The organism is Burkholderia sp. LMU1-1-1.1, from assembly GCF_040675865.1.
Lineage (GTDB): Bacteria > Pseudomonadota > Gammaproteobacteria > Burkholderiales > Burkholderiaceae_D > Rugamonas.
Genome location: NZ_JBEGHG010000015.1, coordinates 56,212 through 105,916 on the forward strand (window position 1 = coordinate 56,212; position 49,705 = coordinate 105,916).

The 49,705-nt window shown below is 64.7% G+C and carries 35 protein-coding genes (1 of these 35 cut by a window edge); 20 read left to right on the top strand and 15 right to left on the bottom strand.

Features of this window, described 5'->3' with window-relative positions; genetic code table 11:
- Positions 1-1,504 carry the 3' portion of an oligopeptide:H+ symporter gene (locus tag MRBLMU1_RS15575; RefSeq protein WP_363502965.1) on the top strand. The gene continues 86 nt to the left of window position 1, outside the view, so the window shows 1,504 of its 1,590 coding nt (coding positions 87-1,590); its start codon lies beyond the left edge, outside the window; it ends in the stop codon at positions 1,502-1,504.
- Positions 1,505-1,617: 113 nt separating this feature from the next.
- On the top strand, positions 1,618-2,010 hold the full coding sequence (locus MRBLMU1_RS15580) for a hypothetical protein (protein WP_363502906.1): 393 nt from the start codon (positions 1,618-1,620) through the stop codon (positions 2,008-2,010).
- Between the two features lie 18 nt (positions 2,011-2,028).
- Here the strand turns inward: MRBLMU1_RS15580 and MRBLMU1_RS15585 are convergent, their stop codons facing one another.
- Together MRBLMU1_RS15585 and cysC are read right to left on the bottom strand one after the other, a co-directional pair.
- Positions 2,029-2,931 (bottom strand): sulfotransferase, encoded by a 903-nt coding sequence (locus tag MRBLMU1_RS15585; protein WP_363502908.1) that lies wholly within the window; start codon positions 2,929-2,931, stop codon positions 2,029-2,031.
- The gene (cysC, locus tag MRBLMU1_RS15590) at positions 2,921-3,478 is read right to left on the bottom strand and encodes an adenylyl-sulfate kinase (protein WP_363502910.1); all 558 of its coding nucleotides are present in this window, start codon (positions 3,476-3,478) and stop codon (positions 2,921-2,923) included. The genes MRBLMU1_RS15585 and cysC overlap by 11 nt, the downstream gene beginning before the upstream one ends.
- Positions 3,479-3,771: 293 nt before the next feature.
- On the opposite strand from cysC, the gene pulA reads away from it, so the two are divergent.
- The 6 genes from pulA (at position 3,772) to MRBLMU1_RS15620 (ending at position 13,454) form a co-directional block, all read left to right on the top strand.
- Entirely contained in the window at positions 3,772-6,489 is a 2,718-nt protein-coding gene (gene pulA / locus MRBLMU1_RS15595) for a pullulanase-type alpha-1,6-glucosidase (RefSeq protein WP_363502912.1), read from the top strand.
- 156 nt (positions 6,490-6,645) lie between these two features.
- Positions 6,646-6,957: an iron transporter gene (locus MRBLMU1_RS15600; protein WP_363502914.1), complete on the top strand. Its 312-nt coding sequence runs from the start codon at positions 6,646-6,648 to the stop codon at positions 6,955-6,957.
- Complete coding sequence (locus MRBLMU1_RS15605) at positions 6,954-8,537, top strand: PepSY-associated TM helix domain-containing protein (RefSeq protein WP_363502916.1); 1,584 nt, start codon at positions 6,954-6,956, stop codon at positions 8,535-8,537. The genes MRBLMU1_RS15600 and MRBLMU1_RS15605 overlap by 4 nt, the downstream gene beginning before the upstream one ends.
- Positions 8,534-8,902: a DUF3325 domain-containing protein gene (locus MRBLMU1_RS15610; protein WP_363502918.1), complete on the top strand. Its 369-nt coding sequence runs from the start codon at positions 8,534-8,536 to the stop codon at positions 8,900-8,902. The genes MRBLMU1_RS15605 and MRBLMU1_RS15610 overlap by 4 nt, the downstream gene beginning before the upstream one ends.
- A 92-nt stretch (positions 8,903-8,994) precedes the next feature.
- The gene (locus MRBLMU1_RS15615; protein ID WP_363502920.1) at positions 8,995-11,295 is read left to right on the top strand and encodes a GH92 family glycosyl hydrolase; all 2,301 of its coding nucleotides are present in this window, start codon (positions 8,995-8,997) and stop codon (positions 11,293-11,295) included.
- 284 nt (positions 11,296-11,579) lie between these two features.
- Positions 11,580-13,454 (top strand): putative bifunctional diguanylate cyclase/phosphodiesterase, encoded by a 1,875-nt coding sequence (locus MRBLMU1_RS15620; RefSeq protein ID WP_363502922.1) that lies wholly within the window; start codon positions 11,580-11,582, stop codon positions 13,452-13,454.
- Positions 13,455-13,506: 52 nt separating this feature from the next.
- Here the strand turns inward: MRBLMU1_RS15620 and MRBLMU1_RS15625 are convergent, their stop codons facing one another.
- From MRBLMU1_RS15625 to MRBLMU1_RS15635, 3 genes are all read right to left on the bottom strand, one after another.
- Complete coding sequence (locus tag MRBLMU1_RS15625; RefSeq protein WP_363502924.1) at positions 13,507-15,213, bottom strand: alpha-amylase family glycosyl hydrolase; 1,707 nt, start codon at positions 15,211-15,213, stop codon at positions 13,507-13,509.
- 18 nt (positions 15,214-15,231) lie between these two features.
- On the bottom strand, positions 15,232-16,863 hold the full coding sequence (locus tag MRBLMU1_RS15630; protein ID WP_363502926.1) for an alpha-D-glucose phosphate-specific phosphoglucomutase: 1,632 nt from the start codon (positions 16,861-16,863) through the stop codon (positions 15,232-15,234).
- Between the two features lie 161 nt (positions 16,864-17,024).
- Positions 17,025-18,350 (bottom strand): MFS transporter, encoded by a 1,326-nt coding sequence (locus MRBLMU1_RS15635; RefSeq protein ID WP_363502928.1) that lies wholly within the window; start codon positions 18,348-18,350, stop codon positions 17,025-17,027.
- A gap of 205 nt (positions 18,351-18,555) precedes the next feature.
- Between MRBLMU1_RS15635 and MRBLMU1_RS15640 the strand changes: the two genes are divergently transcribed.
- Positions 18,556-20,985 (top strand): TIM-barrel domain-containing protein, encoded by a 2,430-nt coding sequence (locus MRBLMU1_RS15640; protein WP_363502929.1) that lies wholly within the window; start codon positions 18,556-18,558, stop codon positions 20,983-20,985.
- Between the two features lie 62 nt (positions 20,986-21,047).
- Complete coding sequence (locus MRBLMU1_RS15645; RefSeq protein ID WP_363502930.1) at positions 21,048-22,877, top strand: M2 family metallopeptidase; 1,830 nt, start codon at positions 21,048-21,050, stop codon at positions 22,875-22,877.
- 47 nt (positions 22,878-22,924) lie between these two features.
- Here MRBLMU1_RS15645 and MRBLMU1_RS15650 read toward each other — a convergent pair whose 3' ends face one another.
- A complete protein-coding gene (locus tag MRBLMU1_RS15650; protein WP_363502931.1) occupies positions 22,925-23,488 on the bottom strand; it encodes a TetR/AcrR family transcriptional regulator in 564 nt (187 codons plus the stop codon).
- A gap of 150 nt (positions 23,489-23,638) precedes the next feature.
- On the opposite strand from MRBLMU1_RS15650, the gene MRBLMU1_RS15655 reads away from it, so the two are divergent.
- Positions 23,639-24,292, top strand: coding sequence for a glutathione S-transferase family protein (locus tag MRBLMU1_RS15655; protein ID WP_363502932.1), 654 nt, complete (start codon positions 23,639-23,641; stop codon positions 24,290-24,292).
- A 91-nt stretch (positions 24,293-24,383) separates the two neighbouring features.
- Here MRBLMU1_RS15655 and MRBLMU1_RS15660 read toward each other — a convergent pair whose 3' ends face one another.
- Positions 24,384-27,053, bottom strand: coding sequence for a TonB-dependent receptor (locus tag MRBLMU1_RS15660; RefSeq protein WP_363502933.1), 2,670 nt, complete (start codon positions 27,051-27,053; stop codon positions 24,384-24,386).
- A 622-nt stretch (positions 27,054-27,675) separates the two neighbouring features.
- Between MRBLMU1_RS15660 and MRBLMU1_RS15665 the strand changes: the two genes are divergently transcribed.
- Positions 27,676-29,532, top strand: coding sequence for a glycoside hydrolase family 13 protein (locus MRBLMU1_RS15665; protein WP_363502934.1), 1,857 nt, complete (start codon positions 27,676-27,678; stop codon positions 29,530-29,532).
- Entirely contained in the window at positions 29,529-32,864 is a 3,336-nt protein-coding gene (locus tag MRBLMU1_RS15670; protein ID WP_363502935.1) for an alpha/beta hydrolase-fold protein, read from the top strand. Before MRBLMU1_RS15665 ends, MRBLMU1_RS15670 begins: the two co-directional genes overlap by 4 nt.
- On the opposite strand, the gene MRBLMU1_RS15675 is transcribed toward MRBLMU1_RS15670, so the two are convergent.
- The 5 genes from MRBLMU1_RS15675 to MRBLMU1_RS15695 form a co-directional block, all read right to left on the bottom strand.
- The gene (locus MRBLMU1_RS15675; RefSeq protein WP_363502937.1) at positions 32,774-33,241 is read right to left on the bottom strand and encodes a diguanylate cyclase domain-containing protein; all 468 of its coding nucleotides are present in this window, start codon (positions 33,239-33,241) and stop codon (positions 32,774-32,776) included. The two genes, MRBLMU1_RS15670 and MRBLMU1_RS15675, sit on opposite strands and share 91 nt — an antisense overlap.
- A gap of 173 nt (positions 33,242-33,414) precedes the next feature.
- Positions 33,415-35,040, bottom strand: a complete 1,626-nt coding sequence (locus MRBLMU1_RS15680; protein ID WP_363502939.1) for a methyl-accepting chemotaxis protein — start codon at positions 35,038-35,040, stop codon at positions 33,415-33,417.
- A 103-nt stretch (positions 35,041-35,143) separates the two neighbouring features.
- Positions 35,144-35,668 (bottom strand): GNAT family N-acetyltransferase, encoded by a 525-nt coding sequence (locus MRBLMU1_RS15685; protein ID WP_363502941.1) that lies wholly within the window; start codon positions 35,666-35,668, stop codon positions 35,144-35,146.
- 4 nt (positions 35,669-35,672) lie between these two features.
- On the bottom strand, positions 35,673-36,194 hold the full coding sequence (locus tag MRBLMU1_RS15690) for a GNAT family N-acetyltransferase (protein ID WP_363502943.1): 522 nt from the start codon (positions 36,192-36,194) through the stop codon (positions 35,673-35,675).
- An 87-nt stretch (positions 36,195-36,281) separates the two neighbouring features.
- Complete coding sequence (locus MRBLMU1_RS15695) at positions 36,282-37,556, bottom strand: amidohydrolase family protein (protein WP_363502945.1); 1,275 nt, start codon at positions 37,554-37,556, stop codon at positions 36,282-36,284.
- A gap of 271 nt (positions 37,557-37,827) precedes the next feature.
- Between MRBLMU1_RS15695 and phaP the strand changes: the two genes are divergently transcribed.
- From phaP to MRBLMU1_RS15715, 4 genes are all read left to right on the top strand, one after another.
- The gene (phaP, locus tag MRBLMU1_RS15700; RefSeq protein ID WP_363502947.1) at positions 37,828-38,634 is read left to right on the top strand and encodes a phasin family protein; all 807 of its coding nucleotides are present in this window, start codon (positions 37,828-37,830) and stop codon (positions 38,632-38,634) included.
- Positions 38,635-38,762: 128 nt separating this feature from the next.
- Positions 38,763-40,517 (top strand): ABC transporter transmembrane domain-containing protein, encoded by a 1,755-nt coding sequence (locus tag MRBLMU1_RS15705; protein WP_363502949.1) that lies wholly within the window; start codon positions 38,763-38,765, stop codon positions 40,515-40,517.
- Positions 40,507-42,303, top strand: coding sequence for an ABC transporter ATP-binding protein (locus MRBLMU1_RS15710; RefSeq protein WP_363502951.1), 1,797 nt, complete (start codon positions 40,507-40,509; stop codon positions 42,301-42,303). Before MRBLMU1_RS15705 ends, MRBLMU1_RS15710 begins: the two co-directional genes overlap by 11 nt.
- A 170-nt stretch (positions 42,304-42,473) precedes the next feature.
- On the top strand, positions 42,474-44,576 hold the full coding sequence (locus tag MRBLMU1_RS15715) for a tetratricopeptide repeat-containing diguanylate cyclase (RefSeq protein WP_363502953.1): 2,103 nt from the start codon (positions 42,474-42,476) through the stop codon (positions 44,574-44,576).
- An 11-nt stretch (positions 44,577-44,587) separates the two neighbouring features.
- On the opposite strand, the gene MRBLMU1_RS15720 is transcribed toward MRBLMU1_RS15715, so the two are convergent.
- Both MRBLMU1_RS15720 and MRBLMU1_RS15725 read right to left on the bottom strand, forming a co-directional pair.
- Positions 44,588-45,019: an apolipophorin gene (locus MRBLMU1_RS15720; protein WP_363502955.1), complete on the bottom strand. Its 432-nt coding sequence runs from the start codon at positions 45,017-45,019 to the stop codon at positions 44,588-44,590.
- A 93-nt stretch (positions 45,020-45,112) separates the two neighbouring features.
- Positions 45,113-45,559, bottom strand: a complete 447-nt coding sequence (locus MRBLMU1_RS15725) for a hypothetical protein (protein WP_315214302.1) — start codon at positions 45,557-45,559, stop codon at positions 45,113-45,115.
- A 168-nt stretch (positions 45,560-45,727) separates the two neighbouring features.
- On the opposite strand from MRBLMU1_RS15725, the gene MRBLMU1_RS15730 reads away from it, so the two are divergent.
- Positions 45,728-46,777, top strand: coding sequence for a hypothetical protein (locus MRBLMU1_RS15730; RefSeq protein ID WP_363502957.1), 1,050 nt, complete (start codon positions 45,728-45,730; stop codon positions 46,775-46,777).
- A gap of 105 nt (positions 46,778-46,882) precedes the next feature.
- Here MRBLMU1_RS15730 and MRBLMU1_RS15735 read toward each other — a convergent pair whose 3' ends face one another.
- Entirely contained in the window at positions 46,883-47,818 is a 936-nt protein-coding gene (locus MRBLMU1_RS15735) for a LysR family transcriptional regulator (protein WP_363502959.1), read from the bottom strand.
- 107 nt (positions 47,819-47,925) lie between these two features.
- On the opposite strand from MRBLMU1_RS15735, the gene MRBLMU1_RS15740 reads away from it, so the two are divergent.
- Together MRBLMU1_RS15740 and MRBLMU1_RS15745 are read left to right on the top strand one after the other, a co-directional pair.
- Entirely contained in the window at positions 47,926-48,762 is an 837-nt protein-coding gene (locus MRBLMU1_RS15740) for a phytanoyl-CoA dioxygenase family protein (RefSeq protein ID WP_363502961.1), read from the top strand.
- Positions 48,759-49,571, top strand: a complete 813-nt coding sequence (locus MRBLMU1_RS15745) for a sugar phosphate isomerase/epimerase family protein (protein WP_363502963.1) — start codon at positions 48,759-48,761, stop codon at positions 49,569-49,571. Before MRBLMU1_RS15740 ends, MRBLMU1_RS15745 begins: the two co-directional genes overlap by 4 nt.
- Positions 49,572-49,705 lie beyond the last annotated feature (134 nt).

The window sequence follows — 49,705 nt, forward strand, 5'->3', positions numbered from 1 at the left end:
TCTTCTGAGCACGCTTTTACTGTTCATTCCGATGGCCGACCGCACCACCGAGGCCAAGCACATCTTCCATACCTTCGTCATTGGCGTGTACTTCTTCCCGCTGCTGGGCGGCTGGCTGGCCGACCGCTTCTTCGGCAAATACAAGACGGTGTTCTGGTTTAGTTTGATCTACGTGGCGGGCCACGCCTGCCTGGCGATCTTCGAGGACAACCTCAAGGGCTTCTATTTCGGCCTGGCGCTGATCGCCTTCGGCTCGGGCGGCATCAAGCCGCTGGTGGTGGCCTTCGTCGGCGACCAGTTCGACCAGACCAACAAGAACCGCGCCAAGCTGGTGTTCGACGCCTTCTACTGGATCATCAACTTCGGCTCCTTCTTCGCCTCGCTGCTGATGCCGTTGATGTTGCGCGACTACGGCCCGGCCGTGGCCTTCGGCATCCCCGGTATCCTGATGGCGATCGCCACGCTGGTGTTCTGGATCGGGCGCAAAAAATATGTGCACGTGCCGCCCGCCGCGCCCAATCCGGATTCCTTCAGCAGCGTCGCCCGCACCGCGTTGTTCGCCAAGGCGCCCGGCAAATCGCGTCCGGGCCTGATCGTCGCCGGCATCGGCGCGGCCGGCGCGGTGCTGTCGCTGTGCATGACGCCGCAGTGGGGCTTCGTCATCGCCGCCTGTACCGCGCTGGTGCTGTTGCTGGCCTTCGGCGGCTTCGGTGTGTCGATGCAGCTGGAACGCGCGCGCGGCCTGCACACCGACGAAGCGGTGGAAGGCGTGCGCGCCGTGCTGCGCATCCTGATCGTGTTCGCGATGATCACGCCATTCTGGTCGCTGTTCGACCAGAAGGCGTCGACCTGGATCGTGCAGGCCAACGCCATGGACAGCCCGCTGCTGTCGATCTTCGGCTGGGAATTCACCTTGCTGCCAGCGCAGATGCAGGCCATCAATCCGATCCTGGTGATGCTGCTGATCCCGTTGAATAACATCGCGCTGTTCCCGCTGATGCGCGCCATCGGCATCACGCCGACGCCGCTGCGCCGCATGGGCATGGGCATCGCGCTGTCCGGCGCCGCGTGGATCGTGATCGGTGCCATCCAGCTGCAAATGGACGGCGGCGACAAGGTCTCCATCCTGTGGCAACTACTGCCGTATGCGCTGCTGACGTTGGGCGAGGTGCTGGTGTCGGCCACCGGCCTGGAATTCGCTTACAGCCAAGCGCCGGCGCCGATGAAGGGCATCATCCTGAGCTTCTGGTATCTGGCCGTCACGGTCGGCAATCTGTGGGTGTTGATCGTCAACTCGGGGGTGAAGAACGACGCCGTCGGCGCGCATATCGCCACCAGCGGCATGAGCTCCATCGCGTTCCAGATGTTCTTCTTCGCGGGCTTCGCGCTGCTCACGGCCGGCCTGTTCGCGCTGTACGCGATGCGGTACAAGATGGTCGATAATTACCGCGTCGAAGGCGGTGCGAGCTTCTGCTATCCGCCGGCCGAACCGCGCAAGGGATAACCTGGATGGATTCCTGACCACCCCGTGTCCGACTTGAACACGGGCAGGAATCCTACTTGGCGATCGTTATGACCGTGAAACAATACGATGTCATCAGAACGGAAGGAACGATCATGATCTCCCATCTCACCAAAGCCCGCGCAGCCGCCGGCATCGCTGCCTTATGCCTGGCCGCCGGCTTCAGCGCGGGCGCGCAAGCGCAAAGCAAACCGATGTCCGACAAGGACGTCGTCCAGCCCACCGGCAGCACCGGCGCCACGGCCTTCCAGTCCAAGGGCGCGGCCAAGGGCGAGGCCGAGGCCAACACCGGCGCCCAGAACGGCAACGCCGGCATGCAGCCGACCAGCAAGCCGGGCTTCGACAACAAACCGCCCAAGGGCGCCAAGGCCGATTGCCACCGCCCGCAAGGCGGCGTCGATGCCAGCGGCGGCGAGAACATCTCCACCGCGCACAAGGACAATACGACCTGCACTAACCAGCCGGCGAAGAAGGCCGAGCGCAAATAAGCGCTCCGCGCACGCTCGTCACTGACAATGGACAGAGGAAGGAAGCCTGTCGTCGTCAAACCTCACCGCCCGTATTGCGGCCAGGCGCTGCTGACTGCAATCCAGGTAAAGCTGCAGATTCGTGCCGACTTGCCGCGCCTCGGCCAGCAGGGTGGGGTCGACCGCCACCGGCCCCACGTCGGCCTTGCGGCTGATTAGCTCACTGCGGTACACGCTGGCGAATTTTTTGTAGCGCAGCCGGAACGACCAGTGCGACGACAGGAAACCGAACACCTCGGCGCACTGGCTTTGCATCGACTTGTAGCTCACCACCAGGTAGCGATGCTTCGGCAGCTTGTCCAGCGTCTGTAAGATCATCCGGTTGTACACCAGCCAGGCTTTCAGGTAGCGCTCGCGATGCTTGCGGCGATGCCGCGCCTGCCGCATCGACCGGTAAAGGCACTTCCACACCACGCGATACGGCCAGCTTTTTGCCTCGTACCTGTGATCGAGCAGGCTGAAGTCGCGCTTGAGCAGCGAATGCACCACTTCCTCGTAATCGCGCAGCAGCACCAGATACTTCGCCTGCGGCAGCAGCGCCGAATATGTGTCCAAAAACAGGCAGGTGCGCGGCTCCTTCCAGCCCCACTGCGGAAAGCTGGAATTCCTGGCGGCGATGAGGGAGCGCATTTCGGCCTGCTCGCGCGCGCTGGGCGTCAACGCCTCGGGCGGATGCAGACCATCGGGATGAAGACCCTTGTCGATCAGGATTTGCTGATGCAGCTGGAAGAAATCCTCGTCCTCGAAATGGCCTTCGACATTACCGGTGCCCGCGCCCACCAGACGCTCGCCGACCTGCAAACCGCAGTCATGCAGCCAGTGCGTGATCAGCGATGTGCCGGAGCGGTGCATCCCGGCGATCACCAGGACGTCATTGGCCATGCCGCGCCCTCCTGCGGTTGACGAAGGCGGTCTGGCCCAGCACATACTCGCAGATGCGCGCGGTGCACTCGGCGACGCCGCTGTCGCGGGTGTTGAAGTACAGGTCCGGTTCGGACGGCGGCTCGAACGGATCGTTGACGCCGGTCAGGCACGTCAACTTGTCCGGCGCATCGTCGGGCAGGCTGGCGCGCCGGTACAAGCCCTTGGTGTCGCGCCGCCGCAGTTCGTCGAGCGCGCAATCGATGAACACCACTTTCACGTCGGGATAGAGCGCGACCAGTTCCTTGCGCACGTCGTCATAAGGACTAATGGCGCTGACAATCGTAACGATGCCGTGCGCGGCGAATTTATCGGCGAGGTAGCCGAGGCGGCGCAGATTCTCGACGCGGTCCTGGCGCGAAAAACCCAGGTCGGTGAACAAGCGTGCGCGATACGGATCACCATCGATGACTTCAACAGGAACGGACTGTCGGCCAAGACGGTCTTTAACGCTATTGGCAAGTGTCGACTTGCCGGCGCCGGACAGGCCGCAAAATAGCAATATCATGATAGCCCTTGTGATGTGAAAGCGAACGCGGCCAGACTAGCAGCGCAAGGGCGTCGTTTACCCGACAATTACCGATTGATACAGGGTGTACAGTGCGGCACAGGGTGTAAACAAACCGGCAAGAAAAACCCCACACCATGCAGCTTTATGTTAATTTTTGATAAGAAGTCAAAGTCGATAGCCGGTGTCTCGTACCGAAACTACAGATTCTGGAGTACCATAACCGCCAAATTTACGGGTAATGCACCACTTTTGTAGCCGCACTACCCAAATCAACGGTTTGGAGACGGAATATGGCTGGTAGGCATTTGATGGCGGGTTCGTTCGGGGGCGTCCTGGCGCTGGCATGTTTGGCGGCCTCGGCGGCGCCGGTCCTTGCGGATTGCGACGGAGCGTTTGCGACGCCGCTGCATGCGGCGCCCGCCACCGACGCCCGCGCTTACTGGCTCAACCGCCAGTTGATCAAATGGCCGGGCGCCGATGCCGGCAACGGCGCGTTCAAACTCTATTATTCCGCCAATGCCCTGCTGCGCGCGGCGCCGGGCGCGCGCGTCACCGGTGCGGACGGCGTGCTGACGCTGTCGCGCTTCGACGGCGATGTGCCGTCCGATGTCGCGCAGCGCTTCAAATTCGTCCGCGACGGCGCTGTGCTGAGCGTTCCGGACGCGGCGCGGCTGTTGACGCAGCAAGTGCTGCTGGTACAGGAAGGAGAGGACGGCGTCGTGCGCGATGTGACGTCGCTGCAAATCGCCGGCGCGCTGGACGACCTTTACGCCGGCGCCGCCAAGGTCAAGGACCTCGGCGTGACCGCCGGTCCGCGCGGCGCGGCCTTCAAATTGTGGGCGCCCACCGCGCAGCATGTGGCCGTGTGCACCTACGCCAGCGGCTCGTCCAAGGCGAGCGCCATAACACCGATGGACCGCGACGACGCCACCGGCGTCTGGTCGGCACGGGCCAGCGGCGCCTATTACCAATACATTGTCGACGTCATGACGCCCACCGCCGGCATCGTGCGCAACCTGGTCACCGATCCATACTCGGTCAGCCTGACCACCGACTCCAAGCGCAGCTACGTCGCCAACCTCAACGCCGCCAAGCTCAAACCGGCCGGCTGGGACAGAACGCCGTCGCCGAAAAAGGTCGCCGCGCCGACCGACATGACGGTCTACGAACTGCACGTGCGCGACTTCTCGATCAACGACAGCACCGTCAGCGCGGCCAACCGGGGCAAGTACACCGCCTTCACGGAGGCCGGCTCCAACGGCATGAAGCACCTGGCCGCGCTGAGCCGCGCCGGCATGACCGACATCCATCTGCTGCCGGTCTACGACATCGCCACGGTGCCGGAACAAGGTTGCGTTTCGCCGGACATCGCCGCCCTGCCCGGCCTCAAGCCGGACGGCCTGGAACAACAGGCGGAGGTCACCAAGGTCAAATTCACCGACTGCTACAACTGGGGCTACGACCCGTATCACTACACCGCGCCCGAAGGTAGCTATGCCACCGATCCGGCCGACGGCGCAAGACGCATCGTCGAATTCCGCCAGATGGTGCAGGCGCTGCACAAGGCCGGCCTGCGCGTGGGCATGGACGTGGTCTACAACCACACTTTCATCGCCGGCCAGAATCAGAAGTCAGTGCTGGACCGCGTGGTGCCCGGCTACTACCACCGCCTGAACGCGACCGGCGGCATCGAACGCTCGACCTGCTGCGACAACACCGCCACCGAAAACCTGATGATGGCCAAGCTGATGATCGACTCGGTGGAAACATGGGCGGTGCAGTACAAGATCGACTCCTTCCGCTTCGACCTGATGGGCCACCAGCCGCGCGCCGCGATGGAGGAGTTGCAGGCGCGCGTCAACCGCGCGACCGGCCGCCGCATCGACTTGATCGGCGAAGGCTGGAACTTCGGCGAAGTGGCCGATGGCGCCCGCTTCGTGCAGGCGTCGCAGCTGTCGCTGAACGGCAGCGGCATCGGCACCTTCAGCGACCGCGCGCGCGACGCCATGCGCGGCGGCGGAGCCAGCGACGGCAGCGCGCAGATCGTCGCGCAGCAGGGCTATATCAATGGCCTGGTCTACGCGCCCAACGCGCAAGCGCCGGCGCGCCCGGCCGCCGACCTGCTGCAGGCGTCGGACATGGTCAAGGTCGGCCTGGCCGGCTCGCTGCGCAACTACACGATGCGCACCTGGCAGGACGAAACCAAACAGCTGCAGGCGATCGTCTACGGCGGCAACCAGCCGGCCGGTTACGCCAGCGAGCCGTCGGAAACCGTCAACTACGTCGAGAACCACGACAATCAAACGCTGTTCGACATCAACGTCTACAAGCTGCCGCCGGAAACCACGGGAGCGGAGCGCGCGCAGGTGCAAATGCTGGGCGCCGCCATCAACGCCTTCAGCCAGGGCGTGGCGTACTTCCACGCCGGCTTCGACATCCTGCGCTCCAAATCGCTGGACCGCAACAGCTTCGAATCGGGCGACTGGTTCAATCGCCTGGACTGGACCTACCAGGACAACTACTACGGCGCCGGCCTGCCGCGCGAAGAGGACAACGGCAAGGACTACGCGCTGATGAAGCCCTTGCTGGCCAACGCCGCGATCAAGCCGGCGCCGGCGGACATCGCCTGGTCGCGCGACGCCTTCCGCGATTTGCTGGCGATCCGCTCCAGCAGCACGCTGTTCCGCATGCGGACCTCGGCCGACGTCCAGCAGCGGCTGCGCTTCCACAACACCGGATCGGCGCAGGTGCCGACGGTGATCGTCGCGCATCTGGACGGCGCGGGCTACGCCGGCGCCAACTTCAAGTCGATCACGTATCTGATCAACGTCGACAAGGTCTCGCAGCGCGTCACCGTGGACGAGGAAAAGAACCGCCGCTACCGGCTGCATCCGGTGCATCTGCGCCCCGGCGCGGCGGACCAGCGCGTGGCAAGCGAGGCGCGGTACGACGCCACCACCGGCACATTCACGCTCCCCGCGCGCAGCGCAACCGTATTCGTCGAGTAACAGCGCCCCCCGGTGTTCTTCTGGGCTTGCAAAATCGCCGCGCTCCCACGATAATGGAATAATTCTCATTTGCGTTTGCGCCCGCAGCCCGTCCCGCACCAGCCACGTCATCGCCATCAAAGAGAGAAAACCTCCCTTCTCCCTTGAAAGACCCCTATGACTGTGTCGCAGCCCCAGAAAGCGCCCCAATTGCGCTACCGCGCCGGCGTCGCCCTGCGCGCGCTGATCGCCATCTTCGGCGGCTACGCGGTGGCGGCCGCGATCGCGGCGGCGCTGGCCATGTGGCTGCCCATCGCCCGCGTCGAAGCCGCGCTGACCGCCACCATGACCGGCCTGATTATTTATCCGTGCACGATCATGTGGTGCTTCGCCGCGCGCACGCCCCTGCGCGCGCTGGGCGGCCTGCTGCTGGCTGCGCTGCCGTTCGCGCTGCTGCTGGCGGTCGGCGCGCAAGGAGCGAGGGCATGAAGGAAGGCTTCCGTCAATCGATGGCCTGGCTGCACACCTGGTCTGGCCTGCTGGTGGGCTGGGTGCTGATGCTGATCTTCATGGCCGGCACGTCCAGCTACTACCGCGACGAAATTACGCTGTGGATGAAACCCGAGCTGCACCAAACGGCGATCTCGCCGGTGACGCAGGCGATGGCGGCCGATCAAGCCGCGCGCGCGCTGCAAAAGCGCGCCCCCGATAGCGAGCGCTGGTTCGTTTCCCTGCCGAGCGGGCGCGAGCCGGCGGTACAAACCATGTGGGCGCCGCCGGCGGGCGAAGAAAAAGCCAAAGGCAAGGGCCGGCGCCGTTTCGAGGAGGCCCTGCTGGACCCGGCCAGCGGCGCCGAACTGGCCGATGCGCGCTCCACGCGCGGCGGCGACTTTTTCTACCGCCTGCACTTCGACCTGCACTACATGCCGGTGCCGGTGGCGCGCTGGATCGTCGGCATCTGCGCCATGTCGATGCTGGTGGCCATCCTGTCCGGCATCGTCACCCACAAGCGCATCTTCAAGGACTTCTTCACCTTCCGGCCGCGCAAGGGCCAGCGTTCGTGGCTCGATTTCCATAACGTCAGCGCGGTGCTGGCGCTACCCTTCCATTTGATGATCACCTACACCGGCCTGGTGACGCTGATGTTCATGTACATGCCGTGGGGTGTGAAGGTCGCCTACAACAATAACGACAAGGCTTTCTTCGCGGAGCTGTTCCCCGGCTCGCCGAAGGGCCCCAAAGCCTCCGGCGTGGCCGCGCCATTGACACCGCTCGGTCCCGTGATCGCCCACGCCAGCCAGGCCTGGGGTGGCGCGCCCGCCGGCCACATCGTGGTCGATTTCCCCAACGATGCGGCGGCCACCATCGCCGTCACCCGGCAGGAGGGACACGGCGTCAGCTCCGACCTGCCGACGCTTATCTACGACGGCGTCACCGGCCGGCCGCTGCCATCGCCAGACGCGCGACGCGGCGCCGCCGTGGAGACGCGTGGCGTCATGTACGGGCTGCACATCGGCCGCTTCGCCGATCCGCTGCTGCGCGCGCTGTTCTTCATCTCCGGCCTGGCCGGCTGCGCGATGGTCGCCACCGGGCTGCTGCTGTGGGCCGTCAAGGAAAAACCCAAGCACCTGAAGGCGGGCCGCATCGGCTTCGGCCTGCGGCTGGTGGATGGCCTCAACATCGGCGCGGTCGCCGGCCTGCCGGTGGCCATGGCGTCCTACTTCTGGGCCAACCGGCTGCTGCCTGTGGGGCTGGCCGAGCGTCCGGCGGCGGAGGCGGGCTGGTTCTTCACCGCGTGGGCGGTGGCGATGGTGGCGGGACTGGCCTGGCCATCGCGCCCGATGTGGCGCTTGCAGCTGCTCACGGGCGGCATGCTGTTCGCGCTGCTGCCGGTGCTGAACGGCGCGACCGGCGGCGCCCATCTGCTGGTCAGCATCCCGAATGGCTTGTGGGCGCTGGCCGGTTTCGATGGCGTGACCTTGCTGATCGGCGGCCTGCTGCTTTATGCTTCGATGCGACTGGGGCGTGCGCCAGTGGCAAAAACTCGACTTGCGGGGAATGCGGCATGACTTCGCTTTACGCGGTAGTGACGGGATGCGCGGCGGTGGCCTGGGCGTTTTCGGGATTCGCTTTTCTGGGCCTTGCGATGGATCGCCATTGGGCCGACGTGCACGGACGCGGCACGGAACCGTCGCCGGCGCAGCGCCGCCGGCTGCGCTGGTTCGGTTGCGGGCAGCTGTTGTTGTCGCTGCTGGCTTGTCTGGCGTTGCGGGGGAGCTCGCAGGGCTGGGTACTGTGGCTGGGGGCGCTGACGGCGGCTGGATGGATGGCGGTGCTGATGCTGACGTATGCGGTGCGGAGGGTGCCGCGCAGCGGTATCGCGGCGGGATCTCTGGCGCTGCTCGGGGCCGGGGTGGCGGTGCTGGTGCGCTGACAGACATATGGCGTTGGCGGCGCATGCACGGCGGATTAGATCTACGCTGGCGGACGTGGTATCTTTTCGGATTCCCATCGTCCCATCAGATCATGAAACTTTATCTTTCGGCTGTGTTGTTCGCATTAACCACATTGGCATCGGCGGCGCCGGTCGTCGATCCGGTCGATTGGGTCAACCCGCTGATGGGCACCGCCAGCAAGCCCCAACTCTCCAACGGAAACACCTACCCGACCATCGCCCTGCCGTGGGGGATGAATTTCTGGACGCCGCAGACCGGCAAGATGGGCAACGGCTGGACCTACACCTACGACGCCGACAAAATCCGCGGCTTCAAGCAAACGCACCAGCCGTCGCCGTGGATGAACGACTACGGCCAGTTCGCCATCATGTCGGTGGTCGGCCAGGCGGGCGGCAAACCCAGATTCACGCAGGACGACCGCGCCAGCTGGTTCTCGCACAAGGCGGAAGTGGCCAAGCCTTATTACTACAGCGTCTATCTGGCCGACGCCGACGTGACGACGGAAATCACCCCAACCGAGCGCGCCGCGCAGTTCCGCTTCACCTTCCCCAACACCGACGAGGCCTACGTGGTGGTGGACGCCTACGACAAAGGCTCGTACATCAAGGTCATCCCGGCCGAGCGCAAGATCGTCGGCTACAGCACCCGCCACGCGCGCGGTCCGCTGCCCAAGAGCTTCAAGAACTATTTCGTCATCCAGTTCGACAAGCCGTTCGCCTCGACCAGGCTGTGGAACGGCGACCAGCTGGCCGGCGACGTGCTGGAGCTGGCGGCCGACCATGCCGGGGCGCTGGTCGGCTTCAAGACCGCGAAAGGCGAAAAGGTCGGCATGAAGGTGGCCTCCTCCTTCATCAGCGAGGAACAGGCGGAGCTCAACCTCAAGCGCGAACTGGCCAACGACAGCTTCGACGCGACCGCGCAAAAAGGCAGGGATATCTGGAACAAGACACTGGGCCGCATCAACGTCGAAGGCGGCAGCGAGGAGCAGACCCGCACCTTCTATTCCAGCCTGTATCGCACCTTGTTCTTCCCGAATAAACTCTACGAGATCGACGCCGACAACCAGATCGTCCATTGGAGTCCATACAACGGCCAGGTCCTGCCGGGCCATATGTTCGCCGGCACCGGCTTCTGGGATACCTTCCGCGCGCTCTACCCGTTCCTCAATCTGATGTACCCGTCGATCAACCGCGAAATGCAGGCGGGCCTGGTCAACGATTTCAAGGAGGGCGGCTGGCTGCCCGAGTGGTCCAGCCCCGGCTACGCCAACGTCATGATCGGGAATAACTCCGCCTCCGTCGTGGCGGAGGCGTACATCAAAGGCCTGCGCGGCTACGATATTGAAACGCTGTGGCAGGCGCTCAAGCACGGCGCCAACAACGAAGGTCCGATGAGCGCCGTCGGCCGCGCCGGCGTCGGCTACTACAATGAACTGGGCTACGTGCCGTACGACGTCAAGATCAACGAGAACGCCGCGCGCACGCTCGAATACGCGTACGACGATTTCGCCATCTACCAGTTGGGCAAGGCGCTGGGCAAGCCGCGCTCGGAGATCGCCATCTACGGCCAGCGCGCGCTGAACTACAAAAAGCTGTTCGACCCGGAGACGGGTCTGATGCGCGGCAGGAACCAGGACGGCACCTTCCAGTCGCCGTTCAATCCCTTCAAATGGGGCGACGCCTTCACCGAAGGGAATAGCTGGCACTACACCTGGTCGGTGTTCCAGGACGTGAACGGGCTGATAGGGCTGATGGGCGGGCGCGAAAAGTTCGTCGCCAAACTCGATGAAGTCTTCACGCTGCCGCCGATTTACGACGAGAGCTACTACAAGGCCGTTATCCACGAGATCCGCGAAATGCAGATCGCGAACATGGGCCAGTACGCCCACGGCAACCAACCGATCCAGCACATGACCTACCTGTACGGCTACGCCGGCGCACCCTGGAAAACCCAGTACTGGGTGCGCGAGACGATGAACCGCATGTACAAACCGACGCCGGACGGCTACTGCGGCGACGAGGACAACGGCCAGACCTCCGCGTGGTACGTCTTCTCCGCGCTCGGCTTCTACCCGGTCACGCCGGCCGTGCCGCAGTACGTGGTCGGCGCGCCGCTGTTCAAAAAAGCGACCCTGAAGCTGGAGAACGGCAAGACCATCGTCATCAACGCCCGCGCCAACAGCGATACCAGGCGTTACGTGCGCTCGCTGAAGGTCGACGGCAAGGCCACCTCGAAGAACTGGCTCGCTCACGCCGACCTGACGCGTGGCGCCACGCTGGACTTCGACATGACGGCGCGGCCCGACACAGGGCGCGCCACCTCCCCGGCCGACGCCCCCTATTCCCTCTCCACCGATCCGCAGTATCAATAAAGCGACAAGGTAAGCTCCGGCCCACCCGTGTCGGCACTTTCCTACTTATCCCAGAGCAAGATTTACGCGTCTATTGCGCAACGATTAAAAAATCGTGCTATTATTTATTTCATCAGCGCAATAATATTTCCCTTGATGCAAGCACCATCGGAGCCGCCGAGCCTTAAACACGCTCGCCTCTCGCCGTTCAACAGGCGCCAGTGACCTCACGACACCGCGCCCGCCAGTGCCTCACCCCGCATTGAATAGCACCTTGTCCAACCAAACAACAAGATGACCGGATCATGACTATTTCTTGCCAACTCAATGAAGCGCGCCGGCTGGAGGCGCTCAATAAACTCAATCTGCTCGACACGCCGCCCAGCGACGCCTTCGACCGCATCACCCGCATGGCCGCGCGGCTGTTCGACCTGCCCATTGCGGCGGTGTCGCTGACGGATGCAGACCGCCAGTGGTTCAAGTCGCGCGTGGGAGTCGAGCACACGTCGATCCCGCGCCGGCAAGCGCCCTGCGGCGAAGTGGCCGACAGCCGCCGCGTGCTGGTGATCCCCGATCTGCTGAACGACGCGTCCTTCCGCGAAAGCCCGCTGGCCGCCAGCGGCATCCGCTACTACGCGGGCGCGCCGCTGACCACCATCGACGGCTACTGCCTTGGCGCGATATGCGTGCTCGGCACCGAGCCGCGCGAGACCACGCAGGCGGAACTCGAGATCCTGTCCGACCTCGCGGCCATGGTCATGGCGCAGATCGAGATGCACCACGCGCTGGGCCGCATGGACCCGCTCAGCGGCCTGCCGAACCGCAGCCAGTTCATCGAAGACTTCCAGGACATGCAGCGCGACCGGCCCGCCGACGAACAAAGGCTGGCGGTGCTGATCAACCTCGCCACCCCCGAGCAGATGTCGCACGCCGCGCGCGCCTTGAATCCCTCCTTCCTCGACGAGCTGGTGATCGATTCGGCGGCCTGGATACGCGCCGAGACAGGGCCGCGCCGCAAGGTCTACCACGTCGCCGCCATGCAGTTCGCGCTGCTGTCCGAGCCGGGCATGACGCTCGACGACTACTTGCCGGTCCTGGAAGAGAGGTTGGAGATGGGCATGAGCATCAGCAAGCTGCGCTTTGTCACCACGCCGTCGATCGGCGTGGCGCCGTTCGAAGTCGGCACCGCCGACGGCTTGAACGTGCTGCGCCAGGCGCAAAGCGCCGCGCACGACGCCGCCGACAGCGCCACCCACGTCGCCGTATACTCGGCGGTGGAAGATCGCCTGTACCGGCGCCGTTTCAACCTGCTCAACGACTTCGCGGCCGCGCTGATCAGCCGCGATCAACTGCGCCTGGTCTACCAGCCGCGCATCGACATCGCCAGCGGCGAGTGCATCGGCGCCGAGGCGCTGCTGCGCTGGACCCACCCGACGCTCGGCCCGATCGGCCCCGGCGAGTTCATTCCCATCATCGAGCGCTCCGGCCTGGCCCAGGCGACGACGGCCTGGGTGCTGGACCGCGCGTTGCGCCAGCAGCAGGCATGGCGCGCCGCCGGCCTGGAACTCCAGCTATCGCTCAACGTCTCTGCCTCCAATCTGCTGGAACCCGACCTGGCCGACCGCGTGGTCGCCGGATTGGAACAATATGGGCTGCCGCCGGAGTGCCTGGAACTGGAGATCACCGAAAGCGCCATCATGGAGCAGCCGGTCAAGGCCAACGCCATGCTCGAAGTGCTGGCCGGCACCGGCGTTCACCTGGCGATCGACGACTTCGGCACAGGCTACAGCAGCCTGTCGTACCTGCAGCGCATGCCGGCCAATGTGGTCAAGATCGACCAGTCGTTCATTCTTGGGTTGGAGGACGACTATCGCCAACAGGGGTTGGTCAGGACGATGATCACGATGTCGCAGGATTTGGGACACCGGGTGGTGGCGGAAGGCGTCGAGCGCGGCGACGTGCTGGCCTTCCTGCGCTCGGCCGGTTGCGACGAGGCGCAGGGTTATTTGTTCGCGCGTCCGTTGGAGGTGGAAGCCTTCGCGGCCTGGTGCCGCGACAGCAGCGGGTGGGAAGATGCGGTGGCCGCGAGCATTCCACGGCGCGAGGCGCGTGTATTATGCTCGCTGGCGCGGCCGAAGGTTAGCATGGCGGCGTCCCGCCGCCGGCACCAGACGCGTTAGATAGCGGGTGCCGGACGCATCGTGCCGACACCACGGATATCAGCGGTCCCGGTTATTGCCCTATCAGCACTATCGCGTTGCGCGTGCCGAAACCAACCTTGCCGCCTTTGACCACGGCCGTCTTGCCCGAGTAGTAGTCCTTGACCTTCTGGCCATTGGCGAACACCCCATGCACATCGATCGTGCTGGCCTTATCGGTCGGCAGGTCCAGCGCCACGACAACCTTGTCGCGCAGCCCGCCCTTGTCATAGGTCCGCTTGAACACATACGGCTTGGCCTGCAGCTGCTGGTGCACCCCCGCCCCCACCGCCACATGCGCCTGGCGGAACAACCCAAGCTTGCTCCAGTGCGCGCGCACGTCGGCGATCTTGTAGCCGTTGCGCGCCGTGTTCTGCTCCAGCTCATCCCAGTTCATGAAGGTCCGCAGCTTGGCGTCGCCCACCGCGTCGGCCTGATCGAGCTTGCGCGCGGTTTCGTCGCCGTAGTAGATCTGCACGGCGCCGGGCGCCAGCAGCAGCTTGGTCGCGCTCTCGAACGGCTTTTTGCGCTCGCGGTCGAACGGCTGGTCGTAGTCGTGCGAATCGATATAGTTCAGCACCGAGTAGCCGTTCAAGGCGCCGCCGTGCAGCGTGTTCGAATAACTGCTGAACAGCGACTCGTAATCCTTGTTCGCGTCGCGCACCAGGCCGAAATTGATCAGGCTATCGAAGCCGTTTTGATAATAATTGGCGCTCTGTCCGCCCAGATCGAAATTCTGGCCATGGGCGATGTCGTAGTTATACACTTCCGCCGTCATGTAGAACTTGTCGTCGCTAAGCTTCTTGTCCGGATTGGCGCGCTTCCAATCCTCGAACGCCGCATCGGCAACGGTGCGCAATTCCTTCCACACCCCGGCCTCGACGTGCTTGACGGTGTCGGCGCGGAAGCCGTCCACGCCGTACTTGCGTATCCAGTCGGCGTGCCACTTCATCAGGTAGTAGCGCGGCGCGCGCGGGTAGCCGGTACGCTTGAAAAATTCGTCCAGCTCCTTGGCCTCCTGCGTGTAGCGGCCTTCGCGTCGCCACTTTTCCACCAGTTGCGGCGGCAACTCGACCTCCTCGTTGCTGTCGGTGCGCACATCGGGCAGGTTCTTCACCAGGGTGCATTCGATGGTGCTCTTCGCGTCCTTGTGCGTGCACATCGGTTCGGTGCGCACCCACTGCTGCGGCCATGCCTTGTCGATCGTCGTCTCCGGACCGATGTGGTTCATCACCACGTCGAGGATGACGCGGATGCCGCGCGCATGCGCGGCTTCGACGAAATTGCGGAAATCGGTTTCGGTGCCCAGGTTGGCGTCGACGGTGGTGAAATCCTTGGCCCAGTAGCCGTGGAAGCCGTAGGACTTGCCGGTGCCTTCATCGGTGCCTTCGTGGATCTGCTCCACCGGCGGCGTGAGCCAGATCGCGTTCACGCCCAGGCTATCGAAATAGCCATCGTTGATTTTGTTGGTGATACCAGCCAGGTCGCCGCCCATGAAGCCGCGCAGCGGCGCGGCATCGGCGTTGCGGCCATAGGCCAGGTCATTGCCGGTGAAGGCGTTGTTGAAGCGGTCCGTCAGCAGGAAATAGACTGTGGCGTTCTCCCACAGAAATGGCTTTTTTGCGGCCATCGGCGTCGCCGCCGATTTAGCCACCGGCTCGGCGGCCACCGCCGGTGCGCCGAAGGCCAGCGCCACAGCCATTGCCAGGGTTGTACGTTTGCTCCACTTGGTCCATTCCATGCTGTCGTCCTTATGTAGTTATGTGGTGACGGTCGGACGCGCGCGTCCGGTCCATCCTTCGATGCCGCCGACCTGCTCGGCGATCAAGATCAATGCGGAAAGCGCCTGCTGGGTAGGCAGGTGGTGCATGGCCGGATCGTCCTCGTAGCGCTCCAGATAAACGCGCAAGGTCGCCCCTTCCGTGCCGGTGCCCGACAAACGGAACACGATGCGCGAGCCGTTGGTCATGACGATGCGGATGCCCTGCTTCTTCGACACCGAACCGTCGATCGGATCGGTGTATTCGAAATCATCGGCGAAATCGACCACGTAGTGGCCCAGGTCCTGGCCCTTCAGGGTCGCCAGCTTGATGCGCAGCGAATCCATCAGCTCATTGGCGCCTTCGACCGGCACGCCCTCGTAGTCGTGGCGCGAGTAGTAGTTGCGGCCGAAGCGCGCCCAATGCTCGCTGACCAGCTGCTCGACCGACTTGCCGGTGACGGCCAGCAGGTTAAGCCAGAACAGCACGGCCCACAGGCCGTCCTTTTCGCGGATGTGGTCCGAGCCGGTGCCGTAGCTCTCCTCGCCGCACAGCGTCGCCTGGCCGGCGTCGAGCAGGTTGCCGAAGAACTTCCAGCCGGTCGGCGTCTCGAAACTTGGAATGCCCAGCGCGGCGGCCACGCGGTCGGACGCCTGCGACGTCGGCATCGAGCGGGCGATGCCTTTCAGGCCGGCCTTATAGCCCGGCGCCAGCGTCGCGTTCGCGGCCAGCACGGCCAGGCTGTCCGACGGTGTGACGTCGAACTTGCGGCCGACGATCATGTTGCGGTCGCCGTCGCCGTCCGACGCGGCGCCGAAATCCGGCGCGTCGTCGGCGGCCATCAGCTCGATCAGCTGGGCGGCGTTGACGGGGTTCGGATCCGGGTGGTGGCCGCCGAAGTCCTCCAGCGGCTCGCCGTTGATGACGGTGCCGGCCGGCGCGCCCAGCATCCCTTCCAGGATCGCCTTGGCGTACGGGCCGGAGACGGCGGACATGCCGTCGAAACACATGCGGAAGCCGCCGCCGAACAGTTTTTTGATGGCGTCGAAATCGAACAGCTCCTGCATCAGTTCCGCGTAGTCGGCCACGGAGTCGATCACTTCGACGTCCATTTGCTCGATGCGCGAGGCGCCGATCTTATTCAGGTCGATCACGGCGGCGTCGCTGATGCGGTAGGCGGTGATCGATTCGGTGCGCTGGAAGATCGCCTCGGTCACGCTCTCCGGCGCGGGACCGCCGTTGGCGATGTTGTACTTGATGCCGAAGTCGCCATCCGGTCCGCCCGGATTGTGGCTGGCCGACAGCACGATGCCACCCAGCGCGGCGTGCTTGCGGATCACGCAACTGACGGCGGGCGTCGACAGGATGCCGCCCTGGCCGACCAGCACCTTGGCAAAGCCGTGCGCCGCAGCCATGCGCAGGATGACCTGCACCGCCTCGCGGTTGTGGAAGCGGCCATCGCCGCCGACCACCAGCGTTTTACCGGCGACTTCGCCCAGCGTATCGAACACGCTTTGCACAAAATTCTCGAGATAGGACGGCTGCTGGAAGACGGTGACTTTTTTCCGCAGGCCGGAAGTCCCCGGCCGCTGGCCAGGGAAAGGTGTGGTGGTGACTGTCTGAATGCTCATGTTCGCTCCGGGTGGATAAGAATGACAAATTGGTGAAATCGGGGTGACAACGACGGGTTTACAATTCCGCCTGGCCGCGCGTCACCGCGCTGCGACGGTTGTACCTGTTCCGGCCAAATCGCGTCGCACAACTTACTTGTCTCACGAACAATATTACAGCATCAGCCCTTCGGGTCCGCGTTATCTTGGACGGATAAGGTCAGAATCGCCGCCACCAGCATGCACACGCCACCCAGCATCAGCGTCTTGACGGCATGGCCGTCGAACACCTGCTTGGTCATGAAGCCGAGCAGCAGGCCGCTGACGATTTGCGGAATCACGATGAAGAAATTGAACACGCCCATGTAGTAGCCCATGCGGTTGGCGGGCAGCGCGCCGGCCAGGATCGCGTACGGCATGGTCAGGATGCTGGCCCACGCGATGCCGACGCCGATCATCGGCACGAAGGCCATGTTCGGATCGCGGATCGCGAAAAGGCTGATCAGGCTCGCGCCGCCGATGGCCAGGCAGGTCATGTGCACGAACTTGCGGCTGGTGTGGCGCGCGAAGATGGGCAGGATGAACGCCGCCAGCGCGGATACGCCGCTATAGACGGCGAACATGACGCCGACGTGGTTGCCGGCCTGCTGGAAAGCGGCCGATTGCGCGTCGGTGGTGCCGTAGACGTTTTCGCCGATGGCGTTGGTGGTGTAGATCCACATCGCGAACAGGCCGATCCAGGTAAAGAACTGCACGGCCGCCAGCTGCACCATCGTTTTCGGCATTTTTCCAAAGCCGCCGAAGATCTCCGTCAGCGCGCGGCCCAGGCCCTTGGTGCGCTGCTGTTCGGCGCGGAAGGCTTCGAGGTCGCTCGGTGGTTCCTCCTTCGCGGTCAGCACGGTCCACATCACGGCGCTCATGTAGATCGCGCCGCCCGCGTAGAACGAATAGCGCACCGTGTCCGGGATGGCGCCGTTGACCGGCACGTTGCTCACGCCCAGATAGTCGGCGAAGATGGTCGGCAGCAGCGAGGCGATCACCGCGCCCCAGCCGATGAAGAAGGTTTGCATCGCGAAGCCGGCGGTCTGCTGCGACGGTCCCAGTTTGTCGCCCACAAAGGCGCGGAACGGTTCCATCGAGACGTTGATCGCGGCGTCGAGCATCCACAGCACGATCACCGCCATCCACAGCGCCGAGGAATTCGGCATCAGGAACAGCGCCAGCGACGCCAGTAGCGCGCCGACGAAGAAGAACGGACGGCGGCGGCCCCATTGCGGGTGCCAGGTGTTGTCGCTCAGGTAGCCGATGATGGGCTGCACCAGCAGGCCGGTGACCGGCGCCGCCAGCCAATACAGGGACAAATCGTCGGGATTGGCGCCCAGTGTGGAGAAAATCCGGCTGGTGTTAGCATTCTGCAGCGCGAAGCCGAACTGGATACCGAAAAAGCCAAAGCTCATATTCCATAACTGCCAGAACGACAGTATGGGCTTGCTGCTGGAAGATTTCATGCGACGCGTCCCGATTATTGAAATTTGTAGCAAAATAACACGACACCCCATGAGTGTCAATTGAAAGGATACCAAGGTAAAATAACGCTAAATGGCGCACCTTGGACCAAATTTTGTAGCCAAATGTAGCCAAACAACAAAATACATCACATACACGAGACTCCTACCCCACATGAGAAGAAATCCCTTCGTAAAACTTGCCGTTTTGCCATTGGCGCTATTCACGCTGTTTGCCGGCCACGCCCCGTCCGCGCTGGCGCAGAACGCCGGCCGCATCTTCGCCAGCGCCAAGCTGCATGGCGGCTATATGGAAGTGCGCACCAGCGACGGCGTCTATCTGATCAAGCCCTACACCCGCAGCATCATCGAGACCACCTTCATTCCCGAGGGCGAGACGGCCGATCCGGCCTCGCACGCGGTGGTGCTGGCGCCGGCGGCGGTCACCACCTCGTTCTCGGACAAGGCCAACAAGATCGAGTACGCGACGCCGGGCCTGGTGGTCACGGTCACCAAGTCGCCGTTCCAGATCTCCTACGCGTACAAGGGCAAGCAGCTGGTCGCGGAGAAGAAGGGCTACATGAAGGTCACCGACGACGTCGCGACCGGCAGCAAGGATATCAACAAGGGCCAGCCGCGCGTGCTGGAGGCGATCGAATTCGCGCTCGACAAGGACGAGGCCTTGTATGGCGCCGGCGCGCGCGCGGTCGGCATGAACCGGCGCGGCAACCGCTTCACGCTGTATAACAAGGCGGACTACGGCTACGGCGCGACATCGAAGCAGCTTAACTACGGCATGCCGATCGCGCTGTCGTCGAAACTGTACGCCCTCCACTTCGACAACACCCGCACCGGCTACCTCGATTTCGACAGCAAGAAGGACAACAGCCTGCGCTGGGAAACCATCGGCGGCCGCAAGACCTATCAAATCGTCGCCGGCGACAAATGGGAGGACGTGGTCGACAACTACACCTACCTGACCGGCAAGCAGCCGATGCCGCCGCGCTGGGCCTTCGGTAACTTCGCGATGCGCTTCGGCTACCACGACGAGGCGGAGGCGCGCGCGGTGGTCGACAAATTCATCGCCGACGACATCCCGCTCGACGCCATCGTCTTCGATCTGTACTGGTTCGGCAAGGAGGTCAAGGGCACGATGGGCAACCTGGCCTGGGACGCGGACAACTTCCCCAACCCGATCGGCATGATCTCGGACTTCAAGCAAAAAGGCGTGCAGACGGTGGTCATCAGCGAACCGTTCATCGTCGACACCTCCAGCCGCTGGAAGGAAGCGGTCGACAAGAAGATCCTCGGCACCGACGCCAACGGCGCGCCGCTGGCCTACGACTTCTTCTTCGGCCATACGGGCCTGATCGACATCTTCGGCCAGCCCGGCAAGGACTGGCTGTGGAATATCTACCGCGACCTGCGCCTGCAGGGCGTGACCGGCGTCTGGGGCGACCTGGGCGAGCCGGAGCTGCACCCGACCGAAATGCGCCACGCCACCGGCGGCGCCGACGAGGTCCACAACATCTACGGCCACCAGTGGGCCAGGCTGGTGGCCGAGGGCTACGAAAAGGACTTCCCCACCGAGCGCCCGTTCATCCTGATGCGCGCGGGGTACTCGGGCACGCAGCGCTACGGCATCATCCCGTGGTCCGGCGACGTGGACCGCAGCTGGGCCGGACTGCAATCGCAGCCGGAGATCTCGCTGCAAATGGGGATGCAGGGGGCGGGCTACATGCACTCGGACCTGGGCGGCTTCGCCAACCCGGTGCTGGACAACGAACTGTATGCGCGCTGGCTGCAGTACGGCGTGTTCCAGCCGGTATTCCGCCCGCACGCGCAGGAGGAGGTGCCGTCGGAGCCGATCTTCCGCGACGACAAAACCAAGGCGCTGGCGCGCGACGCCATCCGCATGCGTTATCGCCTGCTGCCTTATAACTACACGCTCGCCTTCGACAACAACCAGAAAGGGCTGCCGCTGATGCGCCCCATGGTGTACGAGGAGCCGGGCAATGCCAAGGTGCGGGCGATGTCGTCGACCTACCTGTGGGGCAAAGACTTCCTGGTCACACCGGTGATGAAGGCGGGCGCGGTCAAGGCCGACGTCTACTTCCCCGCCACCAGCGCGTGGTTCGACTTCTATACCGGCGAGCGGCAGGCCGGCGGCGCGACCCGGTCGGTGAAGCTCAGCCCCGGCCACGTGCCGGTGTACGTGCGCGCCGGCGCCTTCATCCCGATGACGCGCGTGGTGCAGACGACGCGCGACTACACCACCAGGAACATCGAGCTGCACTACTACCACGACGCCTCGGTCAAAACCGCCACCGGCAAGCTGTACGACGACGACGGCCTGACCGCGCAGGCGTTCGAACATGGCAAGTACGAGCTGGTGACTTTCACCAGCAAGGTGTATCGGCGCGGCCTGTCGATCAACATCGACTCGGCCATCGGCGACAACTACCGCCGGCCGGAGCGCAGCATCGACCTGACGGTGCACAACGTCGGCACGAAGCCGGCGTCGGTGCGGGTCGACGGCACGGTGACGACCTTCGCGTGGGACGCCGGCAGCAAGCTGCTGACACTGGTGCTGCCGCCCAACGCCATGCCTTCGCGGACCGTCTCCATCGCCCTGTAAGCGTGTATGATTATTGGCCATTGAACCAAGGGGTTCAATGGCCGATACGACTACCCAGGGAGATGCACTTGACACCAAAAATTATCAGCACGCTGCTGGCGGCTACCGCCATGACAGCCGTCAGCGTTACCGCGCTGGCCGCCCCCGCAAAAAAACCGACCGTCGCCGAAGCGGAACGCTTTTTGGCCGACACGGAAGAACGCCTCAATAAACTGAACAACGAACAGGCGCGCGGCGCCTGGGTTGGCTCCAACTTCATCACCGACGACACGGAAGCGATCACCTCCTACTTCGCCGAACGCTATCTGACTGCGTCCGGCGAAGCGGCGATCGGCGCGCGCCGTTTCAACGGCCTGAAACTGCCGACGGAATCGGCGCGCAAGCTGATGCTGCTGCAGCAAACGCTGGTCTTCGCCGATCCGAAGGAGCGCGAACAATACGCCCAGCTGCAGGCGGCGCTGAATGGCGCCTACGGCAAGGCCAAATACTGCGTCAAGAAGGACGACGGCACCGGCGACTCCTGCATGGCGCTGGGCGAGATGGAAAAGGTGCTGGCGAACAGCCGCGACGAGCCCAAACTCAAGGAGATGTGGCTGGGCTGGCACGCGCAATCGCCGTCGTACAAGGACAAGTACACCGAATATATCGCGCTGTCGAACAAGGGCGCGAAGCAGATGGGCTTTGCCGACACCGGCGCCATGTGGCGCGCGCAGTACGACATGCCGCCGGAAGCCTTCGCCGCCGAGATGGAGCGCCTGTGGCAGCAGGTCAAGCCGCTGTACGAATCGCTGCACACCTACACCCGCTACAAGCTGCGCGAAACCTACGGCCCCGACGTGGTGCCGCTGACCGGCCCCATTCCGTCCCACCTGTTCGGCAATATGTGGAGCCAGAGCTGGGACAACCTGTACCCGATCCTCAAGCCGAAGACGGGCGCCAGCGGCTACGACCTGACCAAGGTGCTGGAAGCGCGCAAGACCGACGCCAAGCAAATGACGCAGTATGCCGAGCGTTTCTACACCTCGCTGGGCATGCAGAAGCTGCCGGCCACGTTCTGGGAACGCTCGCTGCTGACCAAGCCGCGCGACCGCGACGTCGTCTGCCACGCCTCCGCCTGGCCGCTGAATGAAAAGGACGATGTGCGCATCAAGATGTGCATCACGCCGACGGCCGAGGATTTCACCGTCATCCACCACGAGCTGGGTCACGTCTACTACTTCCTGGCTTATAACAAGCAGCCCTTCCTGTTCCGCAATGGCGCCAACGACGGCTTCCACGAAGCCATCGGCGACACCGTCGCGCTGTCGATCACGCCGGATTACCTGAAGAAGGTCGGCCTGATGGAGCAGGCGCCGCCAGCGGACGCCGACATCGGCGACCTGCTGAACCGCGCGCTGGCCAAGGTGGCGTTCCTGCCGTTCGCGTACTCGGTGGACAAGTGGCGCTGGGACGTTTATGCCGGCAAGACCAAGCCTGAGGATTTCGACAAGACCTGGTGGCAGCTGCGCGAGCAGTACATGGGCGTGAAGCGTCCGGCGGCGATGGTGGCCGGTGGTTTCGACGCCGGCGCCAAGTACCACGTCGCGGCCGACGTGCCGTACGCGCGCTACTTCCTGGCGCACATGCTGCAGTTCCAGTTCCACCGCGCGCTGTGCCGCGAGGCCGGTTATACGGGTCCTTTGAACCGCTGCTCGGTGTACGACAACGCCAAGGCCGGCGCCAAGCTGCAGCAAATGCTGGCGATGGGCGCCAGCAAGCCATGGCCGGAAGCGCTGAAGGCGATATCGGGCGAGGACAAGATCGACGGCGGCGCGCTGCTGGAGTATTTCGCGCCGTTGAAAACGTGGCTCGACCAGCAAAACGCCGCCTTCGCCGCCGCCCAAAAGCAGTAAGCGAAAAAGCCACGGAAACACGTAGCCGCCCTCGCCCCCCACCGCGCTCAGGGCAGCAACCCCGCTGCCCGGTACGCCTCCAAGGTCCGATCGAACACCGTCACATCATCACACCCGCGCGCCACCAGCTGCGCGCCCTCCACCGCCGAGAACACCGCGAACGCCCACGACTTGACGGCCGCCGGCGCCATCTTAGGCTTGCCGCTTGCCAGCACGCGCGCCAGCCACTCGACAATCAGGGTCGTGAACCGCTCCACCTCCACCCTCACCTCCGGCGCCAGGCCGGGCCGCTCGGCGGCCAGTATCCCCGCCATGCACATGCGGTTCTCGCGCAGCAGCGTATCGCGAAACACCTCCACATACCGGGCGATACAAATCTGCCAATCGAGCTTCTCGTCGACCAAACCGTTCAAATACGCCAAAAACTCCTCGGTGTACTGACGCGCCAGCGCCGCCCCCAAATCCCCCTTGGTGGGGAAATAGTAGTGGATGCTGGAGCTCTTGACCCCCACCGCCTCCGCCAGGTCGCGAAAACTCAAGGCGCTGTAGCCGTTCGCCTGCACCATCAGCCGCGCGGCCATCATCACTTCCTGCTTCTTGTCGCTCGCCATATCCACCCTCAATAAAAATCGCTTGACGCGGCAAAACATCCGGCCCTATTATCTACCTATCGATAGATAGACAAATCCGGATACGCCTATCGTTCGAACCGATTGTAATCTATCTACCGAAAGGTAGATCAACTCACACCAAAGGCAACAATGAAAATTCACGACACCCCGGGCTTCCCCAACCCCGCCCGCATCCGCATCGTCCTGGCAGAAAAAGGGCTGGACGCCCGGATCGAATTCGTCCCGGTCGACCTGTTCGCGGCCGAGCACAAACGGGAACCTTTCCTCTCCAAGAATCCATCCGGAGTGGTGCCGGTGCTGGAACTCGACGACGGCACCTTCATTTCCGAATGCGTCGCCATCACCGAATACCTCGACAACCTCGATGGCAATCCCATCCTGACCGGCACCACGCCACGCGAAAAGGCCGTCATCCACATGATGCAAAAGCGCGCGGACGACCAGTTGATCGACACAATCGGCAACTGGTTCCACCACGCGACACCAGGCCTGGGACCGGTCCTGGAAGCGTACAAGAGTCCGGAGTGGGCGCATCGCAAGGAATGGGGCGAGCGCCAGTTCGCCAAGTTCCAGCGCGGGCTGGGCTATTTCAACGGCGTGCTGGGCACGCAGCCGTACATCGCCGGCGACCACTTCTCGATGGCCGACATCACCGCCTACGGCGCGCTGCTGCACGCGGCGGCGGCAGGCGTCGGCATCCCGGACGAATTGACGGCGCTGGCCTCGTGGCACGCACGCGTATCGGAGCGCCCGAGCGTCAAGCAGCGCAGCGGCCAGCACTGACCGCCGGACGCCGATAAGTATCGAGCCTCGCCATAAAAAAACCCCCGCCGGCTTGCGCTGGCGGGGGCTGAAGAGCGGAGATACAACCGGTTTAGAACTTGTAGTTCATGCCCGCGATCACGGTGCGGCCATATTTTGCGTATTCGAGCTGCTGGGCGCGATCGCCGTTGTAGGTTTCATACGCGGCGTTGCGCAGGTTGTTGACCTGCAGGACCAGGCCGACACCCTTCATGGCGCCGCTGTTGAAGGTGTAGCCGATCTGGAAGTCGACGACGTTCTCGCCGACCACGTAGCGCAGCGCGCGGTCGTTCGAGAAGTTGCCGATCTCGCCGACGAAGTCGGAACGACGACGCTGGCTGATGCGCGTTTCGAAACCATTCTTCTCGTAGTAGGCGGTCAGGTTGGTGGTGCGCTTCGACAAGCCCGGCAGCGGGATGTTCGAACCAATGCTGCCGCTTGGATCTTCGATGGCGATCTTGCTGTCGGTGTAGGTGGCGCTGGCGCTCACACCGAAGCCATCGAGCACCGGCGTCAGCATGTTCAGCGGCATCGAACCGGACAGCTCCACGCCCTTCAGGATGCCGCCGTTGCCGTTATAGGCGGCGGTGTAGTTGCCGATGCGCGAAGCCAGCGGACGACCGTCCGGCATCAGGTAGCCTGCCGGGAAGTAGTTGGAGAAATCGTAGCTCTTGGTCTGCGTGAAGATATAGGTGTCCAGCTTCTTGAAGAACGCGGCGGCGGCGACATACGCTTTCTTGGCGAAATACTTCTCGTACGAGATGTCGAACGCCTTGGCGCGCCATGGGTCCAGCTGGGCATTGCCGCCGCTGGCGTTCGGCTCGCGCTTGGTGGTGTCGACGTTGATTTCCAGCGCCGAACGCATCTGGTCCACGCGTGGGCGCGCCAGTTGCTTGGCCAGGCCGAAACGCACGGTCTGGTCGTGCTCGAAACCGAAGGCCAAGTTCAGGCTCGGCAGGAAGTCGGTGTAGCTCTTGCCGTCGTGCACAGGCTTGATCTGGCTGCCGACCGGGGCGCTGTTGTCGACATAGCGCGAATCGGACGACTGGCTGGTGTTCTGCATCTGCACGCCGATATTGCCGCGCAGGCTGACCGTCGGGCTCAGTTCCGTCTCGATGTTGGCCTTGGCGAAGCTGGTGACGACTTTCTCGTTGACCGTCCACGCTTTCGGGATCAGGTAGGTCAGGTCTTCGCTCGGCTGGAACGACATGAACTGGCTGACCATGCCCGGCACGTTCCAGGTCGGGATCGAACCGGCGCCGGCGAAGCCGAGGTCGGCATTGCCATACTGCAGGCTGCCAGGCACGGACACCGGCGCGCCCACCAGGTTGATGCTGCCTTCAGGCTGGCGCTTGCTCTTGCTGCGATCGGCGTAGTTGACGCCGAAGTCGAAGCTGGAGAACACTTTTTCCAGGTCGCCGCCGGCGCGCACGTTGGCGGTCAGCTTGGCGCCCTTCAGTTCGTCTTCCACGCTCGGCACCTTGCCGTAGCCGGAACCGTAGATGGTGTTGCCGACGAACAGGTTGGCCGGGTTGCTGTAATCGAGGCCGGTGGTCAGGCGCGAGTAGCCGCCGTTGCCGTAGCCCAGGTTGACCTTGTCCAGCAGGGCCGAGGCGCCGCCATTGCTGTATTGCAGGTTGTTTTCCAGGCTCAGCTCGTTGCGCTTGGCTTTCGAGTAGTTCAGGTCGGCGAAGATGGTGAAGTCGCTATTGCGGAATTCATTGCTCCAGCCGAGCGCGCGGATGTCATCCTTGCGCTTGTTGTACATGCCGCGCACCAGCGGACGCACGTTGTTGAGCGTGCCGCCGGCGATGGTGCCGTTGTTGACCTGGACCGGGTTGTAGTTCGATTCGCTCTGCTCCAGCGAGATCTCCAGCTGGTTGGCGGTCTCCTCGGCCTTGAAGCGCGACGCGTACACGTCGAGGATGCTGGTCCATTGCTTGTTCGGACGGTATTGCAGCACGCCCATGACGCCGTCGCGCTGGTTCTCGCCGCTGCGGGCCACGGCCTTGATGCCGTTCGATGCGAAGGTGCCGGCCGGGAGGCCGTTGCGCGCGTCGCGTTTCCATGGCTCGTACAGGCCGGTCTCATTGGACAGGATAGGGGTTTCCAGGCGCGCGTAGCCGAGCGCGATACCGATGGTGCGGTTGGCGAACTGGTCGATGTAGCTGGCGCTGAAGCGGCTGCCGGTGTCCTTGGCGTTGCCGATCTTGCCCAGCGAATTTTTCTCGCCACGGGCGTTCAACGCCACGGTGCGGCCGGAGAAGTTCAGCGGACGCACGGTTTGCATGTCGATGGTGCCCGACAGGCCCTGGCCGACCAGGCCGGCGTCAGGGGTTTTGTACACGGTCACGCCGCTCATCAACTCGGACGGGTATTGATCGAATTCGACGCTGCGGTTGTCGCCGGTGCTGACCTGCTCGCGGCCGTTCAGCAAGGTGGTCGAGAAGTCGGGCGACAGGCCGCGAACGCTGATGACCTGCGCACGGCCGGCGACACGCTGGGCGGCCAGGCCTGGCAAGCGCGAAATCGATTCGGCGATGCTGACGTCCGGCAGTTTGCCGATGTCTTCGGCCGAGATGGCCTCGACGATGGAGCTCGAATCCTTCTTGACCGAGATGGCGCCCTCGATACCGCGACGGATACCGGACACGACGACGGACGCGATCGGCGCCTCGGTCGCCGCCGGCGCCTCGGCGCTGGTCTGCGCGTAGGCCGGACTGGCGATCGCGGCTACAAACAAAGCGCAACCCGCTGCGACCGGCTTTAATGGAAATGCAGCGGTCTTGCTGCGCTTATTTGCGAAAATACTCATTCAATGTCCCCTCAACACGACATAAATTAATTTCCCGCAACATCAGGCGCACCGCATCGGGGCGTCACAACTACACGGGAATCCAAGGAAAGCTGACGTTCTCAAGACGTTCTGGCAAGAATTTTGTACTAAAACTAGATTCACTGTCAATTGAACTTCTGTTTACCTACGCATTGCGGGGCTCGGACGCAAGCGGCTTCCCTATGACGGCGCGTTTGCCGTTGTATTTCCACTACATGACCAGACCGAATCATATGTAGTAGAACTACATATTTTCCGAAAAAACGACGTATTTTTGAAAGCAAATGTCAGTTTACTGCTGAGTTGCAACCTGCCCGACGGGTTGGGGGACTGTAAAAATGCGCGTGATCCATCTGCGCCGCTGAAAAACCACAAGATTTTTGTATTTCGAGTAAATTTCGCTGTCGCCGATGGTTTGATGACAGCGGGCATTCGGAGTATTCTCCGGCCCAACTAGGAATAATCCACAATCAAAAAGACGAAAACGACCGTGTAGTACGACTACTTAAAGGTCGTCAAAGGAGACCGTATGAAGAAAACCATGATGGCGTGCGTGCTGCTCGGCACCTTGCTGCCGACGTTCGCCTACGCGACCGACTACCGCATCGAACACATGGAGCCGCCACTGTGGTGGACCGGCATGCATAACGGCAAGTTGCAACTGATGGTGCATGGTCCGAAGATCGCCGACCTCGAGCCGACGCTGAGCTACCCCGGCGTACGGATCGCCTCGGTGTCGCGCGTGGCCAATAGAAACTATCTGTTCATTGACGTGGACATCGCGCCGGACGCCGCGCCCGGCAAGCTTGACCTGATCTTCCGGCGCGGCGGCCAGATCATCCGCTATCCCTATGAACTGCTCGCCCGCGACAAGAACTCGGCGCGGCGCATCGGTTTCAACAGCGGCGACGCGATTTACCAGGTAATGCCGGACCGCTTCGCCAACGGCGATCCGGCCAACGACAGCATCGCCTCCATGCCCGACAAACTCAACCGTGCCGAGCGCTCCGGACGGCACGGTGGCGACATCAAGGGCATCGCCGATCATCTGGACTACGTGGCGGACATGGGCTACACCGTCATCTGGCCGACGCCGCTGCTGGAATCGGACATGCCGGCCTACTCTTACCACGGCTACGCCACCACCAACCACTATCGCATCGATCCACGTTACGGCAGCAACGCCGAATACCGCGACCTGGTGGCGCGGGCGCGCGCCAAGGGACTGGGCGTGATCCAGGACGTTGTGCTCAACCACATCGGCGGCAAGCACTGGTGGCTGCAAGACATGCCCACGCCGGACTGGCTGACCTACCAAGGCAAGTTCGTGCCGACCGCGCACCACCGCACGGCGGTCCAGGACCCGTACGCGTCCGCGGAGGACAAACGCAACTTCACCGCCGGCTGGTTCGCACAGGGCATGCCGGACCTGAACCAGGCCAATCCCTTTGTCGCGACCTATCTTATCCAGAACAACATCTGGTGGATCGAGTACGCCGGCCTGGCCGGCCTGCGCGTGGACACCTACGGCTACTCCGACACGGCCTTCCTGAGCCGCTGGTCCGGCAGCCTGATGGCCGAGTATCCGCGACTGAACCTGGTCGGCGAGGAATGGAGCACCCTGGCGCCGGTGGTCGCGCACTGGCAGCAAGGCAAACAGAATTTCGACGGCTATGTCTCGCACATGCCGAGCATGATGGACTTCCCGCTGACCGATGCGCTGCGACGCTCGCTGGCCGCCCCCGATGACGATGAGCGCGGCCTGACCAACCTGTACGAGGCGCTGTCGCTCGACCACGTGTATCCGAATCCGGGCAATCTGGTGCTCTTCGAAGGCAACCACGATATGTCGCGCATCTACAGCGAACTGCATGCCGACGAGGGCCTGTTCCGCATGGCGATGGCCTTCGTGGCGACGGCGCCGCGCATCCCGCAGTTCTACACCGGGACCGAGATCCTGATGACCAGCACCACCAAGGGACGCGACGATCCGTCGTACCGCCAGGACTTCCCCGGCGGCTGGAGCGGCGACACCGTCAACGCCTTCACCGGCGCCGGCTTGAGCGTGCAACAGGCGGCCGCGCAAGCCTATGTGAAGAAACTGCTCAACTGGCGCAAGGGCGCGGCCGTCATCCATCACGGCAGGACCATGCACTTCGGGCCGGAGCAAAACACCTATGTCTACTTCCGCTACGATGCGTCGAAAAAGGTGATGGTCGCCCTCAACAAGAACCAGACCGAAACGGTGCTGAAGACGGCGCGCTTCCACGAGATGCTGGGCGCCGCGCGCGCCGGTGTCGATGTCCTGACCGGCCGGCGCGTGGCGCTGGACGGCGAAATAAAACTGCCGGCGCGTTCCGCGCTGATACTGGAGATTGAACAATGAGTTTTCGCCTGACCGCGCTGTGCGCCGCCATGTCCCTCGCTTCGCTGGCATCGGCCGCGACGACAGCCACCGCCAGCTATCCGACCTGGGACGGCAAACAGGAGACCGTCCGCTATGCGACGCCGGATGCCGGTGCAACGCTGCGCAGCTACACGCAGGCGACCACGATGCGCGTGCGCGAAGGCGGCAAGCAGCAAGTGGGCTACCAGGAATCGGCGGCTTTGCCGACGGTGCGCAGCGGCAGCCTGGCCTTCGACGCGCTGTTCGCGCTGGCCGGCGTGGAGATGAAGCAGGACTCCGTCAGCGAGATCCGCGACGGCAGCTACAACGGCGGCAACGCCATCCCCTGCGAGTGCTTCGAGACCGGCGAGTTGTGGCACTACGTGTGGACCCGCGACCTGTCCTACGCCGCCTCGCTGGGCCTGGGCATGCTGGACCCGCAACGCGTGCGCAACTCGCTGCTGTTCAAGCTGTCCGGCTACCGCAATGGCGTCAAGCCGGGCGCGCACGTCGCCGGCGATGCGGACGGCCTGCAGATCATCCAGGACACCGGCAGCGGCGGCAGCTGGCCGGTCAGCACCGACCGTATCAGCTGGGCCTTCGGCGCCGACGAGGCGCTCAAGGCGCTGGCGCCTGAGGAGCGCCGCGCGTTCGCCGCCACCGCGCTGAAGGCGCTGGCCAATACGCTGGAAAACGACAGGATCGCCGTCTACGACCGCGCCGATGGGCTGTACAACGGAGAGGAATCCTTCCTCGACTGGCGCGAGCAAAGCTATGCGGCCTGGATACCGGGCGACCTGGCCGGCATGGCGACGTCGAAGGCGCTGTCGACCAACGCCGGCCATTACAAGGCGCTGACATTGGCCTCGCAACTGGCGGTGGAACAGGGCGACAAGGCGCTGGCCGACAAATACTCCGCCTGGGCGGCGGATCTGAAGCGCGCCATCAACCAGCGCTTCTGGCAGGCCGACACCGGCATGTACAGCAGCCTGACCGCCGGCCACTTCGATGGCGCGCCGCTGTACAAGTACGACTGGCTGGGACAGTCGCTGGCCATCGTCACCGGCATCGCCGACGAACGGCAGGCGCAAAGCATCCTGGCGCGCTATCCACATGGTCCGCTCGGCGCGCCGGTGATTTATCCGCAGCAGACCGGCACGGCCGTCTATCACAACCGCGCCATGTGGCCTTTCGTGACCGCGTATGGCCTGAAAGCGGCGACGATGCACGGCAACGTGGCGGTGGCCGACGCGGCCTACGACACGCTGATGCGCGGCGCGGCCCTGAACCTGTCCAACATGGAGAACCTGGAATGGATCTCCGGCCAACCGATGCTGGAGGATAAGCGCGAGGTGGACGGCAAGCAGGACCTGAGCGGACCGGTGGTCAACTCGCGCCGGCAGTTGTGGTCCGTGGGCGCCTATCTGGGCATGGTGGTGGGCGAGGTATTCGGCGTGCGAACGACGGACAGCGGCATCGCGCTGCGGCCTTTCGTCACGGCCAAGCTGCGCCGCGAAGCCTTCGCCGGCACCGACGTGGCGACGCTGAACAACCTGACGGTGCGCGGAAAACGCATGCGCGTACGTCTGCTGCTGCCCGCCGCCGCGCCATCAGGCAAAGAAGGGTCTCAGGGCTACTACGCGGTCGACCGCGTGACGGTGAACGGCAAGGCCGCCACCCAATCGCTGGATTGGTCTGCGCTGGCCGACGACAACCAGATCGACATCCAGCTGGGCGGGCTGCTGCCAGGACGGCAGGAGAAGCGCGACGTCGGCGCCAGACCGCTGGCCGAAGATCCGTCGGTGTACGCGCCATCCGAGCCGCGCATCGTCAAGCTGGAACGCGGCGCCTACGGCTTGCCCACGCTGCACATCGCGCATCCGGGTGCCAGCAAGGGCGTGGTCTACAACATCTACCGCAACGGCGAACTGGCGACGCAACGCATCACGGCGAACAAGTGGGCCGACCGCCGCGCGCCGCGACTCGGCAAGGGCGCCGGCGGCAACCTGTGCTACGCGGTGGAGGCGATGTACACCGGTTCGGGCAACCGCAGCCACCACAGCGCGCCGGTCTGTCTCGAAACAGGCATCGAAATCGATGCCGGCGACGCACGCATTCAGTCCAGCATCGCCGCCACCGGCGGGCGCATCGCCGGCTGGGGCGCGCCGGCCGACAAATTCGCGGTGCGCGACATCAAGGTGGCGCGCGACGGCAGCTACGCGCTGCAGATCAGGTACCGCAACACCGCACACCAGATCAACCTGGGCATCAGCGGCGGCGTAAAATGGCTTTCGTTGAAGGACGATAGCGGCAAGATCGTGGCCGGCGGCGTGGTACAGCTGCCGCACTCGCCGGAGCAGGCCGGCCCCTCGTATTCGACGCCGATCCGCGCCGCGCTCAAAGCCGGTAACTACCGCCTGGAACTGGAAGACCACTACAACATGACCTACCTGAAAAGTAACACCACCTACAGCGATGCCGGTGGCGTGAAGGGACCGTCGAACAAGTTCGACATCCACGGCGTGCGCGTGATGCCGGTCGCGCCAGCTGCCGACGCCGACGCATCCAACGCCCCGGCGCCGGCCGGCACCATCCGCATCGTCGAAAATTTCGCGTCGCCGCAGCTTGGCAACAGTCGCAATCTGCGCATCTACCTGCCGCCTGGTTACGAAAACAACCCGCAGCGCCGCTATCCGGTGCTCTACATGCACGACGGCCAAAACCTGTTCGACGCCAAAACCGCCGCCTTCGGCGTCGCGTGGGACATCAGTACCACGATGGACCGCCTGATCGCCGGCGGCGCCATCGAGCCGGCCATCGTGGTCGGCATCGACAACACCAAGGACCGCATGGACGAGTACACGCCATGCTGCGACCCAAAGCACGGCGGCGGAAAAATCGACGCCTACATGGCCTTCATCGTCGATACGGTCAAACCCTGGGCCGACGCCAACCTGCGCACCCTGCCCGGCCGCGAGCACACGGCCATCATGGGTTCTTCGCTGGGCGGCCTGGCCTCGGTGTACATCGCCCAACGGCATCCGGAGATCTTCTCCAAGGCCGGCGGCGTATCGGGCTCGTTCTGGTGGAATGATGGCGCGTTCATGAAAAACGTGCCGGCGCGGCAGCCGGTCAAGTTCTACATCGACGCCGGTTCCAGGAAGGACGGCATCGAGCACACGCTGAAAATGCGCGACGCCATGCTGGCGCAAGGCTACAAGCTCGATGAGGATTTGTATTTCTACGAGTCGCCCGACGGCGTCCACAACGAAAAATCGTGGGCGGCGCGCGTACACCTGCCGTTGACCTGGTTCTTCGCCGCTAAGAAGTAATCAGTTCGATGAGCCGGTCGCGGTTGGCCAGCAAAGTCTCCACCTCGCCGGGCGGCACGGCGGGGCTGAGACAGAAGCCGAACGCCTCGTCGCAGCCCATAGACCGCCACGCCGACGCTGGCGGCCACCCGCAGCGGCTCGCCGTGGACGGTGAACGGCGTGCCGATGGCGGCGATGATCTTCTCGGCCACCCGGCGCGCGTCGTCGGCGCCGCGCAACTCCGTCAACAACAGGATGAACTCGCCGCCGCCCTGCCGCGCCAGGTGTCGACCTCGCGCACGCACTGGCGCAGCCGCTGCGAGAACTGCACCAGCACCCGAGCGCGCTCCGCAAGTGCTCGCAGCGGCGCCGCAGCACGCGCGCGCGCGTTTCGCCATACCAAAGCGCCAACAGACACGGTGTGATGCCTATCAATGCCGGCCACAGGAACTCCATCGGATCCCTCTTCTTCTGGTACAGCGATGAAGAAGGAATCACAGTGGATACTGCCCGTCAGCAATGGGTGTTCGACGGCGCGCTTGACGGGCGTCAAACCCGCTTCAGATGGCGCTCAAGCCGGCAATAACGGACGCCGTTTCGGAGGCGCCAACCGCGCGGTCTGGCCGTGCTCCTCCAGCTTGAAGATGCTGACCGCCTCCGACAGGCTGGCCGCCTGCTGCGTCAGCGCGTCGGCCGCAGCGGCGGCCTCTTCCACCAGCGCGGCGTTCTGCTGCGTCACGCTGTCCATCTGGCTGATGGCGATGCTGACCTGCTCGATGCCTTCGCGCTGCTCGCCGCTGGCCACCGAAATCTCGCCGATGATGGCCGTCACCCGCTGCACGCTGCTGACCACCTCGCCCATGGTCTCGCCGGCCTGCCCGGCCAGCTGGCTGCCGGCCTCGACGCGGCTGACCGAGTCGCCGATCAACTCCTTGATTTCCTTGGCGGCCGACGCCGAGCGCTGCGCCAGGTTGCGCACCTCGGACGCGACCACCGCGAAACCGCGCCCCTGCTCGCCCGCGCGCGCCGCCTCGACCGCCGCGTTCAAGGCCAGGATATTGGTCTGGAAAGCGATGCCGTCGATCACGCCGATGATGTCGACGATCTTGCGCGAGGACTCGTTGATCGAGCCCATCGTCCGCACCATCTGCTCGACCGCGTCGCCGCCGCGCACCGCCACCCGCGAGGCGACGTCGGCCAGCTTGCTGGCCTCGTTGGCGTTGGCGTTGTTCTGCTGGACGGTGGTGGTCAGTTCCACCATCGCCGCCGCCGTCTCCTCGAGCGAGCTGGCCTGTTGCTCGGTGCGGCCCGACAGGTCGAGGTTGCCGGCGGCGATCTCCACCGTCGCGCCGTGGATGGTTTCGGTGCCGGCGCGCACCTTGCCGACGATGCCGCTCAGATTGGTCTGCATGGTCCTGAGCGCGCCCAGCAACTCGCCGATCTCATCCTTGCTGTCGACCCGCACCTCGCTGCGCAGGTCGCCGCCGGCGACCGTTTGCGCCACGCCCACGGCGGCGTGCAGCGGCACGGTGATGCTCTTGATCAGCCAGAACACCGTCACGCAGCCGACCACCAGCGTCACCGCCAGGGTGAGGCCCATGACCAGCATGGCCTCGGCGTGCGCCGCCCGGCTTTCCTCTTCCATCTGCCGCATCAGGCGGTGCGATTCCTTGCCGATGTAGGCGACGATATCGTCGATCTTCCTGGTCGGCTCGCGGTCCATGCCCTTGACCAGGTTGTCGACCACCTTGGCGCTCTCCGGATTGGCGGAGTCGTATTGCTTGAGCGCCTCGAGATAGCGAGCGCCGAGCTCGGTTTGCGTCTTGATGGCGTCGTCGACCAGCGGCGTGCCCAGCTTGAGCGCGTCGAGTTGCCCGTCCAATTTTTGCAGCGCGGCGCGGGTGGCCTCGCCGGCTTGGACGAAGGCCTTGGTGTAGCGCTCCAGCAGCGCCGGATCGTTGCCGCGTACCAGGATGTTCTTCCATTCCTGCACCTGGATCTTGAACTCGACCTGGGCGCCGCGCGCGGTGTCGATGGCCTGGCTCAGCGCAAGCGAGCGCTGCAAGGCGCGCGCGCTGTGGGTCGTGCTGTTATCGAGCGCGCGCCAGCCGCCGGTGGCGACGATCGCCAGCGCGACGAAGAAGAACGCGCCCAGCAGTCCCAGTCGAACGCCTATCTTCAGATCGCCGAGTTTCATAGTTTTTCCAGTGGCAAGAATTGACTTTCATCATGCGCTTGCCGCGCAAGGATGCCAAGTCCGGCACGCTAGAAATCGGGCGGATTCGCTCCATTGCAACAGATCAGATCGACCGGGCGGGAAACTCGATGCAGTAAATATTGGTAGGACGATCATTGGGCGGCAGCGGCCTGGTCTCGACAAACGTCAACCCCAGCTTGTGCAGCAGGCTGATCGAATTGGCGTTGCCCGGATCCGTCAAGCCCAGCACGCGCTTCATGCCCAGCCGGTCGCGCGCGTGGGCCAGCACGGCGACCGCCGCCTCGTGGGTGTAGCCCTGGCCGAAGAATTCGGGGCGGATGGCGTAGCCGATATCGGCTTCGGGCAGCGTGTCGCGCTGGATCAGGCCGCACAGCCCGAGCGCCCGGCCGTCGCTCTTGCGCTCCATCACATACAGCGAATGGCCGCAGCGCTGTTGCATCGCGCGCGGACCGTCGATGATGGCGGCGCGGGCGTCGTCGAGGCTGCGGATGCCCTTGTCGCCGATGAATTCCAGCCAGGTCGGGTCGTTGACCAGCTCGTAATAAAACGCGGCGTCGTCGACTTCGATGGTGCGCAGGCGCAGGCGTTCGGTGTCCAGTATGTTCATGAGCTCAGGCGTCGGGCCAGTGGGAGGGGTCGTCCAGCAACTGGTACATGACGTAGACGTCGACGTAGCCCAGATACTGGTGGTAGTAGGCGCGCGGCAAGGTGCCGATGATGGAGAAGCCGAGTTTTTTCCACAGCAGCACGGCGGCGACATTGGAGCTGACCACGTAGTTGAACTGCATCGCCAGGTAGCCCTGGGCGCGGGCGCGGTCCAGGCAGTCGCCGCCGAGCAGCTTGCCGACGCCGACGCCCTGCGCCGCCGGGCTGACCATGAACGAGGCGTTGGCGACGTGGGCGCCACGGTCACGCTGGTTGGCGATCAGGCGGTACATGCCGACCAGGCGCTCGCCGTTGAGCAGCGCGACATACGATTGCACGCCGGGGCCGAACCAGTAGGCGTGGCAGTCGTCGCGGCTGGTGTCGGCGGCGAAGTAATAGGTGTCGCCGCTGGCGATGAGTTGCTGGAAAATATCCCACATGGCGCCGAAGTCGGCTTCCGTGGCGGCGCGGATGGCGATTTCTTTCAAGTGGGCTCCAGGGGACGGCAATGGTGAATAATTGTTCCGTAAAAATCGTATTCAATTGTCATGGATTTCCGCCGGCAAGTCCAGCCGCTACCGGTTCAAGCGGAAATTGACGCTGTCGGCCCTCCCCGGCAAATTGAGGCGCGCGTGCGCGCGCGGCGACTCGGCGATCACCTCGCCGCGCCGCATCACCAGGCGCCGCGCCGCGCGCAGCCGGATCGCCTCGACCGGGTCGGCCGCGTCCAGCAACACCAGGTCGGCGTGATTGCCGACCGCGATGCCGTACCGCTCCAGCCCGAGGATGCGCGCCGGCGTCGTCGTCACCGCCTCGAAGCAGGCGCGCATCGCGTCCTGCCCCGTCATCTGCGCCACATGCAGGCCCATCTGCGCCACCTCCAGCATGTCGCCCGAGCCCAGGCTGTACCACGGGTCCATCACGCAATCGTGGCCGAAGGCGACGTCGATGCCGGCCGCCAGCATCTCCGGCACGCGTGTCATGCCGCGCCGCTTCGGATAGCTGTCGTGGCGGCCCTGCAGGGTGATGTTGATCAGCGGGTTGGCGATGGCCGCCACGCCGCCCTCGCGTATCAGCGGCAGCAGCTTGCTGACGTAATAATTGTCCATCGAGTGCATCGACGTCAGGTGCGAACCGGTCACCCGGCCGTGCAGGCCGAGCCGGTTGCTTTCGTAGGCCAGGGTTTCGATGTGGCGCGAATGCGGGTCGTCCGATTCGTCGCAGTGCATATCAACACGCAAGCCTTTTTCGGCGGCGAACTCGCACAGGATGCGCACCGATTCGGCGCCGTCGGCCATGGTGCGCTCGAAGTGCGGGATGCCGCCCACCACGTCGACGCCCAGGGCGATGGCGCGCTTCAGATTGGCCAGCGCCGTCGGACTGCGCAGCACGCCGTCCTGCGGGAACGCCACCAGCTGCAAATCCAGATACGGCGCCACCAGCCGCTTGACCTCCAGCAGCGCCTCGACCGCCAGCAGGCGATCGTCGCAGACGTCGACGTGCGAGCGGATCGCCAGCAGCCCGCGCGCCACGGCCCAGTCGCAATACTGCAACGCGCGCTCGATCAGCGCCTGCTGCGTCAGGTCCGGCTTCAACTCGCCCCACAGCGCTATGCCCTCAAGCAAAGTGCCGGAGGCGTTGACCCTCGGCAGGCCGTAGCTGAGCGTGGCGTCCATGTGGAAGTGGGCGTCGACGAAGGGTGCACTGACCAGATCGCCGGCGGCGTCGATCTCGCGCCCGGCCGCGACCGGCAGCGCGGGACCGATCGCGGCGATGCGCCCGTCTTCAATGGCGATATCGACGCCTTGCCGGCCGTCGGCCAGATTGGCATTGCGGATGACCACATCCATGGGGACGCTCCCGGCGTTGTTTTTCAGTAAGCCGATTGTAGTCACTTTCACCCGAATACACCACTTGTTGCGTCGCAGCAATCAAGACCTTTACGGCGCCGACATTTTGCGCTGGATCAAACTTCGGTGAGATAGTGTCCACTCCGCATTTTTCCTCGTGGCACTCTTTCCTCAATGGTACAAAAAATAACTTTCCAAGGCTGTTGTTCGTCGCTAGAATGTTCTTATATTGCATCGCAACAGACATTCCACCGTCGTCCCAGGAGAAACCATGTCTTCGCTTACCGAACAGTTTTCCGCCGTCACGAAATCGCAATTGGAAGCACAGTTTAAGATTTTCAACACCTTCGCCAGCACGGCCGTCGACAGCGCCGAAAAAGTCATCGCGCTCAATCTCAACACGACCAAGGCCTCCGTCGAGAAATCGTCGGCCACCGCCAGAAAGCTGCTGGAGGCCAAGGATGCCCAGGAACTATTCAGCCTGAACGCGGCGCAGCCGAGCGGCTTCGACAATCTGCTGGCCTACGGCCGCCAGCTGTACAACATCGCCACCGCCGCACAGACCGAGCTGCTGCAAAGCGCGCAGAGCGGCATTAAACAGGCGCAGGAGCAGGCGCAGGAACTGGCCAAGGCGGTGCCGCTGGCCGCCGTGGCCAAGGCGGCCCAGCCGGTCGCCCCGGTCGTCGAGGTCGCCCCCGCTCCGGGGCCGGCCGCGCCACCGCCGACCCTGGCCGCCGCCGTCTCGGCCGCAGTCGCCACGCCGGACAACGCGCCCGTGATCGCGGAGGCGTCGACCGCCTCGGCCAACGAACCGGTCGCCGCGCCGCCACAGAAGGCGGCCAAGGCCCCGGTCAAGCCGAAACCGGCCGCCGCCCCGATCGAGCCGCCCGCTGCGGTCGAAGTCAAGGCGGAGGTCAAGCCCGACCCGGTCAAGTCGTCCTTCCCCGCGCCGGCGCAAAAGCCGATCGCGCTGGCGCCGGAGGCCAAGCCGCCCAAGCTGAAGGAAGTGGCGCCGAAAGCCAAACCGGCGCCGGGCAAGCCGCTCGACATGATCAGCGGCGGCAAAGGCAAGAAATAACCGGCCAGTCCCGCAGTACCCACAAACATCAAACCAGCGGGCTCCGGCCCGCTTTTCTTTGCCTTGCTGTATCCTAACGGACTACGCGCCGGCAACGTTCCGCCGGCCCCACGCTATTCCGAGGCAACATGTCTACACTCTCAGCGCTGATTGGCGGCTTTGTACGCCAGCACAGCCGCGCCTATGCCGTTTCCGGCCTGATGCTGGCCGGCGTGGCGACGCTCACCGTCTGGGTGCCGCGCAAGGTCGGCTCCATGATCGACGGCCTGGCCGCCCACACCCTGTCCGGCAACGCCCTGCTGATGGAAATCGGCGGCCTGCTGCTGATCGGCCTGGCGATCTACTTCCTGCGCGTGGCCTGGCGCCAGATCCTGTACGGCGCCGCCTATAAACTGGGCGTGTCGCTGCGCACCCGCCTGTACGCGCGCATGTCGCTGCAGGGCGCCGGCTTCTACCAGCGCCAGCGCACCGGCGACCTGATGGCGCTGGCCACCAACGATATCGACGCCATCGAGATGGCCGCCGGCGAGGCCATGCTGGCCGGCTTCGACGGCGCCCTGACCCTGGTGCTGGTGCTGGGCGTGATGCTGCTCGGCGTCGACTGGCGCCTGGCCTGCGTCGCCCTGCTGCCGTTCCCGCTGATGGGATGGGCGTTCTGGTACATCTCCGGCCACATCCACACCGCCTCGACCGATTCGCTCAAGCGCTTCAGCGACTTGAACGACCATGTGCAGGAAACCTTGTCCGGCGTGCGCACCTTGCGCGCGCTCGGCCTCGAACAGCGCAGCGCCCGGCAGTTCGGCGAACTGGCGCGGCACGCGTCCGACGCCAGCCTGCGCGCGCAGGTGTGGGAAGCGGCCTACGAACCGGCCGTCGGCCTGACCTTGACCGCCGCCAGCGGCCTGACCATCGGCCTCGGGGGCTATCTGGTGTGGCACGACCAGCTGACCATCGGCTCGCTGACCGCCTTCACCATGTACCTGGGCCAGCTGATCTGGCCAATGTTCGCGGCCGGCTGGGTGCTGTCGCTGATCGAGCGCGGTCGCGCCGCCTGGGCGCGCCTGCAACCGATGCTCGACGCGCCGCTGGCCATCGACGACCACGGCAGCCTGACCAAGGTCGAACCCGGCCCGCTGGCGCTGGCCGGCGTCGGCTACGCCTACCCGGAACAATCGGCGCCGGCCCTCGGCGGCATCACGCTCGATCTCAAGCCGGGCCAGACGCTGGGCCTGGTCGGCCCCACCGGCAGCGGCAAATCGACCCTGCTGCGCGTGCTGATGCGCCAGCTCACGCCGCAATCGGGCAGCGTGCGCTGGAGCGGCCACCCGCTCGACCAGTACCGGCTGCACGCGCTGCGCGCGGCGATCAGCTGGGTGCCGCAGGAGTCGTTCCTGTTCTCGTCGTCGATCGCCGACAACATCGCGCTGGCCCGCCCCGGCGCCACCCGCGCGCAGGTCGAACACGCCGCCAACCTGGCCGCCATCCACGACGACATCCTCAACTTCCCGGACGGGTATGAGACCGAGGTCGGCGAAAAAGGCATCACCCTGTCCGGCGGCCAGCGCCAGCGCGTCGCCATCGCCCGCGCGCTGCTGGCCGATAACGACCTGCTGCTGCTCGACGACGCGCTGTCGGCGGTCGACACCGGCACCGAGACGCGCATCCTCGAGCACCTGGAGGAGCTGCGCCAGGCGCGCCCGGGGCGCAGCGCCGTCATCGCCAGCCACCGCCTGAGCGCCGTCGTCAACGCCGATCTGATCGTCGTGCTGCGCGATGGCCGCATCAGCGAAACCGGCAGCCACGAACAACTGCTGGAGCAGGACGGCTGGTATGCCAGCCAGTGGCGCTATCAACAATTGGAAGCCAGTCTCGATGCCCTCTAATACCGAAGAAAAAACCGGCGGCCAGACGCGCCAGGCGTTCGCGCTGCTGCACCGCGCCGCCCGCCCCGACCAGCACCACCTGGGCTGGGCCGTGATGTGGCTGATGCTGGCGGCGCTGCTGGAGGTGCTCGGCCCGATCATGGGCAAGGCGCTGATCGACGAACACCTGCTGCCGCGCCACCTGGACTGGCCGCGCATGGCGGCGCTGCTGGCCGGCCTGCTGCTGACCGGCTGGATCGCCAGCGGCCTGCGCTACCTGCAACTGGTGCGCCTGTCCGGCCTGGCGATGCGCTCGGTGATGCGGCTGCGGCAGATGGTCTACGGCCACGTGCTGCTGCTGCCGATGTCGTTCTTCGACCGCGCCATCACCGGCCAGCTGGTCTCGCGCGTGACCAACGACACCGAGGCGGTCAAGAACCTGTACATCCAGGTGCTGTTCGTCATGCTCGACAGCACGATCGTCCTGGTCGGCACCATCGCCGCGATGGCGTGGCTGGACTGGCGCCTGATGTCGATGGTGCTGGCGCTGCTGCCGGCGGTGCTGGTGATCGTCTGGCTGTACCAGCGCTGGAGCGCGCCGGCCGTCACCCGCGCCCGCGCGCTGCGCAGCGACATCAACGGCCAGATGGCCGAATCGATCGGCGGCATGAGCGTGCTGCAGGCGAACAACGCCGAGGCCCGCTTCGGCGCCCGCTTCGCCGCCACCAACCACGACCACTACACGGCGCGCCTGGCCGAGCTGCGCGCCAACGCCTGGCTGCTGCGTCCCGCGCTCGACCTGTTCAACATCATCCTGCTGGCGGCGGTGATCTTCATGTTCGGCAACCGCGAGATGACCGCCACCGAGGTCGGCGTGCTGTACGCCTTCATCAGCTACCTGGCGCGCGTGATCGAGCCGCTGATCCAGATCACCATGCAGTTCAGCCAACTGCAGCAGGCGGTGGTGGCCAGCGCCCGCGTGGCGACCCTGCTGGACGAGGCGGCCGCCAACGAGCATGCGGCGGCGCCCGGCAACGGCAACCACGGCGGCGCCGGCCGCCGCGACGACGGCAACACCCCCGCGGTGTCGATCAGCCACCTGAACTTCGCCTACAACGAAGGCCAGACGGTGCTGCACGACCTGTCGCTGCAGATCCCGCAAGGCTCGTTCTTCGGCATCGTCGGCCACACCGGCAGCGGCAAGTCGACCCTGCTGTCGCTACTGCTGCGCTTCTATCCGGCGCGCCACGGCAGCATCGCCATCCACGGCGTGCCGCTCGACGAGATCGACAACGAGCGCTTCCGCGCCGAGGTCGGGCTGGTGCCGCAGGACCCGTTCCTGCTGGCCGCCTCCGCGCGCGAGAACATCGACATGGGCCGCGGCCTGACGCAGGCGCAGATCGAAACGGCGGCGCGCGCGGCGCACGCGCACGATTTCATCACGGCGCTCGACCAGGGCTACGACACCCCGCTGGGCGAAGGCGGCTCGCGCCTGTCGGTCGGCCAGAAGCAGCTGATCGCGATCGCCCGCGCGCTGGCCGGGCGGCCGCGCATCCTGCTGCTCGACGAGGCGACCTCGCACATCGACTCGCAAACGGAGCAAATCGTGCAGGTGGCGATGGACGAATTGCGCGGCAAGGTGACGGTGATCGCCATCGCGCACCGGCTGTCGACGATCCGCGACGCCGACCGCATCATCGTGCTCAATCACGGCCGCATCGCCGAGACCGGGCCGCACGAGCAGTTGATGCAGATCGACGGCGGGCTGTATCAGCGGCTGTACCTGTTGCAGCAGCTGGCCGCGTAATTCCCATCGGCCGGCTTCATTTGTCAACATTGAAACGCATACCCGCACGGGTGTGCGCTTTTCAAGGAAAAATACGCGCACCACAGGCTTTCGTAGTTGCAACAAGAATATAATTACCCGTACGACTCCGCAGCGGCGGAGCGCTTTCAGGGGGCTTGGCGTTGGCGGGGATGAGAAATAGCTGGTGGTTGATCCAGGCGCCGATCCAGGCACGTACTGGCGCCCTGGCGGCGGCCCTCACGCTGTGCCTTGCGCCCGCCTTCGCCCAGATGGACGAGGCCACCCTCAACAGCCGCCTGTTCGACATCCGCGAGCAAAGCCGCTTCGTCCCCGACAAGGCGCTGGCCGAGTTGCTGACCCTGCAGCCGGAGGCCGCCGACAAATCCCCGTACACCCGCGCCGAACTGCTGGTCCAGATCAGCGCCTCGCGCATGCGCATGGGCGAGAACGCCGAGGCGATGGCCGGCGCCGAACAGGTCATCGCCTACGGCAAGGGCCTGAAAGACAACGTCATCGTCGCCAAGGGCATGCTCAACAAGGTCTACGTGCTGTCGGCCAAGGCCGACGTCGACGCCGCGCACGCCCTCGCCTTCGAGGCCGAGAAACTGGCCATGAGCACCGACAACGCCGCGCTGCGCACCCAGGCGACCATCACCGCCGGCCAGTGCTACGCCGAACAGGGCAACTTCCCGCAGGCGCTGGTCAAGCTGCAGCAGGCGCTGGACCTGTCGCGCACCGTCAAGGACGATCCGGCGATGCCGGCCGCCGCGCTCAACGCGCTGACCACGCTCTACACCCAGATGAAGGAATTCGACAAGGCCTCCGCCAGCCTGGTGGAGCTGCTGGCCGAGACCGAAAAACTCAACTCGCCGGGCCGCATGGCAATGGCCAAGACCACCGAATATGGCCTGGCGATCGACTCGGGACAACCCAAGCGCGCGCTGGCGGCGCTGCTGCGCACGCTGGAGCTGGTGCGCAGGCTGGGCGCCGAACGGATGGTCGGCTCCACCCTGGTCAACCTGTCCGACAGCTATCTGAAGGAACGGGACTACCCGCGCGCCGCCCAGTACGCGCTGGAGGCCTTGCGCCTGACGCAGCGCACCAACGACGAATCGAGCACCGCCGTGGCGCGCATCAACCTGGCGCAGGCCTATCTGGCCATGGGCCGCATCGCCGAAGGCAAGGCGCAGTACGAGGCCGGCATGGCGCGCTATGAGCGCGAGAACAACAAGCCCTATCTGCAACAGGTGCTGCGCGAGTACGGCGAGGTGCTGGAACGCTCGGGCGACCTGGCCGGCGCGTTGTCGGCCTACCACCGCGAACGGGAACTGTCGAACGAGCTGTTCGAGAAGCAGCGCCAGAAAGCCGTGCTGGAGCTGCAGGAAAAATACGAGACCGAGAAGAAGCAGCGCCAGATCGAACTGCTCAGCCGGGAGAACCAGCTCAAGGGCGCGGAGATCGACAACCGCCGCCTGCAGCAGCGCATCTGGTGGCTGCTGGCGCTGGTGTTCGGACTGGCGTCGGTGATGATCGGCATGTTGTACCGCAAAGTGCGCAACGCCAACGCCCAGCTGGAGGAGAAAAACCTCGAGCTCAAGGCGCAGTCGACGCTCGATCCGCTGACGTCGCTGTACAACCGGCGCCACTTCCAGGAGTATATGCGCGGCCTGAAGCCGCACGAGAAGCTGCCGCCGGAAATGGAAAAACGCGCCGAGCACCGCAACGACATCGTCGGCGCGCTGTTCCTGCTCGACGTCGACCACTTCAAGAACGTCAACGACACCTACGGCCACGCCGCCGGCGACGCGGTGCTCAAGATGATCGCCGAGAACCTGCGCATCGCGCTGCGCGAGACCGACATGATCGTGCGCTGGGGCGGCGAGGAGTTCCTGGCCTTCCTGCCGGCCAGCCCGCGCCACGGCCTGGACGATATCGCGCGGCGGATACTAACGGGGATCTCGTCGCAGACCATCCGCTATCAGGGACATGAGATTTCGGTGAACGTGTCGGTCGGGTTCTCGCCGTTCCCGCTGACGCCGGGCGGCACGCCGCTGCCGTGGGAGCGCGCCGTCAACCTGGTCGACATGGCGCTGTACCTGGCCAAGGCGCACGGACGCAACCGCGCGTACGGGGTGCGCGGCTTCGCCAACCTCGAGCACACGTCGATGGAAGCGATCGAACAGGATCTGGAACGCGCGTGGCGCGACGGTTTCGTCGATTTGAGCGTGGTGTCGGGGGACGCGGCGACGGCGCAGACGCCGGCCGCCGCCTGAACGTACAGCCGTTACTTCGCCGGCGTGCCGCCGGCTTCGCGCTCCTGCGCCTTTTCCTGCATCTTTTCGCCGGCCCGCTCCAGCTTGCGGCCGGCCGCCTCGCTGACCTCGTTGAGCTTATGCCCGGCCGTCGTCGCGGCGCTGTCGATCTTCTGCCCCGCCGTCTCGGTGGCCCGGTCCAGTTTTTCCCCGGCGGTCTCGGCGGCCCGGTCGAGCTTCTGGCTGGTGTCCCTGGCGGCCTCGCTCATTTGCTGGCCGGCGTTCTCGCGCACTTGGCTCAGCTCGCTGCCAGCCTTGGCCGCGGCCTGGTCGACCTTGCGGCCCGCGCGCTCGGCCGGACCGGCCTCGCTCGGATCGTCCTTCTGGCAACCGCCCAGTAGCGCCGCCATTGCCAGCAGCAAGGCGCCGGCGCCGCGAAGGGTCGTGCTTGTATTAGTAGCCATCGTAGTCTCCCTGAAGAATTACTTATTGTCATTAACATACAACATCCGCTGCCGATGCAGCGCACGGCACATCATGACAGGAAGACCAGCGGATCAACCGATTTTCTTGGGAGGGGGCGGCGGCGTGAAGACGATGTTTTCCGACGTGGGGGCGGTGTCGCCCGCCTCCGACGTCTCCAGCCAGTTCAACAACTTTTCCATGCGCCGGATCAGGATGCCCTTGCTGCTGATGTAGCCGACCTGCTCGAAGTTCTCCGGCTTGCTGACCATCTTGGACACCGTCGGCAAATTGTCGGCCAGGCGCTCGAAAGCCTTGCGCGCCTTCTGCTCCCATTTGACCAGGTTCGGTTCGTTGAAACGGTTGCTCTCGTAATAGATGGTTAACGTCCGGTCATGGTTGCCGAAACCGACAATCGCCGAACCCTTGCGCACCGTCTCCAGCACGTCTTCCTTGATGCTGGCCGTCGGCACGAACAACGCGGCGCGTCCGTTCGCGTCCGGGCGCTCCAGCGGCAAATCCTGTCCCATTATTACCGTCATCATGCATCCTGTTGTTATGCCAAGGAGTTGCTGCTAGGCTATATTCCTGATTCTATATCGCTACCCCGGGCATTACAAGGAGAATGCGCCGGAGCGTGGCGGCGGCGCGAATGCCCATATGAAAGCCCTTATAATGGCGCCTTCCCCACGGCAGACCCTGTTTCCTCAATGACTACCTCCCGCTTCGGCGACATTCCCGAACACGCGGTCGACACGGCCGAGCGCAACGTGCGCGACACGCTGGCGCTGGCCATCGAACACGCCGCGCCGCGCGCCGCGCTGATCGTCCACGACACCCGCACCGACCTCAATCGGGCGCTGACCGAGGCCTACCGGCGCGTGGTGCCGGACGCGCGCTTCGTCGACTTCGACACCGTCACGCCGGACGACGTGCTGGCCGCCTTCGCCGGCATGGCGGCGGGCGACCTGGTGGTGCTGATCCAGTCGACCAGCTTCCGGCTCGAGGCCTTCCGCATCCGCATCGAACTGTTCAAGCGCGGCCTGAAGGTGATCGAGCACGTGCACCTGTCGCGCATGCCGGGTGGGCAAGGACTGCACTACATCGATGCGCTGGCCTACGACCCGGCCTACTATCGCGGCGTCGGCCACGCGCTCAAGGCCCGCATCGACCGCGCGCAATGCGGCGTGGTCGACAGCGGCGACGGCGCGCGGCTGGTGTTCGGCTCGCCGTTCGAATCGGCCAAGCTCAATATCGGCGACTACAGCGGGATGAACAACGTCGGCGGCCAGTTCCCGCTGGGCGAGGTGTTCACCGAGGCGCGCGACCTGGAGGCGGTCAACGGGCGGGTGCGCATCTTCGTCTTCGGCGACACCGCCTTCCTGGTCAACAAGCCGGCCACGCCGGTGACCTTGATCGTTGAAAAAGGCCGCGTGGTCGGTGCCGAAAACGCCACGCCGGAATTCGACAACATGCTCGCCATCATCCGCGCGCACGAGGGCGAGGTGTGGCTGCGAGAGCTGGGGTTCGGCATGAACCGCGCGTTTTCGCGCGACTGCATGGTCGACGACATCGGCACCTTCGAGCGCATGTGCGGCATCCACCTGTCGCTGGGCGCCAAGCACGGCGTGTATGCCAAGCCGCAGTTCAAGCGCAAGGAGGCGCGCTATCACGTCGACGTGTTCGCGGTGACCGAGGCGGTGTATCTGGACGACGAGCGGGTGTACCGCGACGGCGCGTGGCAGGTTGAGGTGGCTTAAAAAATCATCTGAAACACGTAGGGCGGATTAGGCGGCACGCCGTAATCCGCCATCTATGAGCCGCCGAAACGCACGCATTGGCCGATTACGCTTCGCTAATCCGCCCTACGTGGATTCGTGGTCCGTCAAAGCCAACTTGCTGTCCCACGGCGGCACCGGCTGATACTCCGCCACCAGGAAATCGATCATCGCCCGCACCTTGGGAGACGGCTGGCGGCTGGCCGGATACAGCGCGCTCAGATAGTTAAGCGGCAGCTCCCAGTCGGCCAGCACCGGCACCAAACTCCCCTCCTTCAGCGCGCGCCAGGCCAGGAAGGTGGTGTTGTAGACGATGCCCAGTCCCTGCAGCGCCGCCTGCTGCAGCACCAGTCCATTATTCGCCGTGAACGCGGCTTCCACCCTCACCGTGCGGCGTTCCCCCCCTTTGCTGAAGTGCCACGCCGTGCCGTCGGTCAGATGGCTGAAGTGCAGGCAGCGATGGTCGTGCAAATCCTCGGGCGTTTGCGGCACGCCATGCCGCGCCAGATAATCCGGCGCCGCGCACAACACGCCCCGGCACGGCGCCAGCGGGCGCATGGCCAGCGCGTGCACGTCCGGGATGCCGCCCACCCGTATCGTCAGATCGAAGCCATGCTCGATCGGATCGAGCAGCGCGTCGTCCAGGTACAGCATCGGCGACAGTTGCGGATGCAGCAGGTTGAAACGCGCCACCGCTGCGGCGAGCCACTCGCTGCCGAAGCTGGACGGCGCCTGTATCCGCAGCGGCCCGGCCAGCTCCGCGCCGCTGTGGGCGACCACGCGCGCCGCTTCCCTCGCCTGCTCCACCGTCGCCATGCACGGCGCAAGATAGGCCTGGCCGGCGTCGGTCAGGCTCACCTCCCGCGTCGAGCGGTGCAGCAGGCGCGCCTGCAGCCGGTCCTCCAGCTGCAGGATATGCTTGCTGACCATCGCCCGCGTCAGGCCCAGCCGGCGGCCGGCCTCGCTGAAGCTGCGCAGCCGTGCCACCTCGACGAATATCTCCATTGCGCGTAACTGATCCATGCCCGATTGTCTCCATGTTGACGACAATGTGTCAACCTTTTGCGCATTGTTCGGCCACCCGCAGCGCCGTACAATGACTGATTCTTACTATCGTTCCGGAGCCGGGCATGCTGACAGACGCGCAAAAACAACAATATCAACGCGATGGCTACATCGTGCTGCCGGACTTCAAAAGCGCCGCCGAGATCGCAGCGCTGCGCGCGCGTGCCGCGCAGATTGTCAACGAATTCGATCCGAAGGGCGCCGGCATCTTCAGCACCGTCGAACAGGAAAAAACCACCGACGACTACTTCCTGCGCTCCGACAACACCATACGCTGCTTCTTCGAAGAGGAAGCGTTCGGCCCCGACGGCGAGCTGAAACAGGACAAGTCGCTGTCGATCAACAAGATCGGCCACGCGATGCACGATCTCGATCCGGTGTTCCGCACCTTTTCGGCCGACGCCCGCCTGGTCGCCGTCGCCCGCGACCTGGGCCTGAACGACGCCCAGGTGTGGCAGTCGATGTACATCTTCAAGCAGCCCGGCATCGGCGGCGAGGTGCGCTGGCACCAGGACGCCACCTACTTCGACACCGATCCCGTGAGCGTGACCACGTTCTGGTTCGCGCTGGAAGACGCGACCCTGGAAAACGGCTGCATGTGGGCCGAGCCGGGAGGCCATCGCGGCCCGATGCGTGAACGCTTCCTGCGCACCGGCGACGACGTGCGCATGGAAAAACTGAGCGACATGCCGTGGCCGGACGACAGCACCGCCGTGCCGCTCGAATGCAAGGCCGGCAGCCTGGTATGCTTCCACGGCCTGCTGCCGCACTACAGCGCGCCGAACCGCTCGGCCTTCTCGCGCCATGCCTACACGCTGCACGTCACCGACGCCGCCACCGAATACTCGCCGCTGAACTGGATCCAGCGCGACGCCAGCTTCCCGGTGCGGGGCTTCCTTTGATCGTACAAATCTTCGCCGCCCACTGGGGCAACAACGAACTGGCGCCGCAGGTGTTTGTCGACCGCGTCAAGGCGGCAGGTTTCGACGGCATCGAAATGTCGCTGCCGCTGGACGCCGCCGCGCGCGACGACTGGACCGGGCGCATCGCCGCCGCCGGGCTGGGACTGATCGCGTCGCAGTGGGAGACGGCGCTGGTGCCGGGCTTCGAGGCGCACCGCGCGGCGCTGGGCGAGTTGCTCGACAACGCCTGCGCCGCCCGGCCGCTGCATGTGAACTCGCAGACCGGCAAGGACTACTTCACGCCGGGGCAAAACGGCGAACTGCTGGAACTGGCCGACGCCATCTCGCGCCGGCACGGCGTGCCGATTTACCACGAGATCCACCGCAGCCGCTTCAGCGCGCACCCGATGCTGTTGCTGCCGTATCTGGAGCGGATGCCTGGGTTGCGCTTGACGGCCGACCTGTCGCACTGGTGCTGCGCCTGCGAATCGCTGCTCGACGACCAGCCGCAAACCCTGGCCGCGACCTTGCCGCATGTGCGCCACATCCACGCGCGCGTCGGCCATCCGCAGGGGCCGCAGGTGGCGGATTTCCGCGCGCCGGAATCGCAGGCCGCGCTGGAAGCGCATCTGTCGTGGTGGGACGAGGTGGTGCGCCTGCGGCGCGCGGCCGGCGCCGAGCGCGTGACGCTGACGCCGGAATTCGGCCCGGTGCCGTACACGCAAACGCTGCCCTACACGCAAAAGGAAGTCTCGAACGCGTGGGAGCTGAACGTGGCGATGCTGGCGCTGCTGCGCCAGCGGTACTAGCAAACAAGCAAATCCGGGGTCAGGTCCTAATGCCGCTAACTTAAGCTTTTAGCGGCATTTTTGTTGTAAACGGCGGCCGGAAGTGTTAACTTGCCGGCACGATGCTATCAGATGCCATTTCCCTCGCTATAGAC

Coding starts and splice junctions, on each gene's coding strand:
- MRBLMU1_RS15580 (WP_363502906.1), top strand. CDS start 1,618: ATGATCTCCCATCTCACCAAAGCCCGCGCAGCCGCCGGCATCGCTGCC.
- MRBLMU1_RS15585 (WP_363502908.1), bottom strand. CDS start 2,931: ATGGCCAATGACGTCCTGGTGATCGCCGGGATGCACCGCTCCGGCACA.
- cysC (WP_363502910.1), bottom strand. CDS start 3,478: ATGATATTGCTATTTTGCGGCCTGTCCGGCGCCGGCAAGTCGACACTT.
- pulA (WP_363502912.1), top strand. CDS start 3,772: ATGGCTGGTAGGCATTTGATGGCGGGTTCGTTCGGGGGCGTCCTGGCG.
- MRBLMU1_RS15600 (WP_363502914.1), top strand. CDS start 6,646: ATGACTGTGTCGCAGCCCCAGAAAGCGCCCCAATTGCGCTACCGCGCC.
- MRBLMU1_RS15605 (WP_363502916.1), top strand. CDS start 6,954: ATGAAGGAAGGCTTCCGTCAATCGATGGCCTGGCTGCACACCTGGTCT.
- MRBLMU1_RS15610 (WP_363502918.1), top strand. CDS start 8,534: ATGACTTCGCTTTACGCGGTAGTGACGGGATGCGCGGCGGTGGCCTGG.
- MRBLMU1_RS15615 (WP_363502920.1), top strand. CDS start 8,995: ATGAAACTTTATCTTTCGGCTGTGTTGTTCGCATTAACCACATTGGCA.
- MRBLMU1_RS15620 (WP_363502922.1), top strand. CDS start 11,580: ATGACTATTTCTTGCCAACTCAATGAAGCGCGCCGGCTGGAGGCGCTC.
- MRBLMU1_RS15625 (WP_363502924.1), bottom strand. CDS start 15,213: ATGGAATGGACCAAGTGGAGCAAACGTACAACCCTGGCAATGGCTGTG.
- MRBLMU1_RS15630 (WP_363502926.1), bottom strand. CDS start 16,863: ATGAGCATTCAGACAGTCACCACCACACCTTTCCCTGGCCAGCGGCCG.
- MRBLMU1_RS15635 (WP_363502928.1), bottom strand. CDS start 18,350: ATGAAATCTTCCAGCAGCAAGCCCATACTGTCGTTCTGGCAGTTATGG.
- MRBLMU1_RS15645 (WP_363502930.1), top strand. CDS start 21,048: ATGCACTTGACACCAAAAATTATCAGCACGCTGCTGGCGGCTACCGCC.
- MRBLMU1_RS15650 (WP_363502931.1), bottom strand. CDS start 23,488: ATGGCGAGCGACAAGAAGCAGGAAGTGATGATGGCCGCGCGGCTGATG.
- MRBLMU1_RS15655 (WP_363502932.1), top strand. CDS start 23,639: ATGAAAATTCACGACACCCCGGGCTTCCCCAACCCCGCCCGCATCCGC.
- MRBLMU1_RS15665 (WP_363502934.1), top strand. CDS start 27,676: ATGAAGAAAACCATGATGGCGTGCGTGCTGCTCGGCACCTTGCTGCCG.
- MRBLMU1_RS15670 (WP_363502935.1), top strand. CDS start 29,529: ATGAGTTTTCGCCTGACCGCGCTGTGCGCCGCCATGTCCCTCGCTTCG.
- MRBLMU1_RS15675 (WP_363502937.1), bottom strand. CDS start 33,241: ATGGCGAAACGCGCGCGCGCGTGCTGCGGCGCCGCTGCGAGCACTTGC.
- MRBLMU1_RS15680 (WP_363502939.1), bottom strand. CDS start 35,040: ATGAAACTCGGCGATCTGAAGATAGGCGTTCGACTGGGACTGCTGGGC.
- MRBLMU1_RS15685 (WP_363502941.1), bottom strand. CDS start 35,668: ATGAACATACTGGACACCGAACGCCTGCGCCTGCGCACCATCGAAGTC.
- MRBLMU1_RS15695 (WP_363502945.1), bottom strand. CDS start 37,556: ATGGATGTGGTCATCCGCAATGCCAATCTGGCCGACGGCCGGCAAGGC.
- phaP (WP_363502947.1), top strand. CDS start 37,828: ATGTCTTCGCTTACCGAACAGTTTTCCGCCGTCACGAAATCGCAATTG.
- MRBLMU1_RS15705 (WP_363502949.1), top strand. CDS start 38,763: ATGTCTACACTCTCAGCGCTGATTGGCGGCTTTGTACGCCAGCACAGC.
- MRBLMU1_RS15710 (WP_363502951.1), top strand. CDS start 40,507: ATGCCCTCTAATACCGAAGAAAAAACCGGCGGCCAGACGCGCCAGGCG.
- MRBLMU1_RS15715 (WP_363502953.1), top strand. CDS start 42,474: ATGAGAAATAGCTGGTGGTTGATCCAGGCGCCGATCCAGGCACGTACT.
- MRBLMU1_RS15720 (WP_363502955.1), bottom strand. CDS start 45,019: ATGGCTACTAATACAAGCACGACCCTTCGCGGCGCCGGCGCCTTGCTG.
- MRBLMU1_RS15725 (WP_315214302.1), bottom strand. CDS start 45,559: ATGACGGTAATAATGGGACAGGATTTGCCGCTGGAGCGCCCGGACGCG.
- MRBLMU1_RS15730 (WP_363502957.1), top strand. CDS start 45,728: ATGACTACCTCCCGCTTCGGCGACATTCCCGAACACGCGGTCGACACG.
- MRBLMU1_RS15735 (WP_363502959.1), bottom strand. CDS start 47,818: ATGGATCAGTTACGCGCAATGGAGATATTCGTCGAGGTGGCACGGCTG.
- MRBLMU1_RS15740 (WP_363502961.1), top strand. CDS start 47,926: ATGCTGACAGACGCGCAAAAACAACAATATCAACGCGATGGCTACATC.